This window comes from Armatimonadota bacterium, from assembly GCA_031459765.1.
GTDB classification, from domain to species: Bacteria; Sysuimicrobiota; Sysuimicrobiia; order Sysuimicrobiales; family Kaftiobacteriaceae; genus Kaftiobacterium; species Kaftiobacterium secundum.
This window is the reverse complement of sequence record JAVKHY010000014.1, coordinates 1-56,999: the sequence shown is the minus strand read 5'-3', so window position 1 is coordinate 56,999 and position 56,999 is coordinate 1. Positions and strand designations below refer to the sequence as shown.

Genomic DNA, 56,999 nt, shown 5'->3' with positions numbered 1-56,999 from the left:
ATGCCTCCGGTCAGGTATTGATAGGCGACGTCCCGGAGACCGACGGCGCGCAACATCCCGGCGAGAACGGGCGGGGCGGGAAACCGCCGGATGGATTCCACCAGATAGGTGTAGGCATCCGCATCTCCAGTCAGCCAGCCGCCGATCGCCGGAATGAGAGCGGCGTAGACCCGGTAGGCCGCCGCGGTCCACGGGCGGAGCGGCCGGGCGAATTCGAGGATGACCAGGCGGCCCCCGGGGATCAGGACCCGCATCAGCTCCCTGAGGGCCTCGTCGAGCCGCGTCGGGTGCCGGAGGGTGAACGCCGTCAGCACCGCGTCGAAGGAGCCGCCCCGGAACGGCAGGTCCGCGATATCGCCGCCGACGCAGCGCAACCCGGCCTCGGCCCCGAGCTTCATCCGCGCTACGGCCATCATCTCCAGCGAGACGTCCACCGCGGTCACCTGCGCTCCCTGCGCGACGGCCAGGCGGGCCAGATCCCCCGTTCCCGCCCCGGCGTCCAGCACCCGCTCCCCGCGCCGCAGGCCGGCCGCGGCGACGGCGCGGCGCTTCCAGGCGTGGTGGAGGCCGGCGCTGAGGACCGAATTCGCCAGATCGTAGCGCCGGGCGATCGCGGCGAACATCGCCTTCGTCCGCTGCACCTCCATGCTTCCGATAGTTCGCGGGTCGCCGCCGGTTCATCTTGCCTGATCCCATGGGCCGCTCGCCATCGGGGGAAGGCTGCCCGGCGCTCCTGTGCCTGCGCCCCCCACACCTGTACCCCTATAATGGAAGGACAGCGCGAACAGACGTCAAAGACGAGGAGGCCTCATGCTCATCTCTCAGAAGCTGGTTGATGCCATCAACGCGCAGATCGGTCGGGAGTTCGGCGCGTCGCAGCAGTACGTGGCCATCGCGGCGCACTTCGGAGCGGAGAACCTGCCCCAGCTCGCCCGCTACTTCTACCGTCAGGCCGAGGAGGAGCGGGAGCACGCCATGAAGTTCGTACACCATGTCGTGGAGGCCGGAGGCCGGGTGGTCCTTCCCGCCATCCCCGCGCCCAAGGACCGCTTCGCCAGCGCGGAGGAGGCGGTGCAGCTCTCCCTGGACTGGGAGATGGATGTGACGAAGCAGATCTACGCCCTGGTCCACCAGGCCGCCCAGGAGGGAAACTGGATCACGCATCACTTCCTGCAGTGGTTCGTGGACGAGCAGCTGGAGGAAGTGTCCAGCATGGACCAGCTGCTCAGCGTGGTCAAGACGGCCGGCCCGCAGCTGCTGCTGGTCGAGGACTACCTGGCCCGCACGGGACATCCCGAGGAAGGGAAGGGCGGCTAGACGGTGGCGCGGACGCCGTCCAGATAGGCCCGCACCTGCGCCAGGTCCACCTGCCAGGCGGAGGTGGAGATGTAGGGTTTGAAGCCCAACTCGTAGTTGATCTTCAGCATCGGCGCGTTGCTGTCCGCGTTCCCGGTGCGGATCCTGGTCACCTGGGGCCGTTCCCGCAGCACCTTCTCCAGCATCGCCGCCTTCATCCACCGGCCCAGGCCCCGGTTCTGGAACTCCGGAAGCACGCCGGTGGCCTCCTGCCGGAGGAGCTCGGGCCGGTTGGGGTGCCAGACGGTCTCGGTGAAGCCGGCCAGCCGTCCCGTCGCCTTCTCCCGGGCCGCGATCGTCCACACTTCCTCGCCGCGCTCGCGGGCCGCGCGGTGCCATTCGCGGATCTGCTCCGGGGTGAAGTTGTAGTCCTGGATCTGGAGCGCTCCGCGCGGGGCCCGGTTCATGGCCTGCAGCACCGCAGCGAACTCCTCGAGGTGCTCTTCAGGAATTTCCCCGGTCCACACGAGCAACTCGAACCCCGCGGCCCGCTCGGTGGCCTGCGCCTGCCAGCGCCGCAGGAGATCCCGGTCGAGGTCGCGCAGATCCAGCTGATTGGTGTGACCCTCCAGTCCCACCTGGGCGCCGATCCGCCGCAGGAACGCCTCGCCGTCCGGAACGGTGCTCCGGGTGGTGGTGACCAGCAGGCGGCGGCCCTCCCGTTCCGCGGCGTCGGCGACGCGCGCAAGCATCCGGGTTCCGAGGCCGCGCCGGCGCAGCGTCTTCCGCACCGCGATCTCGAACTCGGCCAGGTGCCGGTTCTCGGCGGTGCGCAGGATGGTCACAGATGCCTCGGCGATGACCTCGCCGCCTTCCCACCCGCCCCAGTAGCGCACGTCGACGAAATCCGGGAGGGTTCGGACCCGCCGAATCTCCTCCTCCAGGGGGACGGGCGGGTCGTCGGGGAGACGCTCGGCGCGGATCTCATTCCGGAAAGCGTTCAGCGCGGCAGAGGTCGCCTCGGATGCGTTCTTGATGTCGATCGGCTCGATCCGCATGGTCGTCTCCTTTGGGGGTGCCCTTCGATGATAGGGCCGCCCCACTGTTCGGGCAAGGGTTGCATTCCGTCACCGGGAGTGACCCGGCTGGTCCCCTACGGTGATCGTGCCGTGATCAGGTAGACGGTGCCGGCGTGGTCGACCACGTACAGTTCGCCGGCGGGATCTTCACCGAAGGAGGCGATGCGCAGGTCTGTGGTGAGCACGGCGGCCATCGCCCAGTTCCCGCCGGCCTCGGTCAGCGCCCAGATCCGCCCGCTGCAGTAATCGCCGAAGAGGTAGCGGCCGACCAGGGCCGGGATGCGGCTGCCGCGGTAGACGTATCCGCCGGTGACGGAACAGCCCTGGCTGTGGTCGTACTCGGCGATGGGCAGCTGCAGGCCCGTGCGGTCGCACCCCTCGGGCGGGCTGTAGCAGTGCGCGCCTTCCATGATCTTCCACCCGTAGTTGCCGCCGCGCACGACGAGGTCGATCTCTTCCCACTGGTGCTGGCCGACGTCGGCCAGGAACAGCCGGCCGGTCGCCCGATCGAAGGAGAACCGCCAGGGGTTGCGCAGCCCGTAGGCCCAGATCTCCCCCCGCGCGCCGTTGCGGGCGACGAAGGGGTTGTCAGGCGGGATGCGGTAGGGCGCTGTGCCGTCCACGTCGATGCGCAGCAACTTGCCCAGCAACGTATCCAGCCGCTGGCCGGCGTTGTAGGGATCGCCCGCCGAGCCGCCGTCGCCCATGCCGATATACAGCATCCCGTCCGGCCCGAAGAGGTTCAGCCCGCCGTTGTGGTTGCGGAAGGGCTGGTCGATCTCCAGCAGGATGCGTTCGGCGGCCCCCGCCACATCCGCATCGGGCGGCGCGGCGCGGTACTCGGCGATTACCGTGCGCAGCCGGCCGCCCTGGTTCGTCGTGTAGTTGACGAAGAAGCGGCCGTGGTCCGCAAAGCGGGGGTGGAAGGCCACGCTGAGCAGCCCCAGCTCGCCGCCGGAGACGACTCTGGAGCGGATATCGAGGTAGGGGCGCGCCAGCAGTCGGCCGTCACGGACGACGCGGATGCGGCCCTCCTGCTCGACGACGAACAGCCGGCCGCTGCGGTCTCCGGCATGGGTCAGATAGACCGGCGCGGACAGTCCGGTGACCACGGGTCGCAGCGCCAGCCGGGGCGCCGGGGCGGGCTGTGCCTGGACCCCGGCACGGAGCCAGAGCGCGACACCGAGCAGGAAGAGGACTATGGCGCCGAGCGTGATCCGTGGGGCGCGAGCCATTACGTTGGTTAACGCGTCCGGCGCCCCGGTTGTTTCGCCGTCAGGGCCGGACCGGCGGGGCGTCCCTCGGAGGCACCGCCAGGAAGGTGTGGCTCAGGATCGCGTAGACCTTGGCGCAATGCGTCAGGTGGTCGATGTACACGGCCTCGTCGTCGCCGTGGATGCCCTGCCCCCAGGGACCGTACTGCACCACGGGGATGCCGGCGGCGCGGAAGTGCCTGGCGTCGCTTGTTGCCCACTGCAGGAGGAACTCCGGTTGCTGTCCGGCGACCACCTCCACGGCTCGCGCCAGCGCTCTGGCCACGTCGGCCTCCGGCTCGGTGTAGTTCGGTTCGGAGACGGTACACTCTTCGAGGATCAGCCCCCGCGCGGTGAGGGAGGCCTCGATCTCGTCCCTGATCGCCCCGGCCGAGCAACCGAGGGGCACGCGGATGTCGATCTCGGCCACGGCCTCGTCGGGGACCACGTTGACCTTGGTACCCCCCCGGATGGTGCCGATGTTGACGGTGACGTGGTCCAGGGCCTGGATTGCGGTCTCCCCAACCGCGGCGGCCATCCGGGTCTTGGAGCGCCGCAAGATGGGACGGAGCGCATCGGGAAAATCGCCGCTACGCCCGGCCAGCGCGGTGAAGACCGGCAGGGCGTCGGTCAGCCGGAGGATGGCATTTGTGCCGGCGTAGGGGCTCAGGCTGCCGTGGGCCGCCGAGCCCACGCTCTTCACCTTCAGCCACAACACGCCCTTCTGCCCGATTGTGGCGATGCCGGGGCCCGACGGCTCGGCGATGAGCGCTCCGTCGCCGTGCAGCCCGGCGTGCTCAACCAGCCAGCGCGTCCCCCATCGACCGCCGGTTTCCTCATCCGCCGTGAGGGCGAGGATGATTCGGCCGGGCAGCACCGTTGCGGCCAGGGCCCGGAAGGCAATCATCAGGGCGGCGACGCCGCCTTTCATGTCCACAGCGCCCCGGCCGTAGAGCAGGCCGCCGGACACATCCCCGGCGAAGGGCGGATGGGACCATCGGCCGGGCTTCCCGGCCGGTACGACGTCCAGGTGACCGTTGAGGATCAAGGTTTTTCCGTCGGTCGGCCCGATCGAGGCGACAATGTTCGCCCGGCCGGGTGCGGGCTCGTGCCAGATCGGCGCGATCCCCCACGCCGTTAGGGTCTCGGCGACAAAGGTCGCCAGCTCCCGCACGTCGCCGGGCGGGTTCTCGCTGGGGATCTGGATCAGGCGGCGGCAGAGGCCGACGAGGTCCTCCTCCTGCTGCCCGATGGCCTCGAGCAAAGGCTCCATGGTCCCCACCTCAGAGGACGCGCGCCGTCCGGGGATCGAGCAGATCCCGCAGCCCGTCCCCCAGGAAGTTGAAGCCGAGAACGGTGATCATGATCGCCAGCCCCGGAAACGTGGACACCCACCAGGCCTGCCCGATGAAGCCGCGCCCTTCGGCCACCATGGCCCCCCACTCCGGGGTGGGCGGTTGCGCGCCCAGCCCCAGGAAGCTCAGCGAGGCCGCCCACAACAGCGCCGCCGGCATCTCCAGCGTGGTGTAGACGATCGCCGTGCCCAGCGCGTTGGGCAGCACGTGCCGGGCCAGCACGCGGAGATCTCCCGCGCCCAGCGCCCGGGCCGCTTCCACGTACGTCGCCGTTCGGATCACCAGCACCTGGCCGCGGATCAGGCGGGCAAACTCCCGCCACCCCGTGACCCCGATGGCGAGGATCATGTTGCCCAGCCCGCCGCCCAGCACGCCGGCGATGGCCAGGGCCAGCACCAGCGTGGGCACCGCGAGCATGACGTCCACGACACGCATCAGCACGGCATCGGCCCAGCCGCCGAAGTAGGCGGCGGTCGCGCCCAGCACGATGCCGATCAGGGCTTCGATCAGGACCACCGCGACACCGATGAGCAGCGCGTAGCGTGTGCCGTGAACGACGCGACTGAAGATGTCGCGGCCGAGCTCGTCGGTGCCGAAGAGGTGGTTCGGCCCGGGCGGGGCGAGCAGGGCGTCCATGTTCAGCAGGGTCGGATCCTGCGGCGCGATCGCCTCAGCCAGCAGCGCCACCAGGGCCACGGCCAGCACCAGGATGAACCCGAGGAGCATCGGACGGGACCGCCACAGTCGTCGCAGCCACCAGCGAGCCGCGGCGCGCTGCCGCCGGATGCCCGGGCGGTCAATCGTAACGGATCCTGGGATCAACATAGGCGTACAACAGGTCGACGAGCAGGCTGCTGGCCACTACCAGAGCAGCCATGGCCATGACGATCCCCTGCACGACCGGGTAGTCGCGCTTGAGGACGGAATCGACCAGGAGCCGGCCCATACCGGGCCAGGCGAAGACCGTCTCGGTGATCACCGCGCCGCCGAACAACCACGGCAGGCGCAGCCCGATGAGGGTCAGCAGCGGGATCAGGGCGTTGCGCAGGGCGTGCCGCACGATCACCGTCCTCTCCGCCAGCCCTTTGCTCCGTGCGGTGCGGATGTACTCCTCGCCGATCACTTCCAGCATGCTGGAGCGTGTCAACCGCGTGAACAGAGCGGCGGGCGGCAGGCCGAGGGTCAGCACGGGGAGGAGGTGCGTGCGGAGACCGTCGAGGGACCAGAACGTCTCGGCCCGGCCGGAGATCGGCAGCCAGCCCAGCTTTACGCCAAAGACGAGGATGAACAGGAGCCCCAACCAGAAGATGGGCATGGAGACCCAGAACAGCGCCGCGATTCGGGAGAGGGCGTCGAGCCAGGTATCCCGCCGCACCGCGGCGACGATCCCCGCCGGGATACTCACGGTCAGCGTCACCAGCAGCGCCAGGATTGTGAGCTCGAGCGTCGGACCGACGCGCGCCCCGATCATCGCCACGACACGATCCCCCGTGGTGATGGACTGGCCCAGATCGCCGCGGACGGCCCGGCCCAGCCACAGCAGGTACTGCACCGGCACCGGGCGGTTCAGGCCGAGCTCCTCACGCCGCTGCTGGACGATCTCCTCCGGAACGTTCAGGCCGTAGAGAAGACGGATGGGGTCACCCGTGAGGTGGAGCAGGCTGAACACCAACAGGGTGACCCCGACCGCCACGGGGACGAGGGCCAGCAGCCGCTGGAAGACGAAGCGGCTCAGGGCCGTACGCCCCCGCCTACTTCCGCGTCAGCGCCAGCGCTCGCAGGTGCACCGGCCACCACGGGTGCTGAGCCAGCACGTCCAATCCTCCCACCGATTTCTTGGCGGCGAGAAGGTTGGTGTTGGAGACGAGCGGCACCCAGACCGCGGACTCCACGATGATGCGCTGCGCCCGCTGCAGCGCCCGCTCGCGTTCCCCGTCGTCCAGCGCGTTGCTCGCCGTGTCCAGCGCCTTGTCCAGTTCGGGATTGGGCCACCGCGAGAAGTTGCTGGAGGGGATGTTCACCGAATGCGTCAGGAACGTCAGGTAGGGCTGCGCCAGCCACCAGGTGTTGCGGAAGATCCCGATGTCGAAGTTCCCGGCTCGGGCGCGATCATAGGTCGCGCCCACCTCGGCGGTCTCGACCTTGACCTCGATACCCACCTGCTTCAGCTGGCTCTGCACGATGACGCCGGCGCGGCGCCACTGGTCGATGTTCGAGAAGGTGATGAGCGTGACCTCGAAACGGTCGCCGTCGCGCCGCAGGATCCCGTCGGCCCCGGGTCGCCAGCCGGCTTCGGCGAGCAGCGCCTTCGCCCGGGCCACGTCATACTTGTATGCGTACTGCTTGACGCCGGGCCAGTAGCCGATGGTGGCCTCATTGATCAAACCGTCGACCGGCCGCCCCACGCCCAGCCACGCCGCGCGGGCGATCGCCTCCTTGTCGATGCTGTGGGCGATGGCCTGCCGGACCCTGGCGTTCTGGAACATCCAACGTTCCATGTTCAGGACGAGGTATTGGACACTGTACGTGGGCGCCTGCATCACGACCACGTTGGGATTGGCGCGCAGCTGCTGGAGGCCGGAGGGCGTGACGTCGAAGGTGATGTCCACGTTGCCCGCCGTCACCTCCGCCGTCATGGTGGCGTCTTCGGGAATGATTCTGAACACCATGCGCTGGAAGTGGGCCGGCCCTCGGTTGGGCGAAAAAACCGGACCGTGGCGGTAGCGGTCATTCCGCTCAAGCACGATCCGGTCGCCCGGCACCCATTCCTTGAAGATGTACGGACCGGTCCCGATCAGCGCCCGGATCCCGATGTCGGCCGAGGGGGTGCTGGCGATGAAGGACGCCGGCAGAATGCCGGTATGCGCGTCGGCCAGGTCCGAGATCATGGCCAGCGGCTTGGGCTGACCGAACCGAAAGATGATGGTGCGTGAATCCGGCGTGTCCATGCCGACGATCCCCCCGTTGCGCGGTCGTACGTACGAGGAAAGGGGCGACACGGTGATATACCGTTCGAACGTCGCCTTGACGTCGGCTGAGGTGAGCGGAGCGCCGTTGTGGAAGGTAATACCGTCCTTGAGGACGACGCGGAGCGTTTTCCTGTCCGGCGACCAGGTATAGGACTGCGCCAGGAGCGGGACGACCTTGAACTCTCTGTCGAGGGTAAACAGCGGCTCGACGATGTAGCTGAGCACGATCAGCGAGTGGAACCGGTTGGTTCGCTGGGGGTCGATGTTCTCAGGTTCCTCCCCCAGCCCCTGGGTGAGGGTGGTAGGTGCCTGCGCCGCCGCCGGCGGCGAAGTCCCCGACAGCACCAGACCGGCCAGCGTAACCACGGTCAGGAGAACGAGCCAGCGATGCATCTTCTCTGCCCTCCCTTCGGGTGGGATTCTATGGTCGTCGTCTGGAAGGGTCAATCGGGCGCGAACCCGACGAAATCAACACGGGGCACCAGGCCGATGGACTGGATGTCCATCGGAATTTCACGGTGGCGGGCCCGCCTCCCCCGGCCAGGGGTGGGGCGCCTGGAGCCGGCTCATGGGTCCATAGAGGGCGAGCAGCCGGTGGAACTCCTCGGGGTCGTAAAACCGGCAACTCCCCGCGCCGTAGGCCTTGGCCACCTCGATGCAGAACCGGGCCGCCTCTTCGATGTCCGCCGCCTGACTGGCCCCCGTCGCCGGTCCGGGCACCGCCACCTCCGTGGTCAGCGCCACGCCCACGACCGGCGCCGTGGTCACCGTCGCCGGTTGCGCGATGCTGTTGAGGTGGAAGATGTCGTTGCCGTAGGGGGTGATGTCCTGCGTGGTCAGCGGCAGGACGACGGGAAGACGTCCCGTGACCGCCTGCAGGAGGTCCAGCAGGTCCTCGCTGACCCGCAGGAGATAGCCTTCCTTGACGGTGGGCGAAATGGCGATGCCGCGGCTGTTGACGACCCGGTTCCCCCGCGTCGTGTCGATGGAGAGAATCGCTTCCATCGCCGGATCCACGGCCAGCCGGACCAGCCGGTCGATCCCCACAGGTGAGTCCATGAAGGGGACGGGATGGTGGGGGCGGGTCGGCGCCTGCGGGCAGATGTGTGTGGTGACGATCACGTCGCCGGGCAGGAGGTCGCCGGCCCGCCGCATGTCGGCCAGTTTCAAGGCCACGGCCACGGCGGTGATGGCCCCGTCGGCGTCGGAGACGAGGCCGATCCGCGCGGGGCGGGCTCCGATGCCGCCCAACTGCCCGATCACGCCCAGCGTCGGCGCGTCGCCGCCGGTCGTCCGTCCCCGCGTCCCGGGGACGCTGATCCGCAGGACGTCCGTCGCCCCGCGCTCCCCCTCGACGTGCCGGACCTGGACCTCCAATCCCCGCGCCCGCAGCGTCGCGGCGACCGCCTCTCCGTTGACGGTCGCCGCATCCAGGAGCTCATAGGCTTCGATCGTCTGCTTCCACACTGCGCTCCTCCTTACGATTCGCCCGAGCCGTTGGGCCGACTCAGATCTTTGCCGATCACTTCGCCCGCCGCGCGGAGCAGCTCCGCGTCCCGCACGCCCGCGCCGAGGAGCAGGCGCTCTCGGGGAGCGGTCAGGAGGGCTACGGTCATGCCCTCACGCAGCTCCGCGGAGGTCAGAGGCAGGCCGCTTTCGGCCAGGGTGGCGATCAGGTCCGGAAAGGTCGCCAGCCGGCGGCCGTCGCGCTCCAGCGTCATGTACTCGTTCCACACCGACAGTTCATAGGTCCGGGAGGTCCGGACGATGACGGTGCCCCGGTCGAATCCTCCGGCCATCGCCAGGTTCACGCGGAGGATCCGGCCGACATCGACGACCGTGCCGCCGAGGATTCCGGCCGCCGCGGACCAGGCCGCTTCTCCTCCCTGCGGGAGCGCCTCGAGGACGGCCTGGCCCAGGCGCCGCGCCATGGCGATCGCCCCCGGGGCGCCGTGCGCGGCCAGATAGCCTGCCTCTACGGGATTGCGCGCCACCCCCACGACTCCGCCGGCCTGCACCGCGGCCTGCCGCACCAGAGCCGACGCGCCCTCCACCGAGCCGGCGACCGTCACCTCGAGACGGCGTCCGCCGGCGCCGCCGACCGCCGCCTGCCGGGAGAGGTAGCCCGGCACCCGGTGCAGCCCCATGGCGCCCATCAGGGCGGTGGGGTGGGCCCGCCCGTTGCACGGCGCATCCACCAGCGGAATCCCCAGGACGGCCGACTGCACCCATCCGTTGACGGAGGCGAACCCGCCGTTCTCGTTGCCGTTGAGGGCGGCGGCCCGGACGCCGAAGGTCTCCTGCAGCAGGCGGACGGCCCGGGCCAGGTCCTCCGGAGTCACGTGCTGCTCGGGCGCGGACGGCGCGCCGACGAGCGCCACCGTGACCACGGTCGCCTCCGTCGGCAGCGCCTCCAGCGGGATGATCTCCGGGGTGCCCAGGTCCAGCGCCATCCGCGCGAACCGGCGGCCCAGCGCCGGATCGCCGCCGCCCCCGCCTCCCAGGAGGGATCCGCCGATCACCAGCGGCTCGATATCGTCGGCCGACAGCCTCATCGCGTCGGGCTAGTACCCGGGGACGCCCAGCGCGCGGCAGGCGGCGACGATCTCCGGGTGCACGTACCGTCCCGCGACCTCCAGCGGTTCGCCGTCGAGGTGGATGGTCGGGTTCAGCGCCACCCCGTCGGTGTGGGCGGCCGCCTTCCACCCCACCGCCCTGAGCTGGGGTCCCTGGGTGCCGATGCCGACGTTCAGGCAGCCGAAGAGGCGTTCGTCCTCGACGATACGCCCGGTGGGCCGCCTCACCCCGGGGTTGAACCCCAGCGAGAAGTGCGCCACGCGGTACATGTTGGGATCGTTGAACGCGGCCAGCCACTGTTTGTAGAGGCGGGCCTCGGCCCCGCCCTCGATCTCCCGGACGATGCCCGCTTCGATCGTCAGCGTCACCGGGGAGCGGACCAGGCCGATCTCGGCCGGTGGCCAGATGCAGCCGTCGAAGACCAGCCGCCCGTTGATGCTCTCCTCCAGCGGGCTCCACGAGATCTGGCCCCCCAGCATGATGGGCTCCCCCGGGGTGTCCGCCAGCTTGCCGGAGTGGCGGACGAACCGTCCGCCGTTGTCCGCCGTGATGTCCGTTCCCGCGGGCGTGGTGATGTGCACCTGGCGCGCGGCGGCCACCAGCGCCCGCAGTTGCTCCCCCATGGCCACCAGGGCACGGTAGTCCACCCGGCCCACCGTGCGCACGAGCATGTCGGCGTCCATCCCGCTGAGACAGATGTACCGGGCGCCGCGGTCCATGGCCCGCCGGAAGGCGGCGGAGTACAGCGTATAGCCCACGGCGTACTCGATCCAGACGTCGCAGTCGGCGATGGCGGCGGCGACGGGCCGCGGCGGCTCCACGCCGCTGCCCAGGGTGGTCTGGTACCAGAGCACCACGGGGACCGCTGCGGCCGCATAGGCCGCTTTCGCCGTGGCCTCGACCACGCGCCCGTCGCTGCTGGTGTCGGCGGTGATGGCCACCTGCTCGCCCGGCCGCACGAGCATGACGTCGCGCACCAGCTTCTGGGCCGCGGCGGCCACCTCGAAGGAGAGGTAGTCTCTCAAAGCTTCCGTCCCCAGCAAGATTTCCATCTCTTCCGCCTCCTTCCGGTGCGGGGCCGCTGCGTCCCCTACAGTCCGGCCAGGTCGGGATGCACCCAGCGGCCCGCGGCGATCACGGGTACCTCGTCAAGCCAGAGATCGGGGTGCGGGAGGACGAAGTCCTGATGGTAGTCGGCGACGTTGGTCCCCCCCATGTGGCTGTTGTCCCCGACGGCCAGATGCACCGTGCCTTTGATCTTCTCCGCTTCGACCGTGATGTCGGTCCGGCGGGCGTTGGGATTGGTGCCGATCCCCAGTTCCCCGAGCAGGCGGCGCGGCCGGGTCTGCGGGGCGCGCCGGGCCAGATCGACGATCTCTGCGATCTCGGCGCCCACCACCCCGCCGCCGCGGATGTCGATGACTTCCCCTGCGCGGAAGGAGAGCGTCATGGGCTCCGTCAGCTTGGCGTGCCATCCCGGTTCGACGACGATGACCCCTTCCGCCGTGCCTTCGCACAGCGCGCAGTAGGCTTCGCCCGCGGGCAGGTTGCCCCACGCCCCGCGCTCGGTGTACAGCCCGTGGTCGCGGCGGCCCTCCCGCCCCTCGACGCTGAAACTGATCGCCGTCCCCGCGGGCGTGGTGATCCGGACGCGTCGGGCGGCGGTGATCAGCGCCGCCAGTCGGGCGGTGCCGACGGCGATCTGCTGGTAGTCGGCGGCCATCGGTCCGCCCGGATACAGCATCTCCGGAAGGAACCGGGGCATGCTGGCCACGCGGGCCCCGCGCCGGCAGGCTTCCTCCCGCGCGTCGGTGTGGCTGAGGGAGAAGGAGGTGATGGCCAGGATGACGTCGGCCTCCAGCATCCGCCCCGCCGTCTCCGCGGGGGGTTCCACGGCGTTGCGCCCCGTGGAGGGGTAGGTGGCAAAGGTCACGGTGCACCCGGGGAAGTGTTCGCGCGCCGCGTCGGCGATGAGGCGGGCGAGGTAGGCGCGGCGGAGCATCACCTCGATCTCCGCCGCGGCGAACCGCTCCCACTGCTCCGCGGTCGGCGTGTCGGTGAGGACCAGAACGCGTTCAGGCGGCCGGACGGCCAGGTTCACCCGGAGCATCTCCAGCACGCCGGGCAGGATCGCCGCCTGATCGATCCAGGGCATCAGGAACCGTCACTCCTCCTTTCGCCGGCGGGCACGGCTGCCCGGGGCAGTCCCCGCGCGCCGTGGGCCGGATCGTAGAGAATGCAGCGCACGCGGTGGTGGGGCGCCACGGCCACCAGCTCGGGGCGGACCCGGTCGCACTCCTCGAACCGCGCGTAACAGCGGGGATGGAAGGCGCAGCCCGGCGGAATGCGGGCGGCGCTGGGGATCTCGCCGGTGAGGGTGATTTTCTCCGGCACCAGCGCCCGCTCGGCGTCGTCGACCACGGGGATGGTGGAGAGCAGCGCCCGCGTGTAGGGGTGGCTCGGCGCCCGGAACAGCTCCTCCGTCTGGGCGATCTCCACCACCTTGCCGAGGTACATCACGGCGATGGTGTCGGCCACGTTGCGCACCAGGCTCAGATCGTGGGAGATGAACAGGTAGGTCAGGGACAGCTCGCCCTGCAGGCGCTTCAACAGGGCGACGATCTTGGCCTGGACCGAGACGTCCAGCGCCGAGGTCGGTTCGTCCAGGACCACAAACTTCGGCTCCAGGGCCAGGGCCCGGGCGATGGCCACACGCTGGCGCTGGCCGCCGGAGAGGGCGTGGGGATACCGGAACATGAAGTCCCGGGGCGGCAGCTCCACCCGTTCCAGAAGTTCGCCCACCCGCTGCAGCCGCGAGCGGGGGGTGCCGATGCCGTGGACCTCCAGGGGGGCGGCGACGATGTCTTTCACCCGCCGGCGCGGGTTCAGGGAGGAGGCCGGATCCTGAAAGACGATCTGCATCTGGCGGCGGACCGACTGCAGGGCCCGTTCGGGGAGGCGGGTGAGGTCGCGGCCTTCGAAACGAATCAGGCCCGAGGTGGGGGTCAGGAGGCGGATCAGCACCTTGGCCAGCGTGGTCTTTCCCGATCCCGATTCGCCGACCAGGGCCAGGGTCTCTCCCGCCCGGATGGCCAGGGTCACGTCTTCGACGGCGCGGACCTCCCCGATGCGGCGACGCAGCAGCCCGACGGTGAGCGGAAAGGTCTTGCTCACCCCCTCGGCCTCGAGTAAGACGTCGGTGGTCACGTTCGGGGCCCCGGGTGCAGGTGGCAGGCCACCCGCCGTCCCGGCTCCACCTCCACGAGCGGCGGCCGGAGCTCGCGGCAGACCGCCATCCGGAAGGGGCAGCGCGGCTCAAAGCGGCAGGCCGGAGGCGGGGCGACGTAGTCGGGGATCCGTCCCTCGATCCCCTCGCCGATGGTTCCCGTCAGCCGGGGCACCGCCGCCAGCAGCCCCTGCGCGTACGGGTGGAGCTGCGCGGCGAAGAGACGGGGCGTGGGGGCGCTCTCGACGATTTCGCCGGCGTACATCACGTAGATGCGGTCCGAGACCAGGCGCGCCACCCCCAGGTTGTGGGTGATGTAGAGCATGGAGGTCCCCCGGGTGCGCACCAGGTCCCGCAGTTCCTGCAGGATCTGGTCCTGGATCGAGACGTCCAGCGCCGTGCCGATCTCGTCGGCGATGACCAGCTCCGGCTGCTGGAGCAGCGCCAGGGCGATGAGCACGCGCTGCCGCATTCCCCCCGACAGCTCCGCGGGATACCGGGCCATCGCCCCTTCCGGATCCGGGAGGCGCACCAGCCGCAGCATCTCCACGCAGCGGGCGCGCACGGTCTCCCGGTCGCGCCGTCCGGCCCGCTCCCGCCCGGCGCGGGCACCGTTCCGGTAGCGGAGCACATCCTGCAGCTGCTCCCCGACGGTGAAGACGGGATTCAGCGCCGTCGCGGGGTCCTGGAAGATCATGGCGATCCGTCGGCCCCGGATCTGGGTCAGCTCCTCGGCGCTGAGCTTCAGGAGATCGCGGCCGTCGAAGGTGATGCGGCCGGAGACGATTTCGGCGTTGGCGGGAAGCAGCCCCAGGATGGCCCGCGCCGTGATGGATTTGCCGCACCCCGTCTCGCCCACCAGGGCCACGCTCTCCCCCCGGCCGATGGTCAGGTCCACGCCGTTGATCACCCGGGCCCGTCCCTCGAAGAGGTGGAAGTGGATGACGAGATCGGTCACGGACAGCAGGGGTTCCATGCCCTCACGCCCCGCCCCGCCACTGCTCGATCTGTACGTCGAAGACGTCGCGCAGGCCGTCGCCCAGGAGGTTGAATCCCAGCACGGTGAGGAAGATGGCCAGCCCGGGGAAGGTGGCCAGCCACCAGTTGCCGGGCATGTAGATGCGGCCTTCGGCGATCATGGTGCCCCAGGCCGGCGTAGGCGGCTGGGCTCCGAGGCCCAGGAAGCTCAGGCCGGTTTCCACCAGGATGACGAACCCCATGTCCAGGGTGAGCTTGACGATCACCGGAGACCAGACGTTGGGGAGGATCTCCCGGAAGGCCACGCGCCAGGGGCTGGCCCCCACCGAGCGGCTGGCCTCCACGTAGGCTTCCTGCTTGGCGGAGAGGACCTCGCCGTAGACCAGGCGCGTGTACCACGGCCACCAGGTGAAGGCGATGGCGATCATGGCATTGGTCAGGCTGGGCTTGAGCACCGCGGTCACGGCCAGGGCCAGGACGATGGACGGGATGGCCAGGAAGACGTCGGTCACCCGCATGATCAGGCTGCTCCACCACCCCGTCCAGTAGCCGGCGATGAGGCCCAGGGTGACGCCGATGGCCAGGGCGATGGCCAGCACGACCACGCCGATGGAGAGCGAGATCCGCGCGCCGTAGATCACGCGGGACAGGACGTCGCGCCCCACGTCGTCGGTGCCGAAGGGATACGCCCGGCTGGGAGGACGGAAGGTGCGGCCAAAGTCCACGAAGGCGCCGGCGTGCTCCGGATGGGGGGCGACCACCGGCGCCAGCACGGCGGCCCCGGCCATGGCCACGATGATGGCCAATCCCACCAGGGAGAGGGTGGAGGCCCGAAAGCGACGCCAGGCCCGCCGCCACTCCTCCCGGCGGGTGGCCCGCAGCTCCGCTGTTCCCGCGGCGACGGCGGCCATGGCGGTCAGGCCTCGTACCGGATCCGCGGGTCGAGGTAGCCGTAGGCGATGTCCACCAGGAGGTTCACCACGGCGAAGGCGACGCCGATCACGATGGTCACCCCGACCACGGCGTTGAGATCTTTGAACAACAGCGAGTCCACACCGTAAAAGGCCAGGCCCGGCCAGGCGAAGACGGTTTCCACGAGGAAGGCGTTCCCCAGCAGGAATCCATAGGACAGGCCGATGACCGTCAGCGCCGATGAGAACGCGTTCTTCAGGACGTACTTGAAGATGATCACCCGCTCGGGCAGGCCGTAAGACCGCGCAGCCAGGGCGTAATCCCGGCGCATCTCCTCGATCATGTTGGCCCGCACCAGCCGGGTGATCTGCGCCAGGGATCCCAGGGAGAGCGCCACCGCCGGCAGGGCGATGTGCTTGAGGGCCACGAGGAAGGCGGGGATGTTCAGGGTGAGCAGGCTGTCCAGGAGGAAGAGGCCGGTGATGCGGACCGGGGGGACCGGGCCGCGGCCGATGGTGGGGAGGATGCCCAGGTAGTAGGCAAACAACAGCTGCAGGAGGATGGCCAGCCAGAAGCGCGGCAGGGCCACCCCGGCCAGCGCCAGCAGCCGGCTGATGTGATCCGCAGGGCGATCTTTGTGCACGGCGGCCAGGACCCCCAGCGGCAGGCCCACGGCCACGGCGAAGAGCATGGCCACGGTGGTCAACTCGACGGTGGCCGGGAGGAACTCGCGGATGTCCTGGGCGACGTTGCGCCGTGTGCGCAGGGAGAACCCGAAGTCGCCCCGGAAGAGCCCCGCCACGTACCGCACATACTGCGTGAGCAGCGGCTGGTCCAGCCCCATCTCCTCCCGCAGCTGCCGGACCTGCTCTTCGGTGGCGTCCGGGCCGAGCGCCAGGCGCGCCGGATCTCCGGGGATCACCCGGGAGAGGACAAAGATGAGGATGGACAGGCCCACCAGGGCGGGGACGATGTGCAGCAGCCGCCGCAGCAGGTAGGTGCCGAAACTCATCGCGGACTCCGCCGGGAGGGTCCGGCGGCCCGGGCCGCCGGACCCTCCCCGACCGTTACGGTGACCTCGTCTCCCCGCTCACCTGACGATGGTGAAGTCGTAGTACGCCACGTCAAACCCCAGCAGGCCCACGTAGCGGTAGCCCTTGACGTAGTTCCGGAAGGCGATGCGGTGCAGCGGGTTCGCCACGTAGATGCTCGGAGCGTCGGCCACGATCAGGGCCTGGGCCTGCTGGTACAGCCGCATCTGCTCCTCCGGCTTCGTCGCCCGCCGCGCGGCCTCCAGGACCTGCGTTACCTTCGGATTCTCATAAAAGCTCATGCAGCGGAACGTCCCCCAGCAGGACGGATGGTACATCCCGTAGGTGTGGCTATCCACATGGGGATATTTCAGCGTGTCGAAGATGGCCGTGATGTGCGGAGTGGTCTCCGCCTTGGTGGCCAGTTCGACGATCCGCGCCCACGGCTCGCCGCGGATCTCGACCTTGAATCCGATGGCCTCCAGGTTGTTCTTCAGCAGCAGCCCGATCTGGCGCTCCAGGGGAAGGGTGACAACGTAGGCGTACTCCACGGCCAGAGCGCTGGCGGGCACCCCCGACTCAGCCAGCAGCTGTTTGGCCTTGGTCGTGTTGCGCGAGTAGACCGGCACGTTGGGATTCCAGCCCGGCACCCGCACGGGGACCGGCCCGCGGGCCTTGGTCGCCCCTTCGAAGATCTGCTGGATGGCGGTGTCGTAGTCGAAGGCGTAGGCGATGGCCTGCCGGACCTTGAGGTTGTCCAGCGGCGGCTTCTTCGTGTTCATCTCCAGGTGGAAGAGCTGGACGGAGGGATCTTCTTTGACCACGATCCCGCTGGCCTGACGCAGCTCGCGGAAGCCCTGCACCGTCAGCCACTGGTTCACCATGTCGGCCTGGCCGGAGAGCAGGAGCGTCTTGACCGTGGCTTCCTCCGTGACGGTCTTGAAGGACACCCGGCTGATCTGGTTCGGCTTCCACCCCCGCCAGTACGCGTCGAAGCGCGTCATCACCATCTCGGTGGCGCGGTCGAACCGCTCCATCCTGTAGGGCCCGGAGCCGGCGTCGGCGCGCTCCAGGAAGGCCACCCCGTAGTCGCCGAACTCGCCGTAGGGCCCGGGGCGGAGGTTGCTCATGACCAGATCCTTGTCCAGGATGAAGAAGAGCAACAGGGATCCCAGGAAGGGCGCGTAGGCGTCCTTGAGCTCGAAGCGCACGGTGTAGGGATCGATGGCCCGGACCCGGCCGGGTTCCAGGACCGGCGTCCACACCCAGGAGAAGCCCTTCTTCATGCGCAGGGCGCGATCCATGGAGAAGACCACGTCGGCGGCGGTCAGTTCCCGGCCGCTGTGGAACTTGATGCCCCGACGGATCTTGAAGGTGTAGATCTTGCCGTCGGGCGAGATGGTCCAGGATTCGGCCACGTGGGGCCGGGGGGCCATGGACCCCTGCTCCACATTGGGATAGAGCAGGGGGTCGTAGAGGTTGATCGCCGCGATCAGGCTGCTCTCGTCGACCGCGGCGGCGGGATCGCTGGCCGTGATGATCTGCTGCTCGATGTAGGTGAAGGTGATCGGCGCCTGGGACCGGACCTGCGCCGGCAGAACGAGCAGCGCCGTCACCACCAAGACCGCTCCGGCAAACCGCTTCACACTCCTCCCCTCCCTCCTGTGGAATCTCCTCATGTCATGAGGACCGCCGCCGGACTGCCGGGGCGGGACTCTGGCCGCCCAGGAGCCGGGAGATGCTGGTCGCCGCCCGCCGGACTTCCTTCAGCAGCCCCGGCAGGCGGTCTTCCGCAAACCGCGGCGCCGGGCCGCCGAGGCTGATCGCGGCCACCATCTCCCCCCGCCAGTCCAGGACCGGGACGGAGATGGCGGCGACCCCGGGATCCAGCTCGCCGACGGTGAAGGCGTATCCCTGCCGGCGTATCCGGCGCAGCTCTTCCCTAAGCCGAGCGGGATCGGTGACCGTTCTCTCCGTGTAGCGGGGCAGTCTCCCGGCCAGGATGGCCCGCGCCCGCTTCGGCATCAGGTACGCAAGGTGCAGTTTGCCCGCCGCTCCGGCGTGCCAGGGGATGACGCGTCCCACCCGGAACGTCGCCCGCAGCTGCTGCGGGCTGTCCACGGTATCCAGGCAGATGATGCCGCCGGGGGTGGGGACGGTGAGCACCACGGACTCCCCGGTGCGCTCGGAGAGCGCGAGCATGGCCGGGCGCGCCACCTGGGGAAGCCCGAGGCGGCGGAGGACCGCCCCGGCGAGCTGGAGGGGCTTGGTACCCATCTGATAGCGCCGGGCCTCGTCCTGCAGGACGTACCCGTGCGCCTCAAGGGTGCGCAACAGACGAAAGACCACCGCCTTGCTCCACCCCGTCTTCCGGGCCAGGTCGCTGACACCCAGACGGGGGCTGCCGTCGGCGAGCAGGTCGATCAGGCGGAGCGCCCGGTCGACCGCCTGCAGGGGCCGCGTCGTGACCGTCTGTCTGCCCAAGGAGCCGTTTCTCTTAGCGGAACACCGTTCCCGGAATGACCGGTGGGGAAATTCCGCTCCAGGGGCTCGATTACCTCCAGGATCGCGCCGCGTCGGACGCCGCATCCGGCGCGGAGGCGGCGCCCTACCCGGCGGGGGAGAGGGCGACGAGGGTTTCCCGGTACGGCCGGTCGCCGGGCTCGGGGGAGAAAGGGTAGACGATGGGCAGGTCGACCCCTGCGCGGCGGAACTCCTCGAGTCCGCGGCGGACGGTCTCGGGGGGACCGATCAACCCCAGCGCGTCCACCATCCGTTCGGAAACGGCACCCGGCGCGGCCTCCGGCTCCGGCGCCGCGGCCACGGCGCGCATCTCCTCCGCAAACCCGACGCGCGACCACATCTCCCGGTAGGAGGGCAGGGCGGCATACGTGGCGATGATGCGGCGCAGCAGATCCCGGGCGGGAGCGGGGCGGTCGGTCACGCACGCCCGCACGAAGCACGCCACGGAGATGCGGGCCGGGTCGCGTCCCGCCGCCCGGGCCGTGTCGCGGACGGCGGCGGCCGCCCGGCGGGCGCGGGCCACAGGGACCCAGTTCAGCAAAACTCCGTCGCCGATCTCTCCGCCCAGCCGCAGCATCCGGCTCCGCAGGGCGGCGACGTAGACCGGCACCACGCGCGGGGGCGCGGTCTCCAGGGCGAAGTCCTGCACCTGGAAGACCCGGCCCGCGTAGCGGACCCGCTCTCCGCGCATCGCCCGGCGGACAATGTCCACGAACTCGCGCACCGCCTCCGTCGGCGCGTGGAACCGTTGCCCGTAGCCGAGTTCGGAGACGGCGGGGTGCCCCGTGCCGACGCCGAGGATCATCCGTCCGCGGGAGAGGTCGTCGAGCGTGGCCAGGGCCATGGCGGCCAGCGCCGGTGGACGCGAGAAGACCGGCAGGATCCCCGTCGCCAGCCCTACACGCTGCGTGACCGCCGCCATCGCGCCCAGCTGCGAGAAGCTCTCCCGGCCGCGGCCTTCCGGCACCCAGACGCTGTGGTAGCCGTTCCGGTCGGCCAGGGCGGCCAGCTCCACCATCGCCCCGACCGGCAACGCCGGCGGGCCGGCGGCTCCGGGGAGGACGTCACGCAGCGCCACCCCCAGCACCATCGCCGGTCAGAGGAGTTCGGCCGCGGCGCGCGCCAGGATCGTGCGGGGCAGGAGGACCGGGCGGCCGGCGCTTCGACGCACCTCCTGCTTCATCTCCAGACTGTATCCCAGAGAATCCAGCACGATGCACTCCGCGCCGGCTTCCGCCAGTCGGACTCCCACCGAGGGCAGCTCGGAGGCGGCGGCGTAGGGCGAGCAGGCGGCAACGGTGACCTGCCGGGCGACCTTGCCCCATCGTTCCTGTTGTTCTTCAATCTGGGCGTGATCGGGGGTGATCACGCCGATGTGGCCGGGGAAGACCGCCCGGGCGAAGGCCAGCAGCAGGTGCTCGGGGTAGAGGACCGGCCGGCCGACCGAAAACGGATGGAACGAGCCGGTGCAGAGGAGGAGCACCGCGTCCACCGTGGGAGCGAGCTCCGCCACTTGGCGTTCCAGGAGTGGAAGCAGGCGGTCGTGCGCCAGCCGCACCGGAGTGCCGTCGCGCAGCCGGCTGACCAGGACGGTCTCTCCGTGCTCCGGAGCCAGGGCGCGGATCGCCTCGGCGCTCAGGCCGTCCAGCGCTCCCGCTTCCAGGATCTCCACCTCGGGGCCGAGGACGGTGCGAAGTTCAGGAACGATGTCGGTGCGCGGGGACTGGCCGATGGTCACGGCGCCCAGTCGGGACATGACGGTGAGAGAAGGATTCCCCGCCGGGGCGCGCGAACCTGCGGGACTAATCCTGGAGACGTTTTCCGGATAGCGGGAAAACTTCCCAACCCCTATGGCGCGGCCGAGACGTCACGAGCCAGGCGATGTGCTCCGCGGGGTGGAGCGGGCGGCGACCCTGCTTCACCGGTTCACCGTGGACGATCCGGTGCTGGACCTCTCCGGCGCCGCCCGGCATCTGAACGTCTCCCGCAGCACCGCCTACCGCGTGCTGCGCTCGCTGGAAGCCGGCGGGCTGCTGGTGTACGACCGGCAGCAACGCTCGTACCACCTCAGCCTGGCCGTGGCCCGGCTCGGCCAAGTGGCCCTTGCCGGGATCGACCTGCGCGCGGCGGCCCGGCCCTATCTGCGGCGGCTGGTGGAGGCTACCGGCGAGTCCGCCTTCCTGCTGGTCGTGGAAGGCCGCTCCGCGGTCGTCATCGACACGCTGCCCAGCGGTGCGCCCCTCAAGCTGACCTATCCGGTGGGCACCCCCTGGCCGTTGCACGCCGGTGCTTCGAACAAGGTGCTGCTGGCCCACCTGCCGCCGGAGGAGATCGACGAGATCCTGAACGGGCCGCTCCCGCGGGTGACGCCGCGGACGACGACCGATCCCCGGCTGCTGCGGATGGAGCTGCAGCGCATCCGGCGGCGCGGCTATGCCTACTCCTCCGGCGAACTGTCGCCGGGCGTGGTGGGCATCGCGGTGCCGATTGTGTGCGCCGGACAGCTGATGGGCGCCCTGGCCGTGGCCGGACCGGTGTCCCGTCTGCCGGTGGCGAGGGTGCCGGAGGTGGTGGGGCGGCTGAAGCGGGCGGCCGAAGGGATCGCGCAGCAACTGGTGGGGGCAGGCACTCCGATGCGGAGGGGGTGGGGAGCATGAGACGGATGCTCGTCGGGCTCGTCCTGGTGCTGGCGGTGACGACGCTTGCCACGGGGGTGACCCGGGGCGGGAGCGCGGGGACCCTGGTCGTGACCAGCTACGGCGGCCCGTGGGAGCAGTTCATGCGCCGGGAGATCGTCCCCGGGTTCGAAAGCGAGACGGGGGCGAAGGTGGAGCTGTCGGTGGGGCTCTCGCGGGACTGGGTGGCGAAGATCCGCGCCGCGGGCCGTGGGACGCCGCCCTTCGACGTGATCATCGCCAACACCACGTGGGTCTCCGCGATCCGCAAGGAAGGCTTCTTCGAGACACTCACGGTGGACAAGGTGCCCAACCTCAAGGACGTCTGGCCCGAACTGCGGATCAAGGACGACATCGGCGTGATCACGCTCGTCGGCCCCCTGGGCATCGCCTACCGGACCGACCTGGTGACCAAGGTGCCCAAGTCCTGGAAGGATCTGTGGGATCCGGCCTACAAGGGCCGCCTGGGCCTCTACAGCGTGGCCAACTCCGCCAACCCGATGTTCACCATGCTCGTCTCCCGCATCTACCGGGGCAACGACCGGGACATCGACTTCGCCATCAACAAGATCAAGGAACTCTGGCCCTTCCGCCAGACCGACTTCTCCGGGGATATGGAAATTCTGCTCACCCGCGGCGAGGTCCATGTGGGCATCCTGGACTCCCCGGCGGCGTCGCGGCTGAAGAACCAGGGCGTCCCCATCGAGTGGGTGTTCCCGCGGGAGGGTGTCTTCATGTTCGAGCAGGACACCAACATCCTGGCCGGCTCGACGAACAAGGAGCTGGCCTACCGGTTCATCAACTACTTCCTCTCCCGTCCGGTCCAGGAGAAGTGGTCCGGGCAGTTCTGGTGGACGCCGGCCAACCGCACCGTGCGCATCACGGGCCGCCTGGCCACGGAGATCCCGGTGCACACCCAGGCCCAGATCCGGCAGATCATGAAGTGGGACTGGGACTGGGTCAACGCCGGGGCGCGGGAAGAGATGATCAACAAGTGGAACCGCGTGATCCTCGGCCGGTAGGAGCCCGATGTCTGCGATCGCGCTGCGGGGGCTGACGAAGCGGTTCGGCGCCGTCGTCGCGGTCCGCGCGCTCAACCTGGAGATCCGGGAGGGTGAGCTGATCACCCTCCTGGGCCCCTCCGGGTGCGGGAAGACCACCACCCTCCGGCTGATCGGCGGCTTCGAGACCCCCGACGCCGGCGAGATCCTCTTCGGCGAGCGCTCCGTCACGCCGCTGCCCCCGGAACGGCGCAACATCGGCATCGTCTTTCAGAGCTACGCCCTGTTCCCACACATGACGGTCTGGCAGAACGTGGCCTTCGGCCTGGAGATGCGGCGGGAGACTCCGGGGGCCATCCGGCAGCGGGTGGGCGCCATCCTGGAGCGCGTGCAGCTCCGCGGGCTGGAGCGGCGCTACCCCTATCAACTCTCCGGCGGGCAGCAGCAGCGTGTGGCCCTGGCCCGGGCCCTCGTGACGAACCCGGCCGTGCTGCTGCTGGACGAGCCCCTGGCCAACCTGGACGCCAAGCTGCGCGAGGACATGCGCTTCTACATCCGCCAGCTCCAGCGGGACGTGGGGATCACCACGGTCTACGTCACCCACGACCAGGCGGAGGCGATGGTGCTGGCCGACCGCATCGCGGTCATGCGCGACGGGCTCCTGCAGCAGGTCGGTCCGCCCGAGGAGATCTACCGGCGTCCCAGCAACGCCTGGGTGGCGGAGTTCGTCGGGCTGTCCAACTTCATCCCCGGAACGGTGGCCGGCCGGGAAGACGGCCGCCTGGTGGTGCGCACGGCGGCCGGGACCTTCACCTGCGCGGGCGAGGCGGATGGAGGCGAGGTCCTGATCTGTGTGCGCCCCGAGGCCCTGCACTTCGACGAGGCGCACCGCAATGTGCTGCGGGGGACGGTACGCGAGCGGGTCTACCTGGGCAATCTCTTCGACTACCGGATCGAGGGGCCGGGCGGGCTGACCCTGCGGGTGCAGGCCGATCCGTCGCGCGCCTTCGCTCCCGGCCAGCCCGTGGCCTTGAGCTTCGATCCCTCGGCGGCCTGGGCCGTCTCCCGGCGGGGGGGCTGAGGATGGGCGCCGTGGAGGTGCTGGAGACTTCGTCTTCGGGCCGTCGGGCGGCGATCCGCCGGCCGGCCACCGGGCTGCTCATCCTGCCCACCCTGCTGCTGCTCCTGGTGTTCTTCGTGGTGCCCTACCTGAACATGGTGCGGATGAGCTTCCTCGTGAAGCCCTCCGTCGGGGCCTACCTGCCCGTCTTCACCGTCCACAACTATGTCCAGGCGGTGTGGGACGAATTTCACTGGCGGGTCCTCTACCGGACCTTCTGGCTGGCCGGGCTGACCACGGTCCTGACGCTGCTGCTGGGCTACCCCCTGGCCTATCACCTCACCTACGCCCCGCCGCGGCGGAAGCGCTGGCTGCTGATGCTCATCATCTCGCCGCTGCTGGTCAGCGTCGTCGTCCGCGGCTTTGCCTGGCTGATCCTGCTCGGGCGGGTGGGGCTGGTCAACCAGGCGGTGCACTGGCTGACCGGGCGCGAACTCATCCTGATCGGGACCCCGGCGGGCATCGTCGTTGGGCTGGTGCACGTCTTTGTCCCCTTCATGGCCCTCTCCGTCGCCGGCGCCCTGCAGAACATCTCGCCGGATCTGGTCCAGGCCGCGCGGTCGCTGGGCGCCTCGCCCTGGCAGGCCTTCCGCCGGGTGATCTGGCCTCTGTCCCTGCCCGGGGTGCAGGCCGGGGCCCTGCTGGTCTTCGTCCTGGCGGTCAGCTCCTACGTCATCCCCATCCTGCTCGGCGCCAGCAACATCATCGTGATGCCCATGCTCATCGTGCAGACGCTGCTGGACGCCTTCAACTGGCCGCTGGGCTCCGCCCTGTCCATGGTCTTCTTCGGTCTCACGGCCACGGTCGTGGCGCTCTTCCTGCGGGCGATGGGCCGGGCGATGAGGTGGACGCGGGCATGACCGCGCGGGGCGTCTGGCTCAGCCTGGCCGTCACCGGCGTCTACCTCTTCCTGATCGTGCCCATCGTGATCGTGATCCTGGCCGCTCTGAACGCGGGCAACTACCTAGCCTTCCCGCCCCAGGGTTTCTCCCTGCGCTGGTTCATCCGGGCCGCGGAGACCGAGCCGTTCCTGCGCAGCTTCCTGTTCAGCCTCAAGCTCGCCGGCTGGGTCACCGTGCTGAGCACGGTGCTGGGCACGATGGCGGCGCTCTACGTCGTGCGCCACGCGGCCCGTTTCCGCGATCTGTTGCGCCTGGCCATCGTGGCCCCGCTGCAGTTCCCGGCCATCCTCACCGGCATCGCGCTCCTCATCTTCTTCCTGGCTACGGGCATCGGCACGCGGGGGATGCGCGCCCTGCTCATCGGGCACACCCTGGTCTCCCTGCCCTACGTCTTCCTTACCGTGTCCGCGGTCCTGGCCGGCTTCGATCGCTCCCTGGAGGAGGCGGCGCGGTCGCTGGGCGCCGGTCCGCTGACCACCTTTCGCCGCATCACGCTGCCCCTGATCAAGGGAGCGGTGATCTCGGGCGCGCTGTTCGCCTTCATCACGTCCTTCGACCAGTTCCCGATCTCGCTGCTCCTGGTCAGCGTGGGCAACACCACGCTGCCCATCCAGCTGTTCGACTACCTCCGCTTCTCCTTCGACCCGGCGGCGGCGGCGGTGTCCACCGTGAGCGTGCTGATGAGCGTGGCCATCGTCCTGATCGTGGACCGCCTGGTGGGGCTGCAGGCCGTGAGCTGGAGCGCGCCGCGCTGACCATGGCTCCGTCCGTCTACCGCCTCGGCCTCGACATCGGCGGCACTTTCACCGATCTCGTCCTCCTCGAGGAGGCGACGGGAGCGATCCGCCTGCACAAGGTGCTGACCACTCCGGACGATCCGGCGCGGGGCGCGCTCCGGGGCGTGGGGGAGATCTGCCGCGCCGCGGGGATCACGCCGGCCCGGATCACGCTCCTCATCCACGCCACGACGCTGGTCACCAACGCCATCATCGAGCGCCGGGGCGCGCGCACCGCGCTGCTGACCACCGCCGGATTCCGCGATACGCTGGAGACGGGCCGGGAGCAGCGCTACGACATCTACGACCTCTTCCTGCGCTATCCGGAGCCGCTGGTCCCCCGCCGCTGGCGGGTGGAGATCCCGGAGCGCGTAACGCGCGACGGCGCGGTGCTCCGGCCCGTCGATCTGCGTCTGACCCGGCGGCGCGTGGCGGCGCTCGTGGCGGAGGGCGTTGAGGCGGTGGCGGTGAGCTTCCTCCACGCCTACAAGAACCCCGACCACGAGCGGCAGGTAAAGGCCCTCATCGCCCGGGAGTTTCCCCACCTCCCCGTGTGCATCAGCAGCGAGGTCGTGCCGGAGATCAGGGAGTACGAGCGCACCTCGACGACGGTGGCCAACGCCTACGTGCTGCCGCTGGTGGACCGGTACCTCCGGCGCATGGAGACGGCGCTGCAGGAGGAGGGCTTCGCCGGCCGCCTGCTGCTCATGCTCTCCTCGGGGACCCTGGTCACCCCCGCCGTGGCCCGGGCCTTCCCCGTGCGCCTGCTGGAGTCCGGGCCGGCCGCCGGGGCGCTCATCGCGGGCTACGTCGGCGCCGGCGCCGGCCGCCGGGAGGTGGTCGCCTTCGACATGGGCGGGACGACGGCCAAGATCTCGCTGGTCCAGGACGGCCGGCCGAAGGTCGCCCCCGCGATGGAGGTGGCCCGCGTGCACCGGTTCAAACCCGGCTCGGGGCTGCCGGTCAAGACGCCCGTCGTGGACATGGTGGAGATCGGCGCCGGCGGAGGTTCGATCGCCCGGACCGGCGCCATGGGACTGCTGCAGGTGGGGCCGGACAGCGCGGGGGCCGATCCCGGACCGGCCTGTTACGCTCGCGGCGGGAAGGAGGCCACGGTCACCGACGCCTGTGTCCTCCTGGGGTATTTCGATCCGCGCTCGTTTCTCGGCGGGACGATGCCGCTGGACGCCTCCGCCGCGCGCGAGGCGATCGAACGGGCCGGGCGGCCGCTCGGGCTGGATCCCGTCCGGACGGCCTGGGGCATCATGGCCATCGTCTGCGAACGGATGGCCCAGGCCGCGCGGCTCTACCTGATCGAGCGGGGTCAGGATCCGCGGCGGTTCACGCTGGTGGGGTTCGGCGGTGCCGGGCCGGCGACGGCCGCCCGAGTGGCGCGGCTGCTCGGGATGCGTGAGGTCATCATCCCCCCGGCCTCCGGAGTAGCCTCCGCCGTCGGGCTACTCGCCGCCTCCCCCGGCGTGGACCTCGGCCACTCCCTGGCCGGCGAACTGCAGGAGATGGACTGGCGGGCGGTGGAGGCGCTGCTGGTCTCGATGGAAGCGCAGGCCCTGGAGATGGTCGCCGGCGCCGGCGTCTTTGCCGACGGCGCGCGGATCGAGCGCCGGGCCGAGATGCGCTACGCCGGCCAGTTCCACGACATCGAGGTCCCCGTGCCCAGGCCGGTGGACGACCGGGCCGCCGAGGAGCTGCGGTCGCGGTTCGACCGCGAGTACCTGCGGCTGTACGGCATCGTCCTGGAAGGCTACCCTGTGCAGGCCCTGAACTGGCGCGTCCTCGTCACCGGGGAGCCCTCCCGGGTGGACATGCGGGTGCCGGCCCTGCCGGCTCGGCGGGGCGCGCCCCGGCGGCGCCCCATCTACCTCCCGGAGGAGGAGCGGTTTGTCGAGGTGCCCGTGTACGACCGCTACGCGCTGGAAGCCGGACGGCAGATCCCCGGGCCCGCCGTCGTGGAGGAAGCGGAGGCCACGACCCTCGTCTGGGCGGGGGATGTGCTCACGGTCGATGCGCAGCAGAACCTCGTGATCACGGTGGGGAGGGGCGCGTCGGCGACGGCCGAGATGTCGGCGCGATCCACGGGAGCGACGGGATGACCGCCTTCGACCCCGTCTCCCTGGAGATCATGTGGAGCCGCCTGATCAACATCACCGAGGAGTGCTGGGTGACGATCTGGCGCACGGCCTTCTCCACGATCATCGGCGAGGCGCAGGACTTCGGCTGCGAACTCCTGGACGCCGGGGCGAACTCCATCGCCCACTCGCCGCGGTCGATGCCCGTGTTCAACCTGACGCTCCCCCGGGCCGTCAGGGCGCTGCTGGAGTTCTTCCCCGGCCCCACCCTCGAGGACGGCGACGTGCTGGTCACCAACGACCCCTGGGTGTGCGCCGGCCACCTCTTCGATCTCGCCGTGGTCACCCCCGTGCACCGCCGCGGCCGGCTCGTGGGCCTGGTGGGCTCCATCGCCCACTGCTCCGATATCGGGGGGACGAAGGACTCCTGGCGGGCGCGCGAGGTCTATGAGGAAGGGCTGCAGATTCCTCCGCTCAAGCTGTACCGGGGCGGCGCGCTCAACGACGACCTGGCCGCCTTGATCCGCAGCAACGTCCGCAACCCCGAGATGGTCTTCGGCGACATCCAGGCCCAGGTGGGCGCCAACCGGGTGGGTGCGGAGCGTCTGCTGGCCTTCATGGACGAGTACCGGCTGGACACCCTGGAGCCGCTGGCCCGGGAGGTGCAGGACCGGGCGGAGGCGGCGATGCGCCGGGCCATTGCCCTGGTGCCCGACGGCACCTACCACGGCGAGGTGGAGCTGGACGCGGCCGGGACGCGGCTGCGCCTGGGGTGCGACGTCATCGTCCGGGGCGACGAACTGACCGTGGACTGGGTGGAGGTGCCGCCGGAGCTGCCCATGGGCGGCGTGAACTGTACCTACTCCTACGCCGCGGCCCACACCGTCTACGCCCTGAAGTCGATCCTCACGCCGGAGATCCCCAGCAACGCCGGGTGTTTCCGGCCGCTCCACGTCCGTGCGCCGGAGGGCAGCGTGCTGAACGCCCGCCACCCCGCCGCCGTCAACCAGCGGACGATGGTGGGATGGTTCTGCGGCCCGGCGATCTTCCGCGCCCTGGCGCCGATGCTGCCGGACCGGGTTCAGGCCTTTACCGGGTTGCCGGCCTCCGGCACGGCCTACGGCCGCGACGCCCGCGGGCGCACCTTCAACGACCACATCATGTTCGGCGGCGGCCAGGGCGCCAGCCGCCACGGCGACGGCCATGCCGCCCTCATGTACCCGACCTCGGCCGGCAACGTGCCCGTGGAGATGTTCGAGCAGCGCACGCCGCTGCTCGTGGAGCGCAAGGAGTTGATCCCCGACTCGGGCGGCCCCGGCCTGCACCGCGGAGGGCTGGGGCAACGTCTGATCCTGCGCAAGGTCGCTCCCGGGCCTCCGGTGCTGGTCAACATCCTCCCCCATGGGATGGGGGCGCCGGTGGCCGGCCTGCTCGGCGGGCTGCCGGGCGGCCCGGCCCGCTTCACCGCGAAGGGAAGAACCGTCCGCAACGGCCGCGGTACCACCACCCTGGTGGAGCTCCGCGATCCCGGCGACGTCATTGTCGTCGAGTCGTCGGGGGGCAGCGGGTTCAGCGACCCGCGGCGCCGATCCGTGGCCGCCATCGCCCGGGATCTCGCCGAGGGATACGTGACGCCCGCCGGGCTGCGGGCCTACGGCGCCGCCGCCTCGCCGTCCGGGGAGGTGGTGCGGAGGAGAACCGGACGGACGGGGGGCCGCGGTCGGACCCGTTCCGGCGCGCGGCGCATCTCCTCCCAGCGTTCCAGGCGGCGGATGCGGCGCCCCTAGATGCTTCCGGTGCGGCGCATCCTGTACCGCTCGTAGATCAGGTCCACGCCCCCGTCGCGGATCTCGAACTCCACCATCAGGCGGCGGCCGAGGGCCAGGGTGAAGAAGCGGGCCCGCTCCGGTTCGAGGGACACGGGGACAAGCGGTACCGACTGTTCAAGGAGTCGGTTCTTGATCTCCAGGATGAGAAAGTCTCCCGCCCGCTTCACCGTGCCGCCGTAGGTTCCGCGATAGGTCTCGTACCGTCCGGTGAGGCGTTCCAGGGCCCGTTCCTCCCTGATGCCGGGCAGGGTCCAGGGGTCTTCCCCGAGCAGCACGGCCAGGGCGAACCCCGCGATGTGGGCCATCGGATAGCCGCTGCCGTTGGCCAGGACCATCACGCCGACTTCGCGCTCGGGCACGAAGGCCAGGTGCGCCGTGCTGACCAGGACGCTGCCCCCGTGGCCGATCAGGGTGTGGCCGAAAAAGCCCGGGTAGATGCTGATCCCATACCCGTACTTGCCGATAGGTCGGCGGGCGTCCGCCGGATAGACCTCCGGCGGGAGGTCTACGTATCCGGTCGTCATCGCGGCCAGGGACGCGGCGCTCGCCAGGCGGCCTTCCGCGGTCCGCCCGCCCTGCAGGAACATCCCGACGTACCGGATCATGTCTTCCACGCTGCTGATCAGTCCGCCGTCGCTGGTCAGGCGCCCGTAGAGGTATCGCGAGGGTACCTGGGTCTTGTCCTTCGTGATGACATAGGGGACGGCCACGTCGGGCTCGGCCTCCACGCGCTCCTTGCGGAGGTGCGTGTGCTTCATCCCGAGCGGATCGAGAATGTGCTCCTGCAGATAGTCGGCGTAGGACTGCCCGCTGACCTTCTCGATCACCGCCCCGAGCAGGATGTAGCCCTCGTTCAGGTAGAACCACCGCGCTCCCGGCGGCGAATGGACCCAGTCCTCCGCCCCGTTGACGAAGGTCAGCATGTCCTCGTCACTGGCGATGGGGAGGTAGGTGTCGGACGCGCCTGCGGCGTGCCGGATCACCGCCTCGGCGTAGGCCAGGGCCGGGATGCCGCTGCTGTGGGTCATGAAGTGGTGCAGCGTGATCGGCCGGCCGAACGGCTTCACCCTGAGCGGGAGGTAGCGGTCCACCGGATCATCCACACGCAGTTTCCCCCGCTCCTGCAGTTGCATGATCGCCAGGCAGGTGAAGGACTTCGTCACGCTCCCGATGCCGTACAGGGTGCGCGGGGTGGCCGGAAGACCCCGCTCGCCGTCGCGGAAGCCGAATCCGCGGGCGTAGACGGTCTCTCCGCGCTCGACCAGGGCAATGCTCAGCCCGGGCAGGTGCGTCTCGGCCATCTTCTCCTGGATGAACTGCTCGAGGATGTCAAAGCGTGCGGTCACCGGCGGTCCTCCTGTCGTCCCCCCGTCTTCGGGGCGATGCGCGGCACGGTGGACCCCCGCGGAGCCGAGACATGAAGTCGCTGCGGCGCTTCGCGCCTCGCGGCGCCATCAGGCGAAGATCGCCTTGGGCAGGTACGCGGAGACGACCCAGTTCGGCTGATCCACCACCTCGCTGATCCTCAGGTCCACGGCCACGCTGCACAGGGCGTAGGCCAGTTCGGGTGCGAGCCGATACTCCCGGTCCAGGTAATCGATCATATCCCGCACGGCGTCTTTGGCCGCGACCATCAAATCGGGAGCAATCCCGGTCGTGGCGTGATAGCCGCGCTCATCGCCGTGGCGTGTTGGAGCCCTCTCACACGCAAACTGCGGGCGGCGCAAATGCGCCGCCTTCATCAGATCGAACCGCAACCGGATCGTCATCGGCGATTCGACCGCCGTGCCGCAGACTTCGCCGTCGCCCTGCGCGGCGTGGGTGTCGCCGACGGAGAACAGGGCGCCGGGAACCTGCACGGGCAGCCAGAGCCTGGCGCCCCGGGTCAGGTCGCGGATGTCCATGTTGCCGCCGACCTCCCGCGGAGGGACCACGGAGTGGAGCCCCGGGGCGGCGGGGGCCACGCCGATCGTGCCCGGGAAGGGGCGCACGGGAAGGCGGATGCCGGGGGCGAACTCGACGCCCCCGGCCCCGTAGTGCGAGATGTGCAGGAACGGCTTCGGGAACTCCTCCGCCAGCAGGCCGAAGCCGGGGATGATCGCGGTCCAGCCCCAGCCGCTGGTCTCAAAATCGAGGATCTCCACGAGCAGCGCGTCCCCCGGCACGGCCCCCTCGATGTGGACAGGGCCGGTTACCGGGTTCACGCGGGCGAAATCCAGCGCCGCCACGTCCGCCACGGTGGAAGACCGGTTCAGTTGTCCGCCACTCGCATCCACCACCTCGAAGGCGATGACCTCGCCCGGCGCGGCGCGCAGCACCGGCTCGAAGGCGTTGTTCCACCCGAAGTGGTGGCGCTCGCCGTGGATCGTGCGGTGGGTCATCGCGTCAGCACCCGCACCTCGTCGTAGTGCACCGGGATGTGGATCGGGTCGACGAAGATCCCCTTCACCCCGCCCAGCCGCGCGCTGTGCATGGTGTACCGCCGCTCGTTGAAGATGGGGATCCAGGGCGCGTCGTCCATGATCTTCCGGTAGATCTGCCGGAACCGGGCCGACCGTGCCGCGGCCTGGGCGGGCTGCACCATGGCGTCGGCCTCTTCCACCATCTTCTCCACCTCCCGGTTGCAGTACCACGCCCAGTTCCAGGTCCCGGGCGCCAGCGCGGCGCAGGAGAGGATCGGCCAGTAGAAGTTGTTCGGGTCGGGGTAGTCGGCGATCCAGGCCATGCCGCCCGACCAGATCAGCGGCGCCCCACCCTTCGTGCCGCCGGCCTCGATCACCGTGCTCTGGGCCAGCGTCTTCAGTTCCACCCGCACGCCGATGGCGGCCAGGTCCTGCTGGATGGCCTGGGCGATTCGCGGGTTGGGGTCGGTGTTGTTGGCGTACAGGGTGGTGCGGAAACCGTTGGGGTACCCGGCTTCGGCCAGCAGTTTCTTCGCCTGCTCGCGGTCGAAGGGGTAGCCCTTGTAGTCCTTGTCGTAGCCGGGCATGAGCGGGGGCAGGATCTGGTTGGCCGGAGCGGCCCGGTTGTTGATGATGCGGACGATGCGGGTTTTGTCGATGGCCATGTTCAGCGCCCGCCGGATGCGCACGTCGTTGAGGGGCTCGACCTGGGTGTTGATCGTCACGTAGCCCGTCTGCAGCTGGTCGCCGACGGCGACGAGCCTGCGCAGTCGGGGGTCGGCCATGACCCTGACGAAGTCGGCGGAGGGGATGCCGTCGCCGAGGATGTCCACCTCGCCGCGCTGCAGGCGCAGGAACGCCACGTTGGGCTCCACGCCCACCTGGAAGACGATCTCGTCCAGGAAGGGCCGCCCCTTCAGGAAGTAGGTCGGGTTGCGTTCCAGGACCAGGCGCTGGCCGAGCACCCACTCCTTGACCCGGAAGGCGCCGGTGCCCACCGGTTTATGCCCGAAGTCCGCGCCGAGTTTCGCCACCTCCTCTTTCGGCACGACGTGGCTGAAGTTGAGAGCCATGGTGTGCAGGAAGGCGGCGTTGGGCTTGTCCAGGGTGATGGCCACGGTGTACTTGTCCACGACCTTGATCCCGGCGACCTCCTTCGCTTTGCCTTCGCTGAAGGCGCCGGCGCCCCGGATGCCGCCGTAGAAGCCCGCGCCGGGGCTCTGGGTCTTGGGGTTGAGCACCCGCTCCAGCGTGTACTTCACATCATCGGCCACCACCTCGCGGCCGTTGTGGAAGCGCACGCCGCGGCGCAGCCGGAAGGTGTAGGTCCGGCCGTTGGGCGAGACGGTGTAGGATTCCGCCAGATGCGGGACGAGGGTCGTCGTCGCCGGCTCGTAGTCCATGAGGCCGTCGGCGATGGACTTAATGATCGACCAGTTCTGCCAGTCGTAGCCGATGGCCGGATCGAGCGTGCTGACGTCGTCCTTGAAGGTGACGACCATCGTGGTCCGTCCCTGGCCCCACGTCGGCGGCCCCGACGGCACCAGCAGGGCGAGCGCCACGATGATCACCAGCCATCCCTTCTTCATTCCTTCACCTCCCCAGGTGGATTTCCGGTCAGCTGTACCGGATCTTGGGATCGAGCAGCGGATAGACGAGGTCGGCCAGCAGGTTGCCCAGCAGGATGGCGGTGGCGGAGACCAGCACCACCCCCATGATCACGGGGATATCCACGATCTGGATGGCCTGCCAGGCCAGCTGGCCGATGCCCGGCCAGCTGAAGACCGACTCCACCACCACCACCCCTCCCATGAACGTCCCGAAATCGAGCCCGACCATCGAGACCACCGGCAGCAGGGCGTTGCGCAGGGCGTGTTTGCCGATCACCCGTCCCTCGCCCGCCCCCTTGGCCCGCGCCGTGCGCACGTAGTCCTGGTGGATGACGTCCAGCATCGCCGAGCGCATCATGCGCGCGTACCAGCCTCCTCCGGCGATCCCCAGCGTGACCGCGGGCAGGATCAGGTGCGCCAGGGACCCGTATCCGCCCAGCGGGAAGAGCGGCCACTTGTAGGCCAGCAGGTACAGGAGGAGGAGGCCGACGGCGAACTGCGGGGCGGAGACCCCCAGGAAGGCGCCGACCATCACCGTCCGGTCGAAGGCCCCCTGCCGGCGGACCGCGGCGAGCGTGCCGGCCGGCAGCCCGATGAGCAGCTCGACCGCGATACCCCCGACCATCAGCAGGAAAGTCGCGCCCAGCCGCGAGGCCAGCAGCGCTTCCACCTCGACCTTCTGGGCGTAGGACCGCCCGAGGTCGCCCTGCGCCAGCCGCGCCAGGTAGCGCCCATATTGCACCAGCAGCGGCCGGTCCAATCCCAGTTCGGCGCGGATGCGTTCCACGGTGTCGGCCGTAGCGCTGCGGCCGGCGATCATCCGGGCCGGATCGGCCGGCAGGGCGTACAGCAAGAGGAAGGTGACGAAGGTCACGCCGAGCAGGATCAACACCGACTGGGTCAACCGGCGGAGCAGGTAGGCGCCCACGGTGGTCTCAGCGCCTCCCCCGCAGCGTCGGGTCCAGGGCGTCGCGCAGCGCGTCACCCACCAGGTTGAAGGCCAGCGAGGTGAGCAGGATGGCCGCGCCCGGGAAGGCCACCAGCCAGGGCGCCTCCAGGAAGTAGGACTGGCTCTCGTTGATCGCGCCTCCCCAGCTGGGAGTCGGCGGGCGCACGCCGACGCCGAGGAAGGAGAGGGCCGCTTCGAACATCACGGTGGTGGAGATGCCGAGCGTCCCCCAGACCAACAGCGTCGGCAGCAGGTGGGGGAACAGATGCCGCCAGAAGATGCGCGGGGTGGGCACGCCCAGGGCCCGCGCGGCGTCGATGAACTCGCGCCCGCTGATGGCCAGGACCTGGCTGTAGACGACGCGGGCGATCCACACCCAGTTCACCATGCCGATGACCAGGGCCACGATCCACAGACTCGGACGGAGGATGGCGGCCAGGGCGATGGCCAGAATGAGGGCGGGGAAGGCCATCATCAGGTCGGTGAAGCGCATGAAGACCGTGGCCGTCCACCCCCGGAAGTAGCCGGCGACGGTCCCGATGGCCGTGCCGATGGACAGCGCCGCGACGTTCGCCGCCACGCCGATCAGCAGGCTGACCCGCGCCCCGTAGATGAGCCGGGAGAGCAGATCGCGCCCCAGCAGGTCGGTGCCCAGGTAGAACCGGGCGTTGGGCGGGAGCGGCCGTCCTTCCAGGGTGAGCCCGTCGAAGAACTGCTCCGCCGGATCGTAGGGCGCCACCCACGGCGCGAGCAGGGCCAGGACGACGACCAGTCCGATCACCACCAGGCCCAGCAGCGCCGAGGGATTGGCCCGCAGGCGCCGCCACACCGTCGGCGGCCGGCGCACCGCCGCCCCGGGGGCAGGCACCAGGGGACCGGCAACCGGGAGGTGTTGTTCTGAAGTGATTGCGCGCTCCGAATCCACTGAATGAAAACACAATTACCTCACGTCGCAGGCTCCTCCTCCCCTTCTTCCGATGAAGCGGGGCGCCCGACAGCGCGTGCCGGGGAAGGGGCGGAAAAGTTCTCGGGCGCTCATATGTGCCGGCGCTGTCCGCGGCGAGGGAGTGCGACCCGAACGGAATTCCGGGCCGAGAACTTCAGGCCCCGCCGGGGGAGCGGGCCGGCGTCGGCGGGAGTTCCTCCAGGGTGCGGTCGATGGCCTGAACGAAGTAGGCGGCGCCCATGGCGGCGAACTCCGAGCGGGCGCGCTCCAGCATCTCGCGTCGGCCCAGGGCTTCGCCGTATTTCATCAGGACCAGGGCGAAGTCGATGCGGTACTCCTGGACCTCGAGATCGGCGACGCTGGCGCGGAACAGTGCTTCGGCCTCGTTCAGCCGCCCCTGGGCGGCGCGGATGCGGGCCAGCGTGGCGCGATGGGTCGGCCGGGAGACGTTGTCCCACTCCCCCAGGAGGCCGAGGGCCCGCTCGGCCAGGTCGGCCGCAGCCAGCAGCTCGCCCTTGGCCAGGGCGACCTCGGCCTGCGTCCGGAGAAAGTTGGGGTGGTCCGACGTCAGACCGTGCTGGCGCCGTACGGCCAGCGCCTTGCGGATCTCCTCCTCCGCCTCGGCGGTCTTGCCGTGGCGCAGGTAGTGCATCGCCAGATGGCGGCGGATGGGCGCCTTATCGGAGGGATTTCCCAGCTCCGAGACGACCCTGATCACTTTGTGGTGCAGGGCGACACACTCCTCGGCCCGGCCTTCCAGATGGGCGATGATGGCCAGCCCGAAGAGCGCCTTGGCCTCCGAGATCCGCTCGTGGTGCGCCCGGCCCAGGCGCAGCGCCTCGTCCAGCGTCGTCTTCGCCTCGGCGATCCGGCCGCCGTCGAGCAGGGCGCGCCCCAGCCAGGCCAGGGTTCTGGCCTCCCCCATCCCATCGCCCATCTCCCGGTACACCTCAAGGACCCGTCGGTACGCCTCTTCGGCGATCCGGAGGCTCCCGCGGAGGTCGCTGGTCACCCCGCCCAACACCTCCAGCGCCTCCGCCTCGCCCCGGCGGTCCCCCAGCCGGCGGAAGATCTCCAGGGCCCGGCGCAGTGCCGCATCGGCGTCCTGCAGCCGTCCCTTGTCGTACTCGGCATAGGCCCGGTTCAGCCAGGCCCGGGCCACAAGGTCGTCCCGGCCCAGCGCCGGGGCCTGATCCAGCACGGTCTGCGTGGCTTCGAACACCGTCTTCGGTGCCGGCAGCCATTTAACGACGTCGGAGTACTCGACCAGCAACTCCAGGTACAGCGGCAGATCGGCGGTCAACCCGACGTGTCGGACGATGTGCAGGGCCCGCTCGTAGAGCCCCTGCGCCTCGGGCAGCGTGCGCAGGTGCATGGCGCGGGTGCCGGCGGCCCGCAGGGTCAGCACCGCCCGGCGGGCTAGGTCCTCCGCCCGGTCGCCGGTATCGAAGGCGTTGCGCCAGGCCTGCTCGTAGTGGTAGGCGAGGACGCCGAGCATCTCCTCCACCGGACGGCGCGTGGCGTTCTTCAGCCATTCGGCGAAGCGCAGGTGCCGGACGCTGCGGGCCAGCTTGGGGACCAGCGAGTAGGCGACCTCGCGGATCAGAGCGTGTTTGAAGGCGAATTCCCGTTCGCCGGCGAGCCGCGGCTCTCCGGGTCCGGGGGCCAATCCGAGCAGGTCGGCGCGCGCCGCAGGCTGCCAGTGCTCGCCGGCTTCCAGCAACGCCAGCTGCCGGGGCGTGGGGTCGGGCAGGGGAAGGAATTGCTGCTGCACCCGGCGCTGGTCCCCCCCGTCGCGCAGTTCTACGACCAGATCGCGGTCCTGCAGGCGCTGCAACGCCGCCTCCACTTCGTCCCGGGGCAGCTCATCCATCGCCACAAGCGCATTGAGCCAGAAGACCCGTCCGGCCACGGAGGCGTCCAGGATGACGCGTTTCTCGACGGGCGTGAGCAGATCCAGCCGCGAGGCTAGGATGCCGTGGATCGTGTCCGGGATCCGGATCTCCACCGTCGGCGACGCCAGGCGCCACCCTCCCTCGACGCGGACCAGTTCCCCGCCCTCGATCAACCGGCGCAGGATCTCTTCGATGTAGAAGGGGTTGCCTTCGGCCCGGGTCAGGATCGCCTCGCGCACCTCGGCGGCCAGCGGCTCCCGATGCAGCAGTTCGAAGACCAGCGATCGGCCGACCTCCTGGCGCAGGGGCTGGAGCTGCAGGCTCGTGTGGCTGGGCAGGCGCGCTCCCCAGGTCGCCCGTCGTTCGAGCAGCTCGGGACGCGACAGACACAAGGTGAGGATCGGCACGTCGGGTCCGGCCACGGCCACGCGCTCAAGGAGGTCCAGCAAACTTTCCTGCGCCCAGTGCAGATCCTCGAAGATCAGTACGAGCGGGGCACGGTGCGCCAGGGCGTTGAAGAAGGCGCGCACGGAGGGGATCAGCACGTCCGGTCCCCGGCCCGGGCCGGCGGACGGGACGTCGACGCCGGCCGGGTGCTCCGCGACCTGCTTGAGCGCGTTCAGCCGGTCGCGCCACATCGTCTCGTAGGCCCTGCCCGCGGAGAGCCCGAGCAGCGCCGCGAGGTCGGCGGTGATGGTGTCCGCCGCCTCCTCCCCCAGGATCGGGACGACCACCCGGCCTGCGGTGGCGCGCAGTTTCTCCAGCATCTCGGCGGGGGCGTCGGTATCGGTGATGCCGCACTCTTGCCTGACCATCTCCACCAGCGGCCAGTACGTCAGCCCCTCGCCGTAGGAGGGACAGCGCCCGCGCAGGACCTGCGGCGGGGCGGACTCGGCCCGGATCAGCGCGGCAAACTCCTCGACGAGCCGGCTCTTGCCCACCCCGGCCGCGCCCATCACCGTGACGATGTGCTGTCGGCTGCTTTCCACCACCCGGTGGTACAGGGCCAGGAGGAACTGCAGTTCGTCGTCGCGACCGACCAGGGGCGCCCGCAGGCGCTTGGCCCTCTGGCCCTCGGCGATCATCACCACCTGCCAGCGGGGCACCCCGGCGAACTCGTCGTCGGCGGCCGGGAGCGGTTTGAACTCGCCGTGCAGCCGCAGGGCGCGGAAGGTGCGCTCGTCGATGACCACGGCGTCGGGGGGCGCCTGCTCCTGCAGCCGGTAGGCCAGATTCACGGCTTCCCCCGTGACCATGGACTGTCCGGCCTGGACCGCGCTGGGATCGGCGATGACTTCGCCGGTGGCGATGCCCACCCGCAGGTGGAGGTCCAGCCCCCGGGCCTCGTTGAGATCGGCCATCCGCCGCTGCATCGCCACGGCCGCGCGCACCGCGCGGTCGGCGTCGTCCTCGTGCGCGGTGGGCAGCCCGAACACGGCCATCACCGCGTCGCCGATGTACTTCTCAATCACGCCGCCGACCCGCCCGACCTCCTCCCGCATCGCCCGGTAGTAGTGCCCGCTGATGGCCCGCATCGGCTCGGGATCGGTGCGCAGCACCAATCGTGTGGATCCCACCAGATCGGCGAACAGGACGCTCAGCACCCGCCGCTCGGTCCCCGCGGCCAGGGCCAGGGGCGCCCCGCAGCGCACGCAGAACTGGGCGGCGAGGGTGTTGGTCGCTCCGCAGTTCGGACACCGCCGGGTGAGCGCCGTCCCGCAGCGCATGCAGAAGCGCGCCTCGGGGGGGTTGTCCTGGCCGCAGCTGGCGCAGCGGATCGCGGCGGGGGGAGGCATGATGCTCCTAGTGTACAACGCGTTCGACGGCGGTGTCCCTCCCCGACAGAGGATCGGGGCCGGGACCTGTTCGGTGGATCCCAGGACACGGAGGGATGGCGGCCCGGGCGCCGTAACTCTTCCCACATCCGTACCTGGCGGTTTACCTGTGGGAAGGAGGGGTGGCTGTGCTCAGGGCTCTGGTACGCCTCGGCGTTGTCGCGGCGCTGATCGCCTCAGCGGTAGGAATGCAGAACGTTCCGGCGGGCGCTCAGGCCGTGCCCCGACAACTGCGCATCGCCGTCGGCATCGACGCCGACACGCTGGACCCGGCGGGGGGCACCACAACGACGGTCAACAATATGGTGGACTACTTCTACGAGACCCTCGTCGATGTGGAATCCGTGCCGGGCGAGGTCCGGCCGAAGCTGGCCACGCGCTGGCAGGTGGCCCGCGACGGCCGCAGCATCACCTTCCAGCTCCGGCCGGGCGTCCGCTTCCACGACGGGTCCCCGATGAACGCGGCGGCGGTGAAGGCGACCATCGAGCGGCTGCTGGACCCCAAGGTCAGGAACCCCAACCGCTATCTCTTTGCACCGATCACGGCCGTCGAGACCATGGGCGAGCTGAGCCTGCGGCTCCAGTTGAGCCAGCCCAGCCCCTTCGTCCTGACGGGGCTGGGGACGACGACGGCGGCCATCCTGTCCCCCGCGGCGGTGCAGCGTGCCGGCGACCGGTTCAGCGTCGCCCCCGTCGGCGCCGGGACCGGACCCTACATGTTCAAGGAGTGGCGCCGCGGCGAGAGCATCCTCGTGGAACGCAACCCGAACTACTGGGGGAAGAGGCCGGTCTTCGATGAGGTGCTCTTCCGCGTCGTGCCCGACGCCGGCACCCGGCTGGCCCAGTTGCTGGCGGGTGACGTGCACATGGCGATGCTGCCCCCGGCTCCCGACGTCAAAGGGTTGCGGCAGAACCCGCGGGTGACCGTGGTCGAGGCGGCCACCGACCGGACGATCTTCCTTGTGCTGAACAACCAGTGGGGCCCCTTCAGAGACGTGCGCGTCCGTCAGGCGATGAACTACGCGATCAACAAGAAGGCCATCCTGGCCAGCGTCCTCTTCGATCTGGGGACCGTGGCCGTCTCGCCGTGCCCGCCGATGATGTTCGGCGGGGTGGCCGTGCAGGAGGGGGGCTGGCCCTACAACCCGATCAAGGCGAAGCAGCTCCTGGCGGAGGCCGGCTACCGGGACGGCTTCGAGGTGAACTTCTTCTCGCCCACGGGCCGGTACATCCAGGACTTCCAGTTCGCCCAGGCCGTGGCCGCGCAACTGCGCAACGTCGGGGTCCGGGCCAACCTCAGCACGATGGACTGGCCGTCCTATGTGAGCACGGTCGTCGCCCCGCCGGACCGGACGCGCGTCCAGATGATCGTCCTGGGCTGGGCCTGGCCCGTGCTGGACTGCGACGGGGCGCTCTACGGCCAGTTCCACTCCGGGGCGGCCCACCCGCCGAAGGGACTGGGACCGGCCTTCTACAGGAACCCCCGTGTGGACCAGCTGCTGGACGAGGCGCGCAGCACCATCGACGACGCGAAGCGCAAGGAGCTGTACAGGGAGGCGCAGCAGCTTATCTGGAACGACGCGCCCTGGGTGTTCCTGTGGACGCAGAAGTGGTACGTAGCGACGGTCCGGAATCTCAAGGGCGTGCGGGTCCTTCCCATCGAGAAGTGGGACACGAGCAACGCCACGTGGGAGCCGTAGACCGAGGCACAGGTGGTGGGGGGGCCGTCGCCGCCCGGCGGCGGCCCCTTCGCTGATGTCGTCCCTCGGTCTCTACCTGCTCCGCCGGGTAGCCCTGACGGTCCCCACGCTGCTCGGGGTCACCGTTGTCATCTTCCTGCTGATCCGGCTCATTCCGGGGGACCCCGCCCGTCTCATCGCGGGGTTGACCGCCTCCGACGAGGAGGTGCGGCGTATCCGGGTCGAGCTGGGGCTGACGCGGCCGATCCACGTCCAGTACGCCCTCTACCTCGGGCGGTTGATCCGCGGAGACCTGGGGACCTCCGCCGTCACACGCGCGCCGGTGGCGGAAGAGATCCGCTGGCGGCTGGGACCGACGGTCGGGCTGGCGGTGGCCAGCACCGTCGTGGCCGCCGTCCTGGGGCTGGCCGCCGGAACCGTCTCGGCCGTCCGCCGGAACTCGGCCCTGGACTACCTGATCATGAGCGTGGCGCTCTTCGGGGTCTCCATCCCCGTCTTCTGGCTGGGGCTGATGCTGATGTTGCTGTTCTCCGTCTACCTGGGCTGGTTTCCGGCCGGCGGGTACGGCGGCCCGGCCTCCTACGTGCTCCCGACCATCACCCTGGCCGCCTTCTCGATCGCCATCGTGGCGCGGATGACGCGGAGTAGCCTGCTGGAGACCTTCCATCAGGACTACGTGCGGACAGCGCGGGCGAAGGGCGTCCATGAGGCGGCGGTCACGCTCCGGCACGCCCTGCGGAACGCGCTCATTCCCGTCCTGACCGTCGTCGGCTTGCAGTTCGGGGCGCTGCTGGGCGGCGCGGTCCTGACCGAGACCACCTTCGCCTGGCCCGGCATCGGCCGGCTCCTGGTCAACGCCATCACCTCCCGCGACTATCCGGTCATCCAGGGGATCATCCTGATCTTCGCCGCCCTCTACGCCGCCATCAATGTGCTCGTCGACCTCCTCTACGTCTATGTCGACCCGCGCATCCGCTACCAGTGACTCCTCCCTGATGCCGTGGCCGCACCAGGGGGCCCGACCGCGGCGGATCGGCGTCCTGCGCCGGCTGGCCCGCCGCCGCACGGCCGTCCTGGGCCTCCTCATCCTCGCCGCCTTCGTCGCCGCCGGGATCCTCGGTCCGCTCCTGCTGGCCGACGATCCCAACGCCGCCGATTTCGAGCAGGTGCTGCGGCGGCCGTCGCTCGCCCACCCCCTGGGCACCGACCAGCTCGGCCGCGACCTGCTGACGCGCATCGTCTACGGCACGCGCGTTTCCTTTCTCATCGGCTTCCTGGCCGTGGCGATCTCCGCGGCCATCGGCGTGCCGGTCGGGCTGATCTCCGGCTACCGCGGCGGAGTCGTTGATCTCCTCATCCAGCGGGTCGTGGATCTGCTCCTGGCCTTCCCCGGCTTCTTGCTGGCCCTGACCCTCATCGCCGTGCTGGGCGTGGGCGTGACCAACGTCGTGGTCTCGGTGGGACTGGCCTCGGCGCCGGTCTACATCCGTCTGGTGCGGGCCGTGGCCCTGTACATCAAGGAGCAGACCTACATCGAGGCCGCCCGGGCCCTCGGTGCGGCGGAGAGCCGCATCGTCCTCCGGCACGTCCTCCCCAACAGCCTGGCCCCGGTGATCGTCCAGTCCACCCTGCAGCTGGGCACGGCCATCCTGACCGCGGCGGGGCTGGGCTTCCTCGGCCTGGGGGTGAAACCGCCGACCCCGGAGTGGGGGACGATGCTGGGGGAGGGGCAGACCTATCTCTTCTCATCGTGGTACATCGCCACTTTCCCGGGTTTGGCGATCTTCCTGGCCGTCATGGCCTTCAACCTGCTGGGCGACGGCCTGCGCGACGCCCTCGACCCCCGGCTGCGTACCGGAGCCTAGGCGGGACGGGGACGGAACAGGCGGAGCAGGGCGGGCGACAGGAGGGAGAGCACGGACAGCGCGATCAGGGTGGCCGTGATCGGACGGGTGAAGAAGATCAGCGCGCCGGTCTGGCTCATGATCAGCGAGCGCCGCAGGTTCTGTTCCATGAGGTCTCCCAGGACCAGGCCCAGGACGGCCGGACCCAGCGGGTAGGCGTTCTTCCGCATGTAGTAGGCGACGAGACCGAGGGCGGCCATCACCAGCAGGTCGAAGGCGCTGAAGTTGACGGCGTAGGTGCCGATGACGCAGATGGCCACGATCAGCGGGTAAAGCACGGACTGCGGGATGGAGAGGATGCGCACGAAGAGGCCGACCAGCGGCAGGTTGAGGATGAGCAGGATCAGGTTGCTCACGTACATGCTGGCCACCAGCCCCCAGACCACATCGGGGTGGTCGCGGAACAACAGCGGTCCGGGGACCACGTTGAGGACGAGCAGGGCGCCCAGCATCAGGGCGGTGGTGGAGGAGCCGGGGATCCCCAGAGTGAGCATCGGGATCATGTTGCCCACGGCGGCGGCGTTGTTGGCCGACTCCGGCGCCGCCACCCCGCGGATGTCGCCCCTGCCGAAGGTGCTCGGGTCCCGCGCCAGCTGCTTCTCCACGCTGTAGCTCAGGAAGGAGGCGATCGTCGCCCCGGCCGCGGGGAGGATGCCGATGTAGAACCCGATGACGCTGCCGCGGATGATGGCCCAGAAGGACTGCAGGAAGTCCCTCACGCCGAGCCAGATGCGCTCCAGCTTCACGGGCCTCCGGGGCGCCCCCCGGAGCTCCTCCACGGAGAGCATGATCTCGGAGATGGCGAACAGCCCGATCACCACCACGACGAAGTCGATGCCGTCCAGCAGGTAGGGGATGTTGAAGGTGAAGCGCGGCACGCCGGTGACCAGGTCGGTGCCGACGGTGGCCAGCATCAGGCCGAAGCCCATGGAGAGCAGCGCTTTCACCAGCGACTCCCCGGCCAGGCTGCTCACGGCGGACAGCCCGAAGAGCATCAGCCCGAAGTACTCCGGGGGGCCGAAGGTCAGTCCCCACGCCGCCAGCAGCGGGGAGAAGAAGGTCAGGGCGATGATGGACAGCGTCCCGGCGATGAAGGAGCCCACCGCGGCGATGGCCAGAGCCGGTCCGGCCCGCCCCTGCTGGGCCATGGCGTAGCCGTCGAAGGAGGTGACCACCGAGGAGGCTTCGCCGGGGACGTTCATCAGGATCGAGGTGGTGGAGCCCCCGTACATCGTGCCGTAGTAGACCGCGGTGAGCATGATCATCGCCGAGGCAGGCGGCAGCTTGAAGGTTAGGGGGAGCAGGATGGCGATCCCGCCCACCGGCCCGATCCCGGGGAGCACCCCGACCACCGTGCCGAGCAGCGCGCCGGCGAAGGCGAGGCCGAGGTTCTCCGGCCGCAGGGCGACCTGGAAGCCGAAGAGCAGGTGCTGCCAGACGTCGATCACCGGCGGAGCCACTCTCCGGGGGGGAGCCGCACGTCCAGCGCGCTGAACGCGTAGTACAGTCCCGCGGTGAAGATGACCGTATACAGCGTCACCTTCCACCAGGGACGGATCTCCAACAGGCGCAGGGCCGCGGCCAGGAACAGGGCCGTACTCAGGGGAAAGCCCAGCCGGTCGAAGAGCAGGACGTACCCGAGCAGGAGGCCCCACAGCGCCGCCGCGGTGAGGTATCCTGCCCAGGTGGGCCGGTGTGCGTCCGACGGGCGAAAGGACTGAAAGAACAGCCAGGCGCTGCAGGCGAGCATGAGTCCGCCGATCATCAAGGGAAAGGTGGCCGGGCCGAGGGCTTCGCTGCGGAAGCGCGGCGGCTGGAAGGTCAGGGCGTATCGGACGTACAGCGCGGAAATGCCGAAGATGATGAGGGCCGCGAGCCGGTCGCTGCGCCCGCCCTGTCTCAGGGGGCGTGCGGCCGGCCCGCGTTCAGCTGCCATGCCCTACTTGACGAACCCGAGGTCCCGCAGGAGCGTTTCGAAGCTCTTCGTATCCTCTTCCAGGAAGCGGCGGAAGCGGTCGCCGCTGACGACGAACGAGAACCACTGGGTGTCGTTGAGCACTTTCTCCCAGCTCTTCGTCTTCGTCATCTTCACCAACGTCTCTTCCCAGAACTTGACGGCGCTGGCCGGCATCTCCGGCGGCCCGTAGAAGCCCCGCCAGATGGGGAAGGTCACGTTGTACCCCTGCTCCGCGGCGGTCGGCACGTTCCGGAACGCGCCGCCCAGACGCTGCTCCGAGAAAATCGCCAGCACCCGCACCGCGCCGGCCTGGAGCTGGCCGATGACCTCGGAGGCCCCGGTGGAGAGGACCGTGGCGCTGCCGCCCAGGAGCGCGGCCATAGCCTCGCCGCCCCCCTGGAAGGGAATGTAGCGGACCTTCAGCGGATCGACCCCGCCTGCCCGGGCGGCCTTGGCGAAGATGATGTGGTCCATGCTGCCCGGGGCACTCCCGCCGGCCACGACCCCGGCGCCGGGATCCCGCTTCAGGACCTCCAGGAGCGTGCGCAGGTTGTTGATTGCGGAGTCCTTGCGCACGACCAGGACGCCATAGTCGGTGCTCAGGGCGGTGATCGGAACGACGTCCTTGTAGGAGTAGGGGGTGTTGCGGTTGACGATCGTCAGGGTCAGCGCGGGGGAGAAGGCGACGAGCGTGTAGGCGTCTCCCTTCCGCCGGGTCACGACGTGGGCGATGGCTACGGCGCCGGAACCGCCCGGCATATTGGTCACGGTGATGGGCTGCGTGACGAGCTTCTCCTCGGCCAGCGTCCTGGCCGTCAGGCGGGACAGGGTGTCCCAGCCGCCCCCGACGCCGGCAGGCGCGATGATCTCGACCGGCCGGTCGGGAAAGGCCGGCGCCGCGCCGCCCACGGCGGCCAGCCCGGCCACCAGCACCATCGCCGGCAACACTCTCCATGCCCTGCGCATCTTTCGCCTCCGTGCGGAGATAGTCACCTCATCTCTTGCACGCGCCGGGCGGGGTTCCCTCTGTTTGGTCGCGGCGACGGCGGTGGAGCAGGCCACCAGGGGTGGGAGGGGGGACGGTCGGGGATGACCCCGTTGCCCTGGCCGCGGCAGACCTCCGGGCGCCGGAAAGAGCGAGGACCCCGGCCCCCGGGGTCCTCGCTGTCCAGTGTCAGGGTGTGGAGAGCTCTACTGCGTGGGGAACCAACCCTCCCCCGACGGCGTCCAGGACTGCCCCGGCTGCGACGGCGTCTGGGGCGTTGTCGGTTCCTTCTGGGCTGCGGGCTTCCGGGCGGTGGCCCGCTTGGCGGCCGCCGGCTTCTTCGCGGCGGCCTTCTTGCGGGAGACCTTGCCCCCGGTGGCCTTCTTCCTGGCCGGTGCCTTGCTCTTCCGCGCCTTTCTCGCCACGCTGCGTCCCCCCTTGATCGGATGTATGACTCCTCCGCTCAGCCCCATTTCAAGACCCTGCGCGCCGGGTCCTGCTCAGCGCTGCGGTACCGGAAAAAATAACGGTCTCGAGAAGACGAGGAGCCGACCGGGTCCATCCGGTCGGCTCTACCGCCCTCCCGGCCCGACGTCTACTTCTTGATCCCGAACGCCGCGTACTGGAGCGGAATGTAGGCCTGCCATTGCTCGGGCACGCTGCCCTCGGGGAAGATCGCCGTGACCGGACAGACCGACTCGCAGGCGCCGCAGTCGATGCACTCCTCCGGGTGGATGAACAACTGGGCCTTGAGCTGTTCCTTGGTGATGCCCGTCTCCGGCGGGACGTGTGTGGCTTCTCCCCGCGGAATGACCTGCTTGTCCGGGCCCGCCCCGGTCGACGGATCCGGGACGACAAAGGCCCCCACATCCTCGACATACTCGTAGATGCAGTCGACGGGGCAGACCTCCACGCAGGCCCGGTCCTTGACCCCGATGCAGGGCTCGGCGATGATGTAGGTCACCTCTCCACCTCCCTCGGTATCCCCGAGAACCGCCCCACCAGCCGGTCCCAGGCTAGCATCGGCCGATCGCCCGGGGCAAGGGACCTCAGGACCCCATGACCTCAGATGCCGGAATGTAGGAACTGTGCCGGATATGCAGAATTCCTGGATCAGTATAATGAATTCCTATCTACGACGCGGACCCGGATCCTCCCCGGAGGGATCGGGGATGGGCGGCGGCGCACGCGGTCCGGCGACCGCCCCCGAGACGCCGCTGGGCCCCCCGCTGGTGCGCGAGACCGTCGGCACCGCGGTCTACCGCCGGCTGCGGGAGGCGGTGCTGACCGGCCGCATCCCTCCGGGGTCCCGGATCAACGAAGTTGAACTCGCCTCCGCCTGGCAGGTGAGCCGGACCCCGATCCGCGACGCGCTCCGCCGTCTGGAAGCGGAGGGGCTGGTGGCCGCCATCCCCGGCCGGGGGATGATGGTACCGCTTTTGCGCCGCGAGGATGTGGAAGACCTCTACGCGTTGGCGGAGGTGGTGGAGGGCCTGGCGGCGCGGCGGGCCGCCGAACGCGCCACGCCGGCGTTTCTGGCGCAGTTGAACGCCCTGATCAAGACCTACGGGGCGGCGCTGAAGCAGGAGGATCTGGCCCAGGTGGTGGCCGCGGACGACGCCATCCACACGGCCGTGGCGCAGATGGCGCAGAACCGGCCCCTTGAAGAGACGATCCGCACCCTGCGGCTGCGCCTGCGGCCGGTATACGCGGCAAGCTTCCAGCTGCGGGGGAGGGCCGGCAAGACCTTCCGGGAAATGGCCAAACTCGTCGCCGCGGTGCGCGCCCGCGACGCCGCCCGCGCCGAGGCCAGCATGCGGGAGCACCTGGCCAGCCTGGGCGGGGATGTGGCCGCCGCCTTCGACGAGCTCCACCCGCCGCCGGCGTAGCCACGATGTCCCCCATGGCTCGTCGCCGGACCCGATGCGATCCCGATGCTATACTGGTGAACGACCCGAGGCTGTGGACGCTCTGATCGGGGTGACGCTGCCGGTGGACGAGGCATCGACGGAGGCGAAACCGCGCGGTCTGGCGGTGCAGGGATACGAGGCCATCGACGCCTCGGTGCTGGAGACCTTTCCCTACGAGTACCCGGGCCGGGACGTGGCGGTGGACATCGACACCGACGAGTTCACGGCCGTCTGCCCCTGGTCGGGGCTGCCCGACTTCGGCCGCGTCCTGATCCGCTACCTCCCGGGGAAGAAGATCCTGGAGTTGCGCTCGCTCAAGTACTACCTCCTCTCCTTCCGCAACGTCGGGATCTACCAGGAGCACGCGGTCAACCGTATCCTGGAGGACCTCGTGCGGGTCGTCGAGCCGCAGTGGATGGAGGTCACCCTCGACTACAGGATCCGCGGCGGGATCCACACCGTGTGCAAGGTCTCATGGGACGCCTCAGGCCGGGCCCGACCATAGCCGAGGTCGGCGTCGTCGCGGCCCTCTATGCCGTCCTCACCGTCGTCCTCCAGCCCGCCAGCTACGGCCCCCTGCAGTTCCGCCTGGCCGAGGTGCTGAAGCCGATGGTCATCTGGGAGCCCCACCTCATTGCCGCCTTTGTCCTGGGCAACTTCCTGGGGAATCTGGCCAGCCCCTATGCGGGCCCGTGGGAGCTCATCTTCATGCCGACGGCCAACCTGGTCGGGGCCTGGGGGTGCTACGCCCTGGGCCGGCGCTGGCCTTACGCCGGGGCCGCCTTCTACGCGCTGACCATCGCCGCATCCGTGGGATTCATGCTGTCCGTCGTGCTCCACCTGCCCTTCCTGGTGCTCCGGCCCCCGTACGGAACGTTCCCGCCGCTGCTGGTGGCCGAGGGGGTCCTCATCATCGGCGGCGTCCCCATCATCCGCGCCGTCTTGCGCGCGGTGGAACCCACCCGCCGCCGCTGGCGGGCCCATCCCGAGAGCTGATCCGGCCCCTAGTGGTGCTTGATCGACACCACCTTGGGCTGCAGGAAGTACAGCAGGTAGTCGGGCCCGCCCACTTTGGCGTCGGTCCCGCTCATGTTGAACCCCCCGAAGGGGTGCACGCCGACCAGGGCGCCCGTGCACTTGCGGTTGAGGTAGAGGTTGCCGCAGAAGAACTCGCGGCGGGCCCGGGCCAGCTTCTCCGGATTGCGGGAGAACACCGCGCCGGTCAACCCGTACTCCGTCCCGTTGGCGATGGCCAGGGCGTCGTCGAAGTCCTTGGCCCTGATCACGGCGACCACCGGACCGAAGATCTCCTCCTGCGCGATGCGGGCCCGGGGATCCACGTCGACGAACACCGTGGGCTGGATGTAGTGGCCCGAGGGATCGCCCGGCTCCCCGCCGGCGGCCAGCCGGCCTTCGGACTTCCCGATCCGGATGTAGTCCAGGATCGTCTGCTTCGCCCGCTCGTTGATCACCGGCCCGGAGGGGTAATTCTCCTTGGCCGGCCCCTGCTCCAGGGCCCGCACCTTCTCCACGAAGGCCTCGACCACGTCTTTGTAGACCCCGGCGGTGGCCACCAGACGTGAGCCGGCCGAGCACTTCTGGCCCTGGAAGCCGTAGCCCGAGACCACGGCTGCGGCCACCGCCTCCTCCAGGTCGGCTTCGTCGTCGATGATCACCGCGTTCTTGCCGCCCATCTCCGCGATGCAGCGCTTCAGCCAGATCTGTCCGGGAGAGACCTTCGCCGTCTGCTCGTAGAGCCGGATGCCCACCTCTTTGCTCCCGGTGAAGGCCACCATGCGCACCCGCGGATGCAGCACCAGCGGGTCGCCGACGCTGGCGCCCGAGCCGGTGATGATGTTCAGCACTCCCGGGGGCAACCCCGCCTCCTCCATGACCTCGAGGAAGACGTAGGCGTTGGCCGGCGAGTCCGAGGAGGGCTTCATCACCACCGTGTTGCCGGCGGCGATGGCCGCGGAGGCCATCCCCACGGGAATGGCCAGCGGGAAGTTCCACGGCGGGATGACCGCGACCACGCCCAGGGGCAGGTAGGCGTACTCGCTGAACTCCTGGGGATGGGGCGCCGTCCGCTGGCCCTGCGCATAGCGAAGGGCCTCGCGGGCGAAGAACTCCAGGTGGTCGATGGTCTCCGCCACGTCGGCGTCGGCCTCGCCCCAGTTCTTGGCCACCTCGTAGACCTGCCAGGCGGCGGCCCAGAATTTGCGCCGGCGCAGCCGGTCCGCGGCCCGCAGCAGGATCGCGGCGCGCTCCTCCGCCGGCACCCGCGACCAGCGGCTGAAGGCCTCCTCCGCCGCGGCCACGGCCTGCTGGACGTGGTCGGGCGTGGCCTTCTGACAGACGGCCACGACCTCGTCTTTGCGGGACGGGTTCATCGACCGGAACTTGTCCGGGGCCGCAATCCGTCGGCCGCCGATGACGAGGGGGAACTCTCTCCCCAGCTCGCTCCCGACCTGGGTCAGCGCCGTGAGCATCGCCGAGCGGTGGGCGTCCAGCGAGAAATCGACGAAGGGCTCGTTGCGGAACTCGGGCAGGGCCATGTCACACCTCCGGAGAGTCTACCGCCATTATAGGGTCTGCGGCTCTCCCCGGCATGGCGCGGGGTTCAGGTCGGCCGATCTCTGTTCGTGCTCCGGCTCCGCCGGCGGGCGGGCTGCGGCCTGACGGATGGCCTGCAGCAACCGCTCCGTGACCTCGTGCATGGAGACGAAGGCGGCGGCCCCCGCGCCCAGCACCCGTCGTCGCGTGGGCGCGTCGTCGTGGAGGCTCAGCACCACCACGCGGCTCTCCGGTGCCGCCCGGCGCATCGCCGCGATCAGCCGGGTGTTGAGGTCCACGGATTCCAGGTGCACCAGGATGACGTCCGGTCGATTCACGGCGGCGTGCCACAGGGCGGCCAGACCGTCCCCGGCCCGGTCCAGCACCGTCAGGTCCGGGGCCAGGCCCAGCCACATCTGCAGCCCCCGTCGGATGGCGGGCTGATTCTCCACCACCAGGAGTCGGATCATCGGCGGCCCCAGACGCTGCTGGAGGGGGACCGGCTGCCCGGCCCGCCCTCCAGATTCTGCCTGATCCCGGTCTCCGGTCGGTGGGAGCAGGGCCGATTACAGGCCCTCCAACATGAAGATCTCCACCGGCTGGTCTTCCTCGGTGACGGACCGGCTGCCGGCCAGTCCCGCGCCATCCTGGTTCTGCTTGTGCAGCTGGTTGGCGGTGGCGTCGACCGGCCGCTCGATGTCGGAGAATCCGACCTCCGCGGCGAAGGCCGCCGGGGCCAGCAAGGCGACCAGCGCCAATGCGGCGAGTGTGCGCTTCATTGAGGCATCCTCCTTTCCGATGAGCCCCGCAGCGAGCGGGTCCACCGTGCTCGGCTCGGCCGGCCGTCGTTCGGGATGTTTCCGGCCGGCCGGGTCGTTGACCCGTGATGGCCAACGACTCTGAGATCCAGTACACTACAGAGTGGAAGCCCCGACGTCGAACGAACGTCCCGATCTGCGCTCCGACCTGCTGCGGAGCGGCGCTCTCCCCCACCGGATCGAGAGACCTCCGACCAAAGGCGGAGGACACGGGCCGGACGACGGCCCGATACTGGAAGGACGGAGGTCCCACCATGTCGATCCGCATCCTGGTTGCCGACGATCACGCCGTGGTCCGCGAGGGGCTGCGCATGTTCCTGGCCCTGGACCCCGAGATCGAGATCATCGGCGAAGCGGCGGACGGCGCGGAGGCCCTCCGTCTGGTCGGTGAGCGCCGGCCGGACGTGGTGCTGATGGACCTCCTCATGCCGGTCATGGACGGCATCGCCGCCACGCGGGCCATCCGCGCCGCCTATCCCGAGACCGCGGTGGTGGCGCTGACCAGCGTGCTGGAGGACGCCTCCGTCGTCGGCGCCATCCGCGCCGGGGCGATCGGCTACCTGCTGAAGACCACCGACGCCGAGGCCCTGCGCGAGGCGATCCGGGCCGCCGCGGAGGACCGCGTCCAGCTGGCTCCGGAGGCCGCCGCCCGCCTGGTGCGCGAAGTGCGCGCGCCGGACAGCCCCGAAACGCTGACCGATCGCGAGACGGACGTCCTGCGACTCGTGGCGGAGGGGAAGGCGAACAAGGAGATCGCCCAGCGTCTGGGCATCGGGGAGAAGACCGTCAAGACCCACGTCAGCAACATCCTGGCCAAGCTGGGCGTGCAGAGCCGCACCCAGGCCGCCCTCCACGCCGCGCGGATCGGCATGGTCGCCGCGCCGCCCCGGGAGAGCGCCGTCCGATGATTGCGGATACGGCGGCGCTGGCCGCGGTCTCCGCCCCCCTGGGAGCCCTGATGGAGGCCGTCATCCTCATCGACGGGCAGGACCGGATCGTCTACGCGAACCCGGCAGCCTGCCGCATCACCGGGTACACCATGGAGCAGCTGATCGGCGCGGACGCCTACGGCTCGATGCCGCCGGAAGCGCGCGCCGCGCTGCAGCGGGCGATCACACAACACGAAGCGTCGCAGCCTCCGGGCACGCTCATGCGCGGCGCCTTCGTGATGACGCGGGCCGACGGCGAGGATTACGAGGCGGAGTTCACGGCGGTGGGGCTGGTGCTGGAGGCGAACACCTACACGGTCGTGATCTTCCGCGACGTGACCGAGACGGGCCACCTGGCCCGGAGGGTCGAGGCCCTGTCGGAGATCGCCTCGCAGGTGGCGATCGCGGAGCCGCTGGAGACCACGCTGGACAAGCTGGCAAAGAGCGTGGTGCGGGCGACCGGCACGGTGGCCTGCGCCGTCGTCCTGCTCGATCACCATGGGGAGTTTCGGATGTGGGGCGCCTATGGCTTCCCCTGCGACGCGGACACCGCGGCGGGCTGGGCGGAGGCGATGCGGCGTGGCGCGTCGATGCCCTACTGTGATTCGGTGCGGAACCTGCGCTGGATGGTCTATGAGAATGCGCGTACCGCGCTGCTCAACAATCCGGCCTACGAGCCCCTTTATCCCGTCCTGCGCCAGCTCACCTGGGACACGACCATCTCCGTGCCCATGGTCTATCGAGGCCGCGCGCTGGGCGCGCTGATGGTTTTCTATCCGCGCGGGAAGAACCCCGGCCAGGCGCAGATCGCCTTTTTGACGGCGGTAGCCGGTCAGGCTGCGGTCGCCGTGGAGAACTCCCGTCTCTTCACCGAGGCCAAGGAGAAGGCGATCCTCGAGGAGCGTCAGCGGATCGCCCGGGAACTGCACGACTCGGTGTCGCAGGCCCTGTACGGCATCGCCCTGGGCGCGCGGACCGCCCGCACGCTGCTGGACCGCGCTCCGGCGGACGCCGCCCAGCCTCTCGAGTACGTGCTCTCGCTGGCCGACGCCGGGCTGGCCGAGATGCGGGCGCTCATCTTCGAGCTGCGACCGGAGACCCTCGAGAGCGAGGGACTGCTGGGCGCCCTGGCCAGGCAGATCGACTCCCTGCGCACCCGCCACGGGCTGGACATCCGGACGGAGTGGAGCGAGGAGCCGGAGGTTCCCATCGAGGTCAAGGAGACCGTGTACCGCATCGCCCAGGAGGCGCTCAATAACATCGTCAAGCACGCCCACGCCCGTCGCGTCGACCTGCGCATCGCGAACGGCGGCGATGAGCTCGTCCTGGAGATCGGCGACGACGGGGTGGGCTTTCCCCTCGAGGAGGCGCCGGGCCACCTCGGTCTGCGCTCGATGCGCGAGCGCGCCGTCCGGCTGGGCGGCACGCTGCTCGTGGAGAGCACGCCCGATCGGGGGACGCGCATTCGAGCCTCCATCCCCCGGTCAAACGGCTCCGCGGGCGCGTACGAATTCCCCTTGCGTCCGTAGACTGCCCTGGAGGCCAGTGCACCGCTGCGTCCCAGGATGCCTCTGGCCGCCGCCGAAGTCGTCGTAACGGATGTCGCGCAGGCGACGGCTGACGCGCCGGATGACGATCACCTCCACCCTGGAGGGGTTCCCGCCCTCGCGCTTGAGAAGGATACTGGCCGGGCTCGCTCAGGCCCGAGGATACCGGCTGGAGGTCAGGCCCCTCCGCTACCGAACCTCGCCGCATCTTGCCGGCCTCTGCGACTACGAGCGCCGGGTGATCACGGTCCAGGTGCCCGAACCGTTCCGCCCCTTTCGGCAGCGGATCCCCTACCGGGCGCAGCGGGTGAAAGCCCGGGGGGCGCGCGCGGACCCCTTCCGCTTCCGCTGGTTTTCCAGGGACGTCCTCTTCGCGACGAAAACGGACGTCATCCGGTTCCTGTACTGCCACGAGTACTATCACTACTACCTGCACGAGGTGCTGGGACGGAAGGGATCGGCGGAGACGGCGTGCGACCGCTTCGCCCTGCAGTGGTTCCGCCGGCGGAGACGATGAAGGGAGTGTCCGATCATGAGCGTTCGGAGCATGGCCGCGGCGTTGCTGGTGACCCTGGCGTTACCCCTTTCGGCGCTGGCCTTCGTGCCGCGCGGCGGGAACACGGTCGTGGTCGCGGAGCAGATCACCGACGATCTGTACGCCGGCGGGGGAACGGTCGAGGTCGCAGGGGAGGTTGACGGCGATGTCGTCGCCGCGGGGGGCACCGTCACGCTCTCCGGCCCCGTCGGCGGAGGCATCCTGGCCGCCGGGGGCACCGTAAACGTCAGGGGACCGGTCGGGCGGGCCCTCAGGGCCGCCGGAGGGAACGTGGTGGTGAGCGGACCGATCGGGACTGATGCCGTCCTGGCCGGCGGAAACATCACCGTGGAACGGGCGGCGGAGGTCGGACGCGACCTGGTCGCCGCCGGCGGCACTGTCCGGGTCTCGGGCGCGGTGCAGCGCAACGCCTGGCTCACGGGCGGAACGGTGACGATCGGCGGGACGATTGCGGGGAACGTGGAGGCGCAGGCGGACCGGGTCGTGCTGCTTCCGACGGCCCGCATCACCGGCAGCCTGCGCTACGGCGCGGATCGACCGCTGGAGATGCAGGCCGGGGCCCAGGTCGACGGGGGAATCACCCGGCTCGATCGCCCGTCGCGCCCGCGCCTGGTGATGAACCCGGCGGCGCGGCTACGCCTGCGGTTTGCCGGACGGATCCTGGAGGCCCTGTGGCTGCTGGCCATCGGACTCATCCTCGTCGCGATCACCCCCCGCGGCGTCCGGCACGTCCAGGAGACGGTGCGCTCCCGGTTCGGGTGGAGCCTGCTGACGGGGTTCATCCTCATGTTCATCGTGCCGGTGGCGATCGTGCTGCTGCTCGTCACGCTGGTGGGCATTCCGCTCGCCTTCGCTGTGCTGCTGCTGTACCTGGCCACGCTGTATCCCAGCCAGGTCTTTGTCTCCGCCTGGCTGGGGGACGCCTTCCTGCGCCGGCTCGGCCGCGGCCCAGGCAGGGTGTCGCCGTACGCCGCCGTTGCGCTCGGCGTGATCCTGCTGGTCATCCTTGTGGGGCTGCCCGTCGTGGGCTGGATCTTCAGGCTGCTGGCGGTGTGGACCGGCTTTGGCGCGCTGTGGGCCGCCATCTGGAGCGCGCGCGGCCGCGCCGGGCCGGCGCCGGTGTAAGCCGCATGTGGCGGAGGGGGTGGGATTTGAACCCACACGGGCCTTTTGGCCCCAGCGGTTTTCAAGACCGCGCGGATGGCCGGGTTCCCTGCACCCCTCCGCGGTCGAGCCCATTATACCCCGAATTGTGAGGATGCATCTTCCGCGATTAGGACGCCCTAATCAGACGCCGGATGTATAGTCCGTCATCTGCGGGGTGGGTAGGATTGGTGCAGGTGCGCACGTGCTGAATCTCGGCCTCGTCACTTTCTTCTCCGCCCTGGCCACGGCCGTCGCCACCGGGATCGGCGGGGTTCCCTTCCTGTTCACCAAAGGTCTGCCGGACCGGTTCCTCGGCCTGGCCTGGGGCTTCAGCGGCGGGATGATGCTCTCCGCCTCCGTCTTCAACCTCGTCTTCGAGGGCGTCAATCGCGACGGCTACACGCCCGTGGCGGCAGGAATCGCGCTGGGGGCCTTCCTCTTCTGGCTCACCGAGCGCCGGTTCGGCCACACCTCCTTCGATTTCTACCACCTGCACGGTGCTCCGGCCCGTCGGGTCGTCCTCTTCATCGGGACGCTGACCATCCACAGCTTCTCCGAAGGCATCGCCGTCGGCGTGGCCTTCGGCTCCGGAGAGGTCGCCCTGGCCGCCCTGGTCACCGTGGCCATCGCCATCCACAACATCCCCGAGGGCCTGGCGGCCTCGCTGCCGCTGCGCAGCCAGGGATTCTCCGGATGGGCCTGCGTCTGGTGGTCGATCTTCACCAGCCTGCCCCAGCCGCTCATGGCCGTGCCCGCCGCGCTGGCCGTGGCGTTCTTCGAGCCGCTGGTCCCCCTGGGATTGGGGTTTGCCGCCGGCGCCATGGGGTTTCTCGTTTTCAGCGAGATCATTCCGGAGGCCGAAAAACACAGCGGGCACGGGAACGGGGCGGCGGCCGTGGTTGCTGGCTTCCTGGTCATGATGCTGATGCAGAACGTGCTACAGTAGAAGACGCGATGTCCTCCCGGGCTCTGCGGCAGGCGCTCCGCCGGCGGAAGGAGATCTCGATCACGGTGCGGGGCCGGCGCACCGGTCGGAGGATCACCCTTCCCGTCTGGTTCGTCCTGGACGACGGCACGATGTGGCTGTTGCCGGTGACCGGGACGCGCTCCCAGTGGTTCCGCAACGTCCAGGCCGATCCCACGATCGTCGTCCGTGCCGGCGACCGGCGGGCCACCGTCACCGGAGAGCCGATCACCGGGCGCGCCGGGGTGCGTCCCGTCGTGGAGCGCTTCCGCAAGAAGTACGGCCGCGGTGACGTCTCGCGCTACTACACGCGCTTCGACGCCGCGGTGCGCGTCCCGCTCTGAGTCCCGTGGTGAGCAGGCCCGTCGTCGCCTTCGATTACGACGGCACCCTGGTGGACGCCTACGAGATCAAGCGCCACTCCTACTGGCGCGCCGTGGCCGAGACGCTGGGGCTGGACGAATCGGCCCGTCCCGTTGTCGACGCCTCCTATGCCCGGACCAGCGGCGCGCACCGTCTGCAGCAGCTCGCCGATACGGCCAAAGCGCTGGGCGTGGAGGTCGGCCCGGAGCAGGAGGAAGCCTTCTCCCGTCGCTACTCCGCCTACAACGACGCGGCCAAAGACCGGATGGTCGAGTTCCCCTCCGTCCGGCGCGTGCTCGGCGCGCTGCGGCGCCGGTTCGACCTGGTGCTGATCAGCGGTCTGCCCCACGACCTGCTCATCGCGGACGCGACGGCCCGCGGGCTGGCCGGCTTCTTCAGCCTGATCGAAGGCGGCGACAAGGACCGGACCTTGCGGCGGCT

Annotated in this window: 54 protein-coding genes and 1 tRNA gene (1 of these 55 running past the window's edge); 21 read left to right on the top strand and 34 right to left on the bottom strand. The window is 69.9% G+C overall.

Features of this window, described 5'->3' with window-relative positions:
- Positions 1-647, bottom strand: partial view of a ubiquinone/menaquinone biosynthesis methyltransferase gene (locus tag QN141_12630; protein MDR7559322.1) — the 5' portion only. The gene continues 34 nt to the left of window position 1, outside the view; 647 of the gene's 681 nt are visible here — the first part of the coding sequence; it begins with the start codon at positions 645-647; its stop codon lies off the left edge, out of view.
- 163 nt (positions 648-810) lie between these two features.
- On the opposite strand from QN141_12630, the gene QN141_12625 reads away from it, so the two are divergent.
- Entirely contained in the window at positions 811-1,317 is a 507-nt protein-coding gene (locus QN141_12625) for a ferritin (protein MDR7559321.1), read from the top strand.
- On the opposite strand, the gene QN141_12620 is transcribed toward QN141_12625, so the two are convergent.
- The 18 genes from QN141_12620 to QN141_12535 all read right to left on the bottom strand — a co-directional run bounded on the left by QN141_12620 (position 1,314) and on the right by QN141_12535 (position 20,955).
- The gene (locus QN141_12620; GenBank protein ID MDR7559320.1) at positions 1,314-2,354 is read right to left on the bottom strand and encodes a GNAT family N-acetyltransferase; all 1,041 of its coding nucleotides are present in this window, start codon (positions 2,352-2,354) and stop codon (positions 1,314-1,316) included. The genes QN141_12625 and QN141_12620 overlap by 4 nt on opposite strands.
- Before the next feature lie 95 nt (positions 2,355-2,449).
- Positions 2,450-3,610, bottom strand: coding sequence for a PQQ-dependent sugar dehydrogenase (locus tag QN141_12615; GenBank protein ID MDR7559319.1), 1,161 nt, complete (start codon positions 3,608-3,610; stop codon positions 2,450-2,452).
- A gap of 40 nt (positions 3,611-3,650) precedes the next feature.
- On the bottom strand, positions 3,651-4,901 hold the full coding sequence (locus QN141_12610; GenBank protein ID MDR7559318.1) for an ArgE/DapE family deacylase: 1,251 nt from the start codon (positions 4,899-4,901) through the stop codon (positions 3,651-3,653).
- 10 nt (positions 4,902-4,911) lie between these two features.
- Complete coding sequence (locus tag QN141_12605) at positions 4,912-5,709, bottom strand: ABC transporter permease (GenBank protein ID MDR7559317.1); 798 nt, start codon at positions 5,707-5,709, stop codon at positions 4,912-4,914.
- Between the two features lie 70 nt (positions 5,710-5,779).
- Positions 5,780-6,718, bottom strand: a complete 939-nt coding sequence (locus QN141_12600; protein MDR7559316.1) for an ABC transporter permease — start codon at positions 6,716-6,718, stop codon at positions 5,780-5,782.
- Between the two features lie 16 nt (positions 6,719-6,734).
- Positions 6,735-8,345, bottom strand: coding sequence for an ABC transporter substrate-binding protein (locus QN141_12595; protein ID MDR7559315.1), 1,611 nt, complete (start codon positions 8,343-8,345; stop codon positions 6,735-6,737).
- 120 nt (positions 8,346-8,465) lie between these two features.
- Complete coding sequence (locus QN141_12590) at positions 8,466-9,419, bottom strand: DUF1177 domain-containing protein (GenBank protein ID MDR7559314.1); 954 nt, start codon at positions 9,417-9,419, stop codon at positions 8,466-8,468.
- An 11-nt stretch (positions 9,420-9,430) separates the two neighbouring features.
- Positions 9,431-10,507, bottom strand: coding sequence for a DUF917 family protein (locus QN141_12585; protein MDR7559313.1), 1,077 nt, complete (start codon positions 10,505-10,507; stop codon positions 9,431-9,433).
- A gap of 9 nt (positions 10,508-10,516) precedes the next feature.
- Positions 10,517-11,581, bottom strand: coding sequence for a hypothetical protein (locus QN141_12580; GenBank protein ID MDR7559312.1), 1,065 nt, complete (start codon positions 11,579-11,581; stop codon positions 10,517-10,519).
- A 38-nt stretch (positions 11,582-11,619) separates the two neighbouring features.
- Positions 11,620-12,684 (bottom strand): hypothetical protein, encoded by a 1,065-nt coding sequence (locus QN141_12575; GenBank protein MDR7559311.1) that lies wholly within the window; start codon positions 12,682-12,684, stop codon positions 11,620-11,622.
- The gene (locus QN141_12570) at positions 12,684-13,736 is read right to left on the bottom strand and encodes an ABC transporter ATP-binding protein (protein MDR7559310.1); all 1,053 of its coding nucleotides are present in this window, start codon (positions 13,734-13,736) and stop codon (positions 12,684-12,686) included. The genes QN141_12575 and QN141_12570 overlap by 1 nt, the downstream gene beginning before the upstream one ends.
- Entirely contained in the window at positions 13,733-14,731 is a 999-nt protein-coding gene (locus QN141_12565) for an ABC transporter ATP-binding protein (protein MDR7559309.1), read from the bottom strand. The genes QN141_12570 and QN141_12565 overlap by 4 nt, the downstream gene beginning before the upstream one ends.
- Positions 14,732-14,735: 4 nt before the next feature.
- Positions 14,736-15,644, bottom strand: coding sequence for an ABC transporter permease (locus QN141_12560; GenBank protein ID MDR7559308.1), 909 nt, complete (start codon positions 15,642-15,644; stop codon positions 14,736-14,738).
- A gap of 5 nt (positions 15,645-15,649) precedes the next feature.
- Positions 15,650-16,657 carry an ABC transporter permease gene (locus QN141_12555; GenBank protein MDR7559307.1) on the bottom strand — a complete coding sequence of 336 codons (1,008 nt, stop codon included), beginning with the start codon at positions 16,655-16,657 and terminating at the stop codon, positions 15,650-15,652.
- Between the two features lie 78 nt (positions 16,658-16,735).
- Positions 16,736-18,322 carry an ABC transporter substrate-binding protein gene (locus tag QN141_12550; protein MDR7559306.1) on the bottom strand — a complete coding sequence of 529 codons (1,587 nt, stop codon included), beginning with the start codon at positions 18,320-18,322 and terminating at the stop codon, positions 16,736-16,738.
- A 34-nt stretch (positions 18,323-18,356) separates the two neighbouring features.
- Complete coding sequence (locus QN141_12545) at positions 18,357-19,160, bottom strand: IclR family transcriptional regulator (GenBank protein ID MDR7559305.1); 804 nt, start codon at positions 19,158-19,160, stop codon at positions 18,357-18,359.
- A 124-nt stretch (positions 19,161-19,284) separates the two neighbouring features.
- A complete protein-coding gene (locus QN141_12540; protein MDR7559304.1) occupies positions 19,285-20,277 on the bottom strand; it encodes an LLM class flavin-dependent oxidoreductase in 993 nt (330 codons plus the stop codon).
- 18 nt (positions 20,278-20,295) lie between these two features.
- Positions 20,296-20,955 (bottom strand): AroM family protein, encoded by a 660-nt coding sequence (locus tag QN141_12535; protein MDR7559303.1) that lies wholly within the window; start codon positions 20,953-20,955, stop codon positions 20,296-20,298.
- Positions 20,956-21,082: 127 nt separating this feature from the next.
- Between QN141_12535 and QN141_12530 the strand changes: the two genes are divergently transcribed.
- From QN141_12530 to QN141_12500, 7 genes are read left to right on the top strand one after another with little or no spacing between them, the layout of a single operon-like run.
- Positions 21,083-21,856, top strand: a complete 774-nt coding sequence (locus tag QN141_12530; GenBank protein ID MDR7559302.1) for an IclR family transcriptional regulator — start codon at positions 21,083-21,085, stop codon at positions 21,854-21,856.
- On the top strand, positions 21,853-22,896 hold the full coding sequence (locus QN141_12525) for an ABC transporter substrate-binding protein (GenBank protein MDR7559301.1): 1,044 nt from the start codon (positions 21,853-21,855) through the stop codon (positions 22,894-22,896). The genes QN141_12530 and QN141_12525 overlap by 4 nt, the downstream gene beginning before the upstream one ends.
- 7 nt (positions 22,897-22,903) lie before the next feature.
- Positions 22,904-23,956, top strand: a complete 1,053-nt coding sequence (locus QN141_12520; protein ID MDR7559300.1) for an ABC transporter ATP-binding protein — start codon at positions 22,904-22,906, stop codon at positions 23,954-23,956.
- An 11-nt stretch (positions 23,957-23,967) separates the two neighbouring features.
- A complete protein-coding gene (locus QN141_12515) occupies positions 23,968-24,855 on the top strand; it encodes an ABC transporter permease (GenBank protein MDR7559299.1) in 888 nt (295 codons plus the stop codon).
- Positions 24,852-25,652 (top strand): ABC transporter permease, encoded by an 801-nt coding sequence (locus tag QN141_12510; GenBank protein MDR7559298.1) that lies wholly within the window; start codon positions 24,852-24,854, stop codon positions 25,650-25,652. The genes QN141_12515 and QN141_12510 overlap by 4 nt, the downstream gene beginning before the upstream one ends.
- A gap of 2 nt (positions 25,653-25,654) precedes the next feature.
- The gene (locus QN141_12505; GenBank protein MDR7559297.1) at positions 25,655-27,784 is read left to right on the top strand and encodes a hydantoinase/oxoprolinase family protein; all 2,130 of its coding nucleotides are present in this window, start codon (positions 25,655-25,657) and stop codon (positions 27,782-27,784) included.
- Positions 27,781-29,547, top strand: coding sequence for a hydantoinase B/oxoprolinase family protein (locus QN141_12500; GenBank protein ID MDR7559296.1), 1,767 nt, complete (start codon positions 27,781-27,783; stop codon positions 29,545-29,547). Before QN141_12505 ends, QN141_12500 begins: the two co-directional genes overlap by 4 nt.
- Here the strand turns inward: QN141_12500 and QN141_12495 are convergent.
- The 6 genes from QN141_12495 to QN141_12470 all read right to left on the bottom strand — a co-directional run bounded on the left by QN141_12495 (position 29,544) and on the right by QN141_12470 (position 39,187).
- Positions 29,544-30,935, bottom strand: coding sequence for a serine hydrolase (locus QN141_12495; GenBank protein ID MDR7559295.1), 1,392 nt, complete (start codon positions 30,933-30,935; stop codon positions 29,544-29,546). The genes QN141_12500 and QN141_12495 overlap by 4 nt on opposite strands.
- Before the next feature lie 108 nt (positions 30,936-31,043).
- The gene (locus QN141_12490; protein ID MDR7559294.1) at positions 31,044-31,970 is read right to left on the bottom strand and encodes an acetamidase/formamidase family protein; all 927 of its coding nucleotides are present in this window, start codon (positions 31,968-31,970) and stop codon (positions 31,044-31,046) included.
- Complete coding sequence (locus tag QN141_12485) at positions 31,967-33,580, bottom strand: ABC transporter substrate-binding protein (GenBank protein ID MDR7559293.1); 1,614 nt, start codon at positions 33,578-33,580, stop codon at positions 31,967-31,969. The genes QN141_12490 and QN141_12485 overlap by 4 nt, the downstream gene beginning before the upstream one ends.
- 28 nt (positions 33,581-33,608) lie before the next feature.
- Positions 33,609-34,529 (bottom strand): ABC transporter permease, encoded by a 921-nt coding sequence (locus QN141_12480; protein MDR7559292.1) that lies wholly within the window; start codon positions 34,527-34,529, stop codon positions 33,609-33,611.
- Positions 34,530-34,536: 7 nt separating this feature from the next.
- Positions 34,537-35,418 carry an ABC transporter permease gene (locus QN141_12475; GenBank protein ID MDR7559291.1) on the bottom strand — a complete coding sequence of 294 codons (882 nt, stop codon included), beginning with the start codon at positions 35,416-35,418 and terminating at the stop codon, positions 34,537-34,539.
- A gap of 232 nt (positions 35,419-35,650) precedes the next feature.
- Entirely contained in the window at positions 35,651-39,187 is a 3,537-nt protein-coding gene (locus QN141_12470) for an AAA family ATPase (GenBank protein MDR7559290.1), read from the bottom strand.
- Positions 39,188-39,348: 161 nt separating this feature from the next.
- Between QN141_12470 and QN141_12465 the strand changes: the two genes are divergently transcribed.
- From QN141_12465 to QN141_12455, 3 genes are read left to right on the top strand one after another with little or no spacing between them, the layout of a single operon-like run.
- Positions 39,349-40,926, top strand: coding sequence for an ABC transporter substrate-binding protein (locus tag QN141_12465; protein ID MDR7559289.1), 1,578 nt, complete (start codon positions 39,349-39,351; stop codon positions 40,924-40,926).
- Positions 40,927-40,981: 55 nt separating this feature from the next.
- Positions 40,982-41,911, top strand: coding sequence for an ABC transporter permease (locus tag QN141_12460; GenBank protein ID MDR7559288.1), 930 nt, complete (start codon positions 40,982-40,984; stop codon positions 41,909-41,911).
- 10 nt (positions 41,912-41,921) lie between these two features.
- The gene (locus QN141_12455) at positions 41,922-42,791 is read left to right on the top strand and encodes an ABC transporter permease (GenBank protein ID MDR7559287.1); all 870 of its coding nucleotides are present in this window, start codon (positions 41,922-41,924) and stop codon (positions 42,789-42,791) included.
- Here QN141_12455 and QN141_12450 read toward each other — a convergent pair.
- The 5 genes from QN141_12450 to QN141_12430 all read right to left on the bottom strand — a co-directional run bounded on the left by QN141_12450 (position 42,788) and on the right by QN141_12430 (position 46,736).
- Complete coding sequence (locus QN141_12450; GenBank protein ID MDR7559286.1) at positions 42,788-44,278, bottom strand: tripartite tricarboxylate transporter permease; 1,491 nt, start codon at positions 44,276-44,278, stop codon at positions 42,788-42,790. The two genes, QN141_12455 and QN141_12450, sit on opposite strands and share 4 nt — an antisense overlap.
- Positions 44,275-44,766 carry a tripartite tricarboxylate transporter TctB family protein gene (locus tag QN141_12445; protein ID MDR7559285.1) on the bottom strand — a complete coding sequence of 164 codons (492 nt, stop codon included), beginning with the start codon at positions 44,764-44,766 and terminating at the stop codon, positions 44,275-44,277. Before QN141_12445 ends, QN141_12450 begins: the two co-directional genes overlap by 4 nt.
- A 3-nt stretch (positions 44,767-44,769) precedes the next feature.
- Entirely contained in the window at positions 44,770-45,753 is a 984-nt protein-coding gene (locus QN141_12440; GenBank protein MDR7559284.1) for a tripartite tricarboxylate transporter substrate binding protein, read from the bottom strand.
- Between the two features lie 225 nt (positions 45,754-45,978).
- On the bottom strand, positions 45,979-46,197 hold the full coding sequence (locus QN141_12435) for a hypothetical protein (protein MDR7559283.1): 219 nt from the start codon (positions 46,195-46,197) through the stop codon (positions 45,979-45,981).
- 170 nt (positions 46,198-46,367) lie between these two features.
- A complete protein-coding gene (locus tag QN141_12430) occupies positions 46,368-46,736 on the bottom strand; it encodes a 4Fe-4S binding protein (protein ID MDR7559282.1) in 369 nt (122 codons plus the stop codon).
- 208 nt (positions 46,737-46,944) lie between these two features.
- Between QN141_12430 and QN141_12425 the strand changes: the two genes are divergently transcribed.
- The 3 genes from QN141_12425 (at position 46,945) to QN141_12415 (ending at position 48,678) form a co-directional block, all read left to right on the top strand.
- Positions 46,945-47,661, top strand: coding sequence for a GntR family transcriptional regulator (locus QN141_12425; GenBank protein MDR7559281.1), 717 nt, complete (start codon positions 46,945-46,947; stop codon positions 47,659-47,661).
- A gap of 139 nt (positions 47,662-47,800) precedes the next feature.
- On the top strand, positions 47,801-48,187 hold the full coding sequence (queF, locus tag QN141_12420; protein MDR7559280.1) for a preQ(1) synthase: 387 nt from the start codon (positions 47,801-47,803) through the stop codon (positions 48,185-48,187).
- On the top strand, positions 48,157-48,678 hold the full coding sequence (locus tag QN141_12415; protein ID MDR7559279.1) for a QueT transporter family protein: 522 nt from the start codon (positions 48,157-48,159) through the stop codon (positions 48,676-48,678). The genes queF and QN141_12415 overlap by 31 nt, the downstream gene beginning before the upstream one ends.
- 8 nt (positions 48,679-48,686) lie before the next feature.
- Here QN141_12415 and pruA read toward each other — a convergent pair whose 3' ends face one another.
- The 3 genes from pruA to QN141_12400 all read right to left on the bottom strand — a co-directional run bounded on the left by pruA (position 48,687) and on the right by QN141_12400 (position 51,014).
- On the bottom strand, positions 48,687-50,237 hold the full coding sequence (gene pruA / locus QN141_12410; protein ID MDR7559278.1) for an L-glutamate gamma-semialdehyde dehydrogenase: 1,551 nt from the start codon (positions 50,235-50,237) through the stop codon (positions 48,687-48,689).
- A gap of 27 nt (positions 50,238-50,264) precedes the next feature.
- Positions 50,265-50,705 (bottom strand): response regulator transcription factor, encoded by a 441-nt coding sequence (locus QN141_12405; protein ID MDR7559277.1) that lies wholly within the window; start codon positions 50,703-50,705, stop codon positions 50,265-50,267.
- Between the two features lie 96 nt (positions 50,706-50,801).
- Positions 50,802-51,014: a hypothetical protein gene (locus tag QN141_12400; protein MDR7559276.1), complete on the bottom strand. Its 213-nt coding sequence runs from the start codon at positions 51,012-51,014 to the stop codon at positions 50,802-50,804.
- A 293-nt stretch (positions 51,015-51,307) separates the two neighbouring features.
- Between QN141_12400 and QN141_12395 the strand changes: the two genes are divergently transcribed.
- From QN141_12395 to QN141_12380, 4 genes are all read left to right on the top strand, one after another.
- Positions 51,308-51,961, top strand: coding sequence for a response regulator transcription factor (locus tag QN141_12395; GenBank protein MDR7559275.1), 654 nt, complete (start codon positions 51,308-51,310; stop codon positions 51,959-51,961).
- The gene (locus QN141_12390) at positions 51,958-53,511 is read left to right on the top strand and encodes a histidine kinase (protein MDR7559274.1); all 1,554 of its coding nucleotides are present in this window, start codon (positions 51,958-51,960) and stop codon (positions 53,509-53,511) included. Before QN141_12395 ends, QN141_12390 begins: the two co-directional genes overlap by 4 nt.
- Positions 53,512-53,581: 70 nt before the next feature.
- Positions 53,582-54,046, top strand: a complete 465-nt coding sequence (locus tag QN141_12385) for a hypothetical protein (GenBank protein ID MDR7559273.1) — start codon at positions 53,582-53,584, stop codon at positions 54,044-54,046.
- A 15-nt stretch (positions 54,047-54,061) separates the two neighbouring features.
- The gene (locus QN141_12380) at positions 54,062-55,210 is read left to right on the top strand and encodes a hypothetical protein (protein ID MDR7559272.1); all 1,149 of its coding nucleotides are present in this window, start codon (positions 54,062-54,064) and stop codon (positions 55,208-55,210) included.
- Between the two features lie 8 nt (positions 55,211-55,218).
- Here the strand turns inward: QN141_12380 and QN141_12375 are convergent.
- A tRNA-Ser gene (locus tag QN141_12375) sits at positions 55,219-55,310 on the bottom strand.
- A gap of 123 nt (positions 55,311-55,433) precedes the next feature.
- Here QN141_12375 and QN141_12370 point away from each other — a divergent pair.
- The 3 genes from QN141_12370 to QN141_12360 all read left to right on the top strand — a co-directional run.
- Positions 55,434-56,177 carry a ZIP family metal transporter gene (locus tag QN141_12370; GenBank protein ID MDR7559271.1) on the top strand — a complete coding sequence of 248 codons (744 nt, stop codon included), beginning with the start codon at positions 55,434-55,436 and terminating at the stop codon, positions 56,175-56,177.
- 8 nt (positions 56,178-56,185) lie between these two features.
- Complete coding sequence (locus tag QN141_12365; GenBank protein MDR7559270.1) at positions 56,186-56,539, top strand: nitroreductase/quinone reductase family protein; 354 nt, start codon at positions 56,186-56,188, stop codon at positions 56,537-56,539.
- 8 nt (positions 56,540-56,547) lie between these two features.
- Positions 56,548-56,999: HAD hydrolase-like protein (locus tag QN141_12360; protein MDR7559269.1), on the top strand; the 452-nt coding region annotated here is incomplete at its 3' end.

Excerpts from the sequence above, each read along its gene's own strand:
- QN141_12625 (MDR7559321.1), top strand. The coding sequence starts at position 811 with ATGCTCATCTCTCAGAAGCTGGTTGATGCCATCAACGCGCAGATCGGT.
- QN141_12620 (MDR7559320.1), bottom strand. The coding sequence starts at position 2,354 with ATGCGGATCGAGCCGATCGACATCAAGAACGCATCCGAGGCGACCTCT.
- QN141_12615 (MDR7559319.1), bottom strand. The coding sequence starts at position 3,610 with ATGGCTCGCGCCCCACGGATCACGCTCGGCGCCATAGTCCTCTTCCTG.
- QN141_12610 (MDR7559318.1), bottom strand. The coding sequence starts at position 4,901 with ATGGAGCCTTTGCTCGAGGCCATCGGGCAGCAGGAGGAGGACCTCGTC.
- QN141_12605 (MDR7559317.1), bottom strand. The coding sequence starts at position 5,709 with ATGCTCCTCGGGTTCATCCTGGTGCTGGCCGTGGCCCTGGTGGCGCTG.
- QN141_12595 (MDR7559315.1), bottom strand. The coding sequence starts at position 8,345 with ATGCATCGCTGGCTCGTTCTCCTGACCGTGGTTACGCTGGCCGGTCTG.
- QN141_12585 (MDR7559313.1), bottom strand. The coding sequence starts at position 10,507 with ATGAGGCTGTCGGCCGACGATATCGAGCCGCTGGTGATCGGCGGATCC.
- QN141_12580 (MDR7559312.1), bottom strand. The coding sequence starts at position 11,581 with ATGGAAATCTTGCTGGGGACGGAAGCTTTGAGAGACTACCTCTCCTTC.
- QN141_12575 (MDR7559311.1), bottom strand. The coding sequence starts at position 12,684 with ATGCCCTGGATCGATCAGGCGGCGATCCTGCCCGGCGTGCTGGAGATG.
- QN141_12565 (MDR7559309.1), bottom strand. The coding sequence starts at position 14,731 with ATGGAACCCCTGCTGTCCGTGACCGATCTCGTCATCCACTTCCACCTC.
- QN141_12560 (MDR7559308.1), bottom strand. The coding sequence starts at position 15,644 with ATGGCCGCCGTCGCCGCGGGAACAGCGGAGCTGCGGGCCACCCGCCGG.
- QN141_12555 (MDR7559307.1), bottom strand. The coding sequence starts at position 16,657 with ATGAGTTTCGGCACCTACCTGCTGCGGCGGCTGCTGCACATCGTCCCC.
- QN141_12535 (MDR7559303.1), bottom strand. The coding sequence starts at position 20,955 with ATGTCCCGACTGGGCGCCGTGACCATCGGCCAGTCCCCGCGCACCGAC.
- QN141_12525 (MDR7559301.1), top strand. The coding sequence starts at position 21,853 with ATGAGACGGATGCTCGTCGGGCTCGTCCTGGTGCTGGCGGTGACGACG.
- QN141_12520 (MDR7559300.1), top strand. The coding sequence starts at position 22,904 with ATGTCTGCGATCGCGCTGCGGGGGCTGACGAAGCGGTTCGGCGCCGTC.
- QN141_12510 (MDR7559298.1), top strand. The coding sequence starts at position 24,852 with ATGACCGCGCGGGGCGTCTGGCTCAGCCTGGCCGTCACCGGCGTCTAC.
- QN141_12505 (MDR7559297.1), top strand. The coding sequence starts at position 25,655 with ATGGCTCCGTCCGTCTACCGCCTCGGCCTCGACATCGGCGGCACTTTC.
- QN141_12500 (MDR7559296.1), top strand. The coding sequence starts at position 27,781 with ATGACCGCCTTCGACCCCGTCTCCCTGGAGATCATGTGGAGCCGCCTG.
- QN141_12490 (MDR7559294.1), bottom strand. The coding sequence starts at position 31,970 with ATGACCCACCGCACGATCCACGGCGAGCGCCACCACTTCGGGTGGAAC.
- QN141_12485 (MDR7559293.1), bottom strand. The coding sequence starts at position 33,580 with ATGAAGAAGGGATGGCTGGTGATCATCGTGGCGCTCGCCCTGCTGGTG.
- QN141_12470 (MDR7559290.1), bottom strand. The coding sequence starts at position 39,187 with ATGCCTCCCCCCGCCGCGATCCGCTGCGCCAGCTGCGGCCAGGACAAC.
- QN141_12460 (MDR7559288.1), top strand. The coding sequence starts at position 40,982 with ATGTCGTCCCTCGGTCTCTACCTGCTCCGCCGGGTAGCCCTGACGGTC.
- QN141_12455 (MDR7559287.1), top strand. The coding sequence starts at position 41,922 with ATGCCGTGGCCGCACCAGGGGGCCCGACCGCGGCGGATCGGCGTCCTG.
- QN141_12445 (MDR7559285.1), bottom strand. The coding sequence starts at position 44,766 with ATGGCAGCTGAACGCGGGCCGGCCGCACGCCCCCTGAGACAGGGCGGG.
- QN141_12440 (MDR7559284.1), bottom strand. The coding sequence starts at position 45,753 with ATGCGCAGGGCATGGAGAGTGTTGCCGGCGATGGTGCTGGTGGCCGGG.
- QN141_12425 (MDR7559281.1), top strand. The coding sequence starts at position 46,945 with ATGGGCGGCGGCGCACGCGGTCCGGCGACCGCCCCCGAGACGCCGCTG.
- QN141_12415 (MDR7559279.1), top strand. The coding sequence starts at position 48,157 with ATGGGACGCCTCAGGCCGGGCCCGACCATAGCCGAGGTCGGCGTCGTC.
- pruA (MDR7559278.1), bottom strand. The coding sequence starts at position 50,237 with ATGGCCCTGCCCGAGTTCCGCAACGAGCCCTTCGTCGATTTCTCGCTG.
- QN141_12405 (MDR7559277.1), bottom strand. The coding sequence starts at position 50,705 with ATGATCCGACTCCTGGTGGTGGAGAATCAGCCCGCCATCCGACGGGGG.
- QN141_12400 (MDR7559276.1), bottom strand. The coding sequence starts at position 51,014 with ATGAAGCGCACACTCGCCGCATTGGCGCTGGTCGCCTTGCTGGCCCCG.
- QN141_12395 (MDR7559275.1), top strand. The coding sequence starts at position 51,308 with ATGTCGATCCGCATCCTGGTTGCCGACGATCACGCCGTGGTCCGCGAG.
- QN141_12390 (MDR7559274.1), top strand. The coding sequence starts at position 51,958 with ATGATTGCGGATACGGCGGCGCTGGCCGCGGTCTCCGCCCCCCTGGGA.
- QN141_12385 (MDR7559273.1), top strand. The coding sequence starts at position 53,582 with ATGTCGCGCAGGCGACGGCTGACGCGCCGGATGACGATCACCTCCACC.
- QN141_12380 (MDR7559272.1), top strand. The coding sequence starts at position 54,062 with ATGAGCGTTCGGAGCATGGCCGCGGCGTTGCTGGTGACCCTGGCGTTA.
- QN141_12365 (MDR7559270.1), top strand. The coding sequence starts at position 56,186 with ATGTCCTCCCGGGCTCTGCGGCAGGCGCTCCGCCGGCGGAAGGAGATC.